At 71.7% G+C, this 42039-nt stretch carries 12 protein-coding genes; 11 read left to right on the plus strand and 1 reads right to left on the minus strand.

The genetic code is table 11. The features are described 5' to 3' along the window. Nucleotides 1–130 precede the first annotated feature (130 nt). Nucleotides 131–397 (plus strand): GlsB/YeaQ/YmgE family stress response membrane protein, encoded by a 267-nt coding sequence (locus ACWPOB_RS26755; RefSeq protein WP_006947094.1) that lies wholly within the window; start codon nt 131–133, stop codon nt 395–397. A gap of 53 nt (nt 398–450) precedes the next feature. On the opposite strand, the gene ACWPOB_RS26760 is transcribed toward ACWPOB_RS26755, so the two are convergent. Continuing rightward, nucleotides 451–1089: an SACE_7040 family transcriptional regulator gene (locus ACWPOB_RS26760; protein WP_455402674.1), complete on the minus strand. Its 639-nt coding sequence runs from the start codon at nt 1087–1089 to the stop codon at nt 451–453. Between the two features lie 115 nt (nt 1090–1204). Between ACWPOB_RS26760 and ACWPOB_RS26765 the strand changes: the two genes are divergently transcribed. From ACWPOB_RS26765 to ACWPOB_RS26810, 10 genes are all read left to right on the plus strand, one after another. Next, nucleotides 1205–2812 carry a carboxyl transferase domain-containing protein gene (locus tag ACWPOB_RS26765; protein WP_100057577.1) on the plus strand — a complete coding sequence of 536 codons (1608 nt, stop codon included), beginning with the start codon at nt 1205–1207 and terminating at the stop codon, nt 2810–2812. Between the two features lie 11 nt (nt 2813–2823). Beyond that, nucleotides 2824–4986, plus strand: a complete 2163-nt coding sequence (locus tag ACWPOB_RS26770; RefSeq protein ID WP_455402680.1) for an acetyl/propionyl/methylcrotonyl-CoA carboxylase subunit alpha — start codon at nt 2824–2826, stop codon at nt 4984–4986. A gap of 9 nt (nt 4987–4995) precedes the next feature. Further along, entirely contained in the window at nt 4996–6156 is a 1161-nt protein-coding gene (locus ACWPOB_RS26775; protein WP_455402675.1) for an acyl-CoA dehydrogenase family protein, read from the plus strand. After that, entirely contained in the window at nt 6153–6647 is a 495-nt protein-coding gene (locus ACWPOB_RS26780) for a MaoC family dehydratase (protein WP_100056620.1), read from the plus strand. Before ACWPOB_RS26775 ends, ACWPOB_RS26780 begins: the two co-directional genes overlap by 4 nt. Before the next feature lie 9 nt (nt 6648–6656). After that, complete coding sequence (locus tag ACWPOB_RS26785; RefSeq protein ID WP_455402676.1) at nt 6657–7514, plus strand: HpcH/HpaI aldolase/citrate lyase family protein; 858 nt, start codon at nt 6657–6659, stop codon at nt 7512–7514. Between the two features lie 139 nt (nt 7515–7653). Then, entirely contained in the window at nt 7654–8496 is an 843-nt protein-coding gene (locus tag ACWPOB_RS26790; RefSeq protein WP_455402677.1) for an HpcH/HpaI aldolase/citrate lyase family protein, read from the plus strand. Beyond that, nucleotides 8493–10457, plus strand: a complete 1965-nt coding sequence (locus tag ACWPOB_RS26795) for an acetoacetate--CoA ligase (protein ID WP_100056623.1) — start codon at nt 8493–8495, stop codon at nt 10455–10457. The genes ACWPOB_RS26790 and ACWPOB_RS26795 overlap by 4 nt, the downstream gene beginning before the upstream one ends. Nucleotides 10458–10531: 74 nt before the next feature. Continuing rightward, the gene (locus tag ACWPOB_RS26800; RefSeq protein ID WP_006939718.1) at nt 10532–10879 is read left to right on the plus strand and encodes a hypothetical protein; all 348 of its coding nucleotides are present in this window, start codon (nt 10532–10534) and stop codon (nt 10877–10879) included. A gap of 291 nt (nt 10880–11170) precedes the next feature. Next, complete coding sequence (locus ACWPOB_RS26805; RefSeq protein WP_455402678.1) at nt 11171–31963, plus strand: non-ribosomal peptide synthase/polyketide synthase; 20793 nt, start codon at nt 11171–11173, stop codon at nt 31961–31963. A 144-nt stretch (nt 31964–32107) separates the two neighbouring features. Continuing rightward, nucleotides 32108–42039: amino acid adenylation domain-containing protein (locus ACWPOB_RS26810; RefSeq protein WP_455402679.1), on the plus strand; the 9932-nt coding region annotated here is incomplete at its 3' end.

A 42039-nucleotide genomic window follows, 5' to 3' on the forward strand; every position in this document is an offset into this window, starting at 1 on the left:
CCCCCCCCCACCTCCGGGACCGCGCAACTTTTTGCAGAAGATTCACCGGAATTCACCCGAAGCGCGCATATTCCGCGCACTCTGTGGCATACCGTCCCCACGGTTCGATGTTCCGAGAGAGGAGCCCGTGATGGGAGAAATCATCGGCACGATCATCTTCGGCGCGGTCATCGGTGTGCTCGCACGGCTGGTGATACCGGGGAAGCAGGCGATGGGATGGCTCATCACCATCGTCATCGGCATCATCGGCGCCCTGCTCGGCTACTGGATCTGGGGCATGATCAGCGACCAGGGCGACACCGAAGGTATCGACTGGATCCGCTGGATCATCAGCATCGCCGTGGCCGCGGTGCTGACGCTGGCCTACACCTCCATGACGAGGAGCAGGGTCCGGTAACAGCGGCGAAACGGGACCCCGTCCGGAGATCCGGACGGGGTCCCCGTGCCTGTTCAGGTCCCGGAGTCCTCGATGCCCGGCCGATCGGCGCCGAGCGCGGCCAGGGTCATGCGCCGCAGGACCGCCCGGGTCGCCGCGGGAGAGGACCGGTCGGCGCTGTGCGGCGTCGAGTTGATGAGCCCGAACGCCGCGTGGGCCATGGTCCGAGCGTCGGACTCCCCCAGGGCGGGGTCGAGCCGGCGCAGCACGCCCACCCACAGCTCGACGTACCGCCGCTGGGTCTGGCGCACCTCCCTGCGGGCGTCCTCCGGGAGGGACTGCAGCTCCCGGTCCTGGACGCGGATCAGGTCCGGCTCCCCCAGCGCGAAGTCGAGGTGGAAGTCCACGAGCCGGTCGAGCGCGCGCCGGGGCTCGTCGGTGTGGTCGAGCACGTCGGTACCGCCCGCCAGCAGACGGCGGCTGATGTCGACCAGGAGCTCGACGAGCAGCGCGTCCTTGTTGGGGAAGTGCCGGTAGACGGCGGGACCGCTGATGCCCACCGCCGCGCCGAGATCCTCGAGGCGCACGCCGTTGAAGCCGCGTTCGGCGACGAGCCGTGCCGCGGCCTGCAGCAGTTGCCGCCGCCGGTCGGCCTTGGCCCGGCCGCGCGGGGTGAGCAGCTGCTCGTCGGTGTCCGGCTTCAGCTCGGTCATCGGCCGCACCCTTCCTTCCTGATGTGGTCTGGACAACTCAGTTAATCACAGCTAACCTTATTTTCAGTTATCGAGTATTAACTCAGGCGTTCACCCCCATGGCGAGGACGGTACTGTGACAACCCCCCCAACGACCGCTCCGCGGACCTACCGCGACCAGCACGTGCAGCTGGTCGCCGAGCTGCGCGACAAGCTCGCGACCGCCTCCCTCGGCGGCAGCGAGAAGGCGCGGGATCGGCACGTCGCCCGCGGCAAGCTGCTGCCCCGCGACCGCGTCGACGCCCTGCTCGACCCCGGCAGCGCGTTTCTCGAGATCGCGCCGCTGGCCGCGAACGGCATGTACGACGACGAGTGCCCGGGCGCGGGCATCATCGCCGGCATCGGCCGGGTGTCCGGCCGCGAGTGCGTGATCGTCGCCAACGACGCCACCGTCAAGGGCGGCACCTACTACCCGGTCACGGTCAAGAAGCACCTGCGGGCGCAGGAGATCGCGCTGCAGAACCAGCTGCCCTGCCTCTACCTGGTCGACTCCGGCGGGGCTTTCCTGCCGAGGCAGGACGAGGTGTTCCCCGACCGCGAGCACTTCGGCCGCATCTTCTACAACCAGGCCACCATGAGCGCCAAGGGGATCCCGCAGATCGCCGCGGTGCTGGGCTCGTGCACCGCCGGCGGCGCCTACGTGCCCGCGATGAGCGACGAGGCCGTCATCGTCCGCAACCAGGGCACCATCTTCCTCGGCGGCCCGCCGCTGGTGAAGGCCGCCACCGGCGAGGTCGTCACCGCGGAGGAACTCGGCGGCGGCGACCTGCACTCGAAGGTCTCCGGTGTCACCGACCACCTCGCCGAGGACGACCGCGACGCGCTGAACAGGGTGCGCGGCATCGTCGCCACGTTCGGGCCCCGCAACCCCCGGCCGTGGGACGTGACGCCGACCTTCGCGCCCGCCGCGGATCCGGCCGAGCTGTACGACGCCGTGCCCACCGACCCGCGCACCCCCTACGACGTGCACGAGGTCATCGAGCGCATCGTCGACGGCGATCCGGCCGGGCCCGGCTCGAGCTTTTCCGAGTTCAAGGCCGAGTACGGCAAGACCCTGGTCACCGGCTTCGCCCGGATCCACGGCCACCCGGTCGGCATCGTCGCCAACAACGGCGTGCTGTTCGGTGAATCCGCCCAGAAGGGCGCCCATTTCATCGAGCTGTGCGACAAGCGCTCGATCCCGTTGCTGTTCCTGCAGAACATCTCCGGCTTCATGGTCGGCCGGGACTACGAGGCCGGCGGCATCGCCAAGCACGGCGCCAAGATGGTCACCGCCGTCGCGTGCGCGCGGGTGCCGAAGCTGACCGTCGTCGTCGGCGGCTCCTACGGCGCCGGCAACTACTCGATGTGCGGGCGGGCGTACTCGCCGCGCTTCCTGTGGATGTGGCCCAACGCCCGCATCTCGGTGATGGGCGGCGAGCAGGCCGCCTCCGTCCTGGCGACGGTGCGTTCGGAACAGCTCGACGCGTCCGGCACCCCGTGGACCTCCCAGCAGGAGGAGGCGTTCAAGGCGCCGATCCGCGCGCAGTACGAGCACCAGGGCAACCCCTACTACTCGACCGCGCGGCTGTGGGACGACGGCATCATCGATCCCGCCGACACGCGGGAAGTTCTCGGCCTGGCCCTGTCGGCGTGCGCGAACGCACCCCTCGAGCCGGTCTCCTACGGCGTCTTCCGGATGTGAGGCACATGAGCATGTTCGATACCACCGGCCGAGCCGGGATGTTCCATACCGTTCTGGTCGCCAACCGCGGGGAGATCGCGGTCCGGGTGATCCGCACGCTGCGGCGGATGGGGATCCGCTCCGTCGCCGTGTACAGCGACGCCGACGCCGGCGCCCGGCACGTGCGTGAGGCCGACACCGCGGTGCGCCTCGGCCCCGCCGCCGCGCGCGAGAGCTACCTCGACATCGCCAAGGTGATCGACGCGGCCCGGCGCACCGGTGCGCAGGCGATCCACCCCGGTTACGGCTTCCTGTCCGAGAACTCGGGCTTCGCGCAGGCCTGCGCCGACGCCGGGATCGTGTTCCTCGGCCCGCCCGCCAAGGCCATCGAGGTCATGGGCGACAAGATCACCGCCAAGAACGCCGTCGCCGCGTTCGACGTCCCGGTCGTGCCGGGCATCTCCCGGCCCGGCCTGACCGACGACGAGCTGATCGCCGCGGCAGGCGACATCGGGTACCCGGTGCTGATCAAGCCGTCCGCCGGCGGCGGCGGCAAGGGCATGCGCCTGGTCACCGAATCCGGTCAGCTCGCCGAGGCGCTCGCCTCCGCGCGGCGCGAGGCGGCCTCCGCGTTCGGCGACGACACCCTGTTCCTCGAACGGTTCGTGCAGCGCCCGCGGCACATCGAGGTGCAGATCCTCGCCGACACCCACGGCAACGTCGTCCATCTCGGCGAGCGTGAGTGCAGCCTGCAGCGCCGCCACCAGAAGGTGATCGAGGAGGCCCCGTCGCCGCTGCTCGACGAGCCCACCCGCGCCCGGATCGGGCAGGCCGCGTGCAACACCGCCCGCAGCGTCGACTACACCGGCGCCGGCACGGTGGAGTTCATCGTCTCCGCGGACGCGCCGGACGAGTTCTTCTTCATGGAGATGAACACCCGCCTGCAGGTCGAGCACCCCGTCACCGAACTGGTCACCGGACTGGACCTGGTGGAGTGGCAGGTGCGCGTCGCCGCCGGCGAGGCGCTCGGCTTCGAACAGGACGACATCACCCTGACCGGGCACGCGATCGAGGCCCGCGTCTACGCAGAGGACCCCGCCCGCGGATTCCTGCCCACCGGCGGCACCGTCGTCGGGCTCGACGAACCCGCCGCCCAGGCCGTCACCGGGGCGAGCGCAGCGACGGGGCATGTCACCGGGGCGAGCGCAGCGACGGGGCATGTCACCGGGGCGAGCGCAGCGACGGGAAATGTCAACGGAGCGGGGATCCGCGTCGACTCCGGGCTCGAGGTGGGCACGGTCGTCGGCAGCGACTACGACCCGATGCTGTCGAAGGTGATCGCGCACGGACCCGACCGCGCCGCCGCGCTGCGCCGGCTCGACCGGGCCCTGGCCGAGACCGCGGTCCTCGGGGTGGTCACCAACATCGACTTCGCCCGGTTCCTGCTCGCCGATCCCGACGTGCAGGCCGGCAACCTCGACACCGGGCTGCTCGATCGCCGCCTCGGCGACTACACCGCCCCGGACACCCCCGACCAGGTGCTCGTCGCCGCGGCCGCGCACCGCTGGCTGCGCCGCTGGCCCGCGACGTCCACGACGTCGGCGGTGGACCCGTGGGACCGGCCCACCGGCTGGCGGGTCGGGGGACCCGCGCCGACCACCGTGCGGCTGCAGACCCCCACCCGCACCGACCACGTGCACCTCACCGGCACCCCGGAGGCCGCCACTGCCCGGATCGAGGACGGTCCCGAGCGGGTACTCACCGCGCGGCTCGACGCCGGCCGCCTCGCCGTCACCCTCGACGGGGTGCGCTCGGAGTTCCTCGTCGCCGAGGGCGACGGGCAGCTGTGGCTCGCCGGCGACGGCGGCACCTGGCCGGTCCGCGAGGCCCGCGAACCGAACATCCGCGACGCCGACGCCCACGCCGGCGAGGCCGAGCTGACCAGCCCGATGCCCGGCACCGTCATCGCCGTCCCCGTCGAGAACGGCGCCACCGTCACCGCCGGCAGCACCGTCGTCGTCGTCGAGGCGATGAAGATGGAACACGCCCTGACCACGCCCGTCGACGGCACCGTCGAGCTCCTCGTCGCCCCCGGCGATCAGGTCAAGGTCGACCAGCTCCTCGCCCGCGTCGTCCCCGGCAGCGAAGTCCCCACCCACTCCGTTCCCGCCCGCACCGACACCACCGACAGCTAGGACACCCCGATGACCGACTACCTCTCCACCGGACAGCTTCCCGACGACTACCGGGACCTGAAGAGCACCGTCGCCGACTTCGCGCAGACCGTCGTCGCACCCGTCGCCGCCGAGCACGACGCCAACCACACGTTCCCGTACGAGGTCGTCGCGGGCATGGCCGACCTCGGCCTGTTCGGGCTGCCGTTCCCCGAGGAGTACGGCGGGCAGGGCGGGGACTACTTCGCGCTGTGCCTCGCGCTCGAGGAACTCGGCAAGGTCGACCAGTCCGTGGCCATCACCCTCGAGGCCGGCGTCTCGCTCGGCGCGATGCCGATCTACCGCTTCGGCACCGAGGAGCAGAAGCAGAAGTGGCTGCCGCAGCTCGCCGCGGGACGGGCGCTGGGCGCGTTCGGCCTGACCGAGCCCGGCGCCGGCAGCGACGCCGGCGGCACCAAGACCACCGCCAAGCTCGACGGTGACCAGTGGATCATCAACGGCAGCAAGCAGTTCATCACCAACTCCGGCACCGACATCACCGAGATCGTGACCGTCACCGCCGTCACCGGTGAACGCGACGGCAAGAAGGAGATCTCCACGATCGTCGTGCCCACCGACACGCCCGGATTCGTCGCCGAGCCCGCCTACAACAAGGTCGGCTGGAACGCCTCGGACACCCACCCGCTGAGCTTCACCGACGTGCGGGTGCCGGCGGAGAACCTGCTCGGCGAGCGCGGCCGCGGCTACGCGAACTTCCTGCGCATCCTCGACGAGGGCCGCATCGCGATCGCCGCCCTGTCCACCGGCGCGGCGCAGGGCTGCGTCGACGAGTCCGTCAAGTACGCGAAGGAGCGCGAGGCGTTCGGCCGTCCCATCGGCCGGAACCAGGCGATCGCCTTCAAGATCGCCCGGATGGAGGCGCGGGCCCATGCCGCCCGCGCCGCCTACTACGACGCCGCGGCCCTCATGCTGGCGGGCAAGCCGTTCAAGAAGCAGGCTGCCATCGCCAAGCTGGTCGCGTCGGAGGCGGCGATGGACAACGCGCGCGACGCGACGCAGATCCACGGCGGCTACGGCTTCATGAACGAGTACGCGGTGGCCCGGCACTACCGGGACAGCAAGATCCTCGAGATCGGCGAGGGCACCACCGAGGTCCAGCTCATGCTGGTGGCGCGGGAGCTCGGCCTGTGAGCGCTCAGCGACGCGTCACCCAGCGGGGACTGTGGTTCGAGGAGTTCGAGGCCGGCACGGTCTACGAGCACCGCCCCGGGCGCACCGTCACCGAGGCCGACAACGTCGCGTTCACCACGATGACGATGAACACGCAGGCGCTGCACCTCGACGCCGCCTACAGCGAGGGCACCGAATTCGGTGAGCGCCTGGTGAATTCGATGTTCACCCTGTCCACCCTCGTCGGATTGTCGGTGGCGCAGCTGACCCAGGGCACGATCGTCGCCAACCTGGGGTTCTCGGAGATCAAGTTCCCCGCGCCGGTCCGCCACGGCGACACCCTGTACGCCGAGACCCTGGTCACCGACAAGCGCGAGTCCAAGTCCCGGCCGGGGCAGGGGATCGTCACGCTCGAGCACACGGCCCGGAACCAGCACGGCGACGTCGTCGCGGTCGCGGTGCGCCAGACACTCGTGCAGTGCCGGCCCGCCGACGACACGCAGAAGGGATAGGGGACAAGCATGGGTTCCGTCGACTCCGTGGGTGGTCCGGCGTGGTTGTTCTGTCCGGCCGATCGTCCGGAGCGGTTCGGTAAGGCGGCCGCGACGGCGGATGTGGTGATCCTCGATCTCGAGGACGGGGTGGCGCCGGGGGACAAGGACTACGCGCGCCGGTGCCTGCAGGACACCCTGCTCGATCCGGCCCGGACGGTGGTGCGGGTCAACCCCGTCGGCACCGACGATCACGAGGCGGACCTGAAGGCGCTGGCGGCCACCGAGTACATGCGGGTGATGCCGGCCAAGTGCGAGTCGGCGCAGCAGGTGACATCGCTGGCGCCGCGGGAGGTGATCGCGCTGATCGAGTCCCCGCTGGGGGCGTTGAAGGTCGACGAGATCGCCCTGGCCGCGGGCACGGTCGGTCTGATGTGGGGTGCGGAGGATCTCGTGGTCGGCCTGGGTGGGCAGTCGTCCCGCCGGGGCGACGGGACGTATCGGGACGTGGCGCGGCACGTGCGGTCGCAGGCGTTGCTGGCGGCGAAGGCGTACGGGCGGTTCGCCCTGGACTCGGTGTATCTGAACATCAGGGATCACGACGGGTTGCGGGCGGAGGCGCTGGATGCGGTGGCGGTCGGGTTCGATGCGAAGGTGGCGATCCACCCCGGTCAGGTGGCGGTGATCCGGTCCGCGTACGCGCCGAGCGTGGAGGATGTGGCGTGGGCGCGGCGGGTGCTGGCGGCGGTGCCGGAGGAGCGGGGGGTGTTCCAGTTCGAGGGCCGGATGGTCGATGCGCCGGTGCTGCGGCACGCGGAGCAGATCCTGCACCGCTCCGTGCAGTCGGAGGCCTCGGCCGGGCAGTCGGAGGCCGCGGCCGGCGCCTGACGGATCCGCGCTCTTCCCGGTCGTCCGCGCGGAATTCCCGCGCGGACGACCACCCGTCCCGCGCTCGGGTCACGATTGTGCTGACAGTGCGGTGCCCGGGCCGCATCATCGAAGAGATCACCCGATCGAGGAGGTCTCTATGTACAGCGTCGGCGGCCCGGCGTGGTTGTTCTGTCCGGCCGATCGTCCGGAGCGGTTCGGTAAGGCGGCCGCGACGGCGGATGTGGTGATCCTCGATCTCGAGGACGGGGTGGCGCCGGGGGACAAGGACTACGCGCGCCGGTGCCTGCAGGACACCCTGCTCGATCCGGCCCGGACGGTGGTGCGGGTCAACCCCGTCGGCACCGACGATCACGAGGCGGACCTGAAGGCGCTGGCGGCCACCGAGTACATGCGGGTGATGCCGGCCAAGTGCGAGTCGGCGCAGCAGGTGACATCGCTGGCGCCGCGGGAGGTGATCGCGCTGATCGAGTCCCCGCTGGGGGCGTTGAAGGTCGACGAGATCGCCCTGGCCGCGGGCACGGTCGGTCTGATGTGGGGTGCGGAGGATCTCGTGGTCGGCCTGGGTGGGCAGTCGTCCCGCCGGGGCGACGGGACGTATCGGGACGTGGCGCGGCACGTGCGGTCGCAGGCGTTGCTGGCGGCGAAGGCGTACGGGCGGTTCGCCCTGGACTCGGTGTATCTGAACATCAAGGATCACGACGGGTTGCGGGCGGAGGCGCTGGATGCGGTGGCGGTCGGGTTCGATGCGAAGGTGGCGATCCACCCCGGTCAGGTGGCGGTGATCCGGTCCGCGTACGCGCCGAGCGTGGAGGATGTGGCGTGGGCGCGGCGGGTGCTGGCGGCGGTGCCGGAGGAGCGGGGGGTGTTCCAGTTCGAGGGCCGGATGGTCGATGCGCCGGTGCTGCGGCACGCGGAGCAGATCCTGCACCGCTCCGTCGAGGCCCGCTCGGGCGATCACCGAGGGGGTGCGACGGCATGACCGACACGCCGGTGCCACCGCAGTGGACCCCCACCGAACAGGACGTCGCGGACGCCCGCATCACCGCCTTCACCCGGTGGGTCGAGCAGCGCCACGGACTCTCCCTACCCGACTACCACGCCCTGTGGCGGTGGTCCGTCGACGACCTCGGGCGGTTCTGGCAGGACGTGTGGGACTGGTTCGACGTGCGGTCGCGCACCGATCCGGGACCGGCGCTGGCCGACGCCTCGATGCCCGGGGCGGTCTGGTTCCCCGGGGCGCGACTGAACTACGTGGAGCAGGCCCTGCGGCACGCGCGCGACGACCGCCCGGCGATCGTGTACCTCGGCGAGGACGGGGAACGCACCGAGCTGGGCTGGGCCGAACTGCGCAGGCAGGCGGCCGCGCTGGCCGCCACGCTGCGCGAGCACGGCATCGGCGTCGGTGACCGCGTCGTCGGCTACCTGCCGAACATCCCGGAGGCCGTTGTCGCGCTGCTCGCCACCGCGAGCATCGGCGCCGTGTGGGCGGCCTGCGGCCAGGACTACTCGGCCCCCGCAGCCCTGGACCGGCTCGGGCAACTCGACCCCGCTGCCCTGATCACCGCCGACGGCTACCGGTTCGCCGGCCGCACCCACCCCCGCGCCGAGGCGGTCGCCCGGCTGCGGGAGGAGTTGCCGTCGCTGGCGCTGACCGTCGTGGTGCCCCGGCTCGGTGGTCCGCGGCAGGACCTCGAAGGCGCGCTCACCTGGGAGGCGGCGACCCTCGGGGACCATCCCCTCGACCCCGAGCCGGTGCCGTTCGACCATCCGCTGTGGGTCGTGTTCTCCTCCGGGACCACCGGCCTGCCGAAGGGCATCGTGCACGGGCATGGCGGGGTGGTGCTCGAGCATCTCAAGGCGGTCTCGCTGCACACCGACCTCGGGCCCGACGACACCTTCTTCTGGTACACCAGCCCGAGCTGGATGATGTGGAACTTCCTGGCGGGCGGGCTGCTCGTCGGGGCCACGATCGTCTGCTACGACGGCAGCCCGTCGCACCCGCAGGTCGACCGGCTGTGGCGGATCGCCGCGGAGGAACGGGTCACCGTCCTCGGCACGAGTCCCGGCTACGTGCTGGCCTGCATCAAGGCGGGCGTCGTGCCCCGGCGGGACCACGACCTGTCCGCGTTGCGGGCCGTCGGGGTCACCGGGTCCACGCTGCCCGCGTCCTCGTCGCGGTGGCTGGCGGAGAACGTCGGCGAACACGTCCCGGTGATGTCCATCACCGGCGGCACCGACGTGGTGTCGGCCTTCGTCGGCGCGGTGCGCACCGTCCCGGTGTGGCCCGGCGAGCTGTCGGTGCCGTACCTCGGCGTCGCGCTCGACGCGTACGACGAACACGGCCGCCCGGTCCGCGACGACGTGGGGGAGCTCGTGGTGACCGCACCCATGCCGTCGATGCCGGTCCGTTTCTGGAACGACCCGGACGGGCACCGCTACCGCGAGGCGTACTTCTCCGTCTATCCCGGGGTGTGGCGGCACGGGGACTGGATCACGATCACCGGGCGCGGGACCGTGGAGATGCACGGGCGCTCCGACTCGACGCTCAACCGGCACGGCGTCCGGATGGGCAGCGCCGACATCTATCAGGCCGTCGAGAAGCTCCCGGAGGTCGTCGAGGCGCTCGTGATCGGCGCCGAGCAGCCGGACGGCGGCTACTGGATGCCGCTGTTCGTGGTGCTCGCCGACGGGATCGAGCTCGACGACGAGCTGCGGGAGAAGATCCGCGCGATCATCCGGGAGCAGGCCTCGCCGCGGCACGTCCCCGACGACATCGTCGCCGCCCCCGGTGTGCCGCACACCCGCACCGGCAAGAAGCTCGAGGTGCCGATCAAGCGGCTCTTCCAGGGCGCCGACGCGGCACGCACGGTGGATCGCAGCGCGGTCGACGCGCCGGAGCTGCTCGACTGGTACGCGGGGCAACGTCGGCAGCCCCGGTGACCCTCGTCACGAGCGGCGTACCCCGAGGTCGGGCGGATTGGACATCCGTCCTGCTCGGGTGATCCGATGGCCGCATGGACGTCGCGATCAAGATCTTCCTCATCCTGCACTTCATCGGCCTCGCCGGGATCATCGGCTCCTGGCTCGCCGTGATCAAGGAACCGCGCGTGGTGGCCGGCATGCTGCACGGCGCGATCCTGCAGGTGGTGACCGGTCTCGCACTGGTCGGGCTCAACGAGGCGAACGACGCCGACCTGAACCACATGAAGATCGGTATCAAGCTCGTCGTCGCCGTCGTCATCCTCGTGCTCGCGATCGTCGGCATGAAGAAGGAACGGCAGAACCCGGGCTCGACCGCGGCCCTCGCACACGCGGCCGGTGCTCTCGGCGTCCTCAACGTCGTCATCGCCGTGCTGTGGTGACGGCTCCGACACCCCCCCGGCGGCGAAGATGAAGCCGACCTTACCGACCCTGTAGATTGGTCCGGTGCGCAAGTCACGCGGCCGGAAGGCGACCGGCGAGTAACCTGCTCGGGCAGCTCCGCGCCGACAGGCGGGGGGATCGTTGTCCCGGCGGGTCTCGCGGCGTTCGCGCCGTTGTCCGCCGTGTAACGCTCCTCCCCTGAACTGCAGATATACCTGAGCACGGTGCTCGCCCGGGCCACCGGGCGCGACGGTCGGGCCTGCGTCCGACGGTGAGAGAGAGGTTGGGGTTTGGACTCGCTGGGTGTCGGCGGATCGGGTGCGACGAACACGAACGCGGCGAACGTGCCGGACGGTGCCTTCCCCCTCTCCCCGGCACAGCTCGGGATGTGGTTCGCGCAACATGTCGATCCTTCCGTGCCCGCGAACATCGCCCAGTACGTCGAGCTCGTCGGGGACCTCGATGTCGACCTGCTCCGGGAGTCCAGCGCCCGCGCCGCCCTCGAGATGGGGTCCGGCTTCCTGCGCTTCCTCGAGGTCGACGCGCAGCCCTACCAGCTGGTCGATCCCAGCCTCGAGGCGCCGCTCGGGTTCGTCGACCTGCGGGCGGCGGAGAACCCTCGCGAGGCCGCGCTCGAATGGATGCGCGCCGACCGCAGCACGCCGGTCGACGTGCTCAAGGACCGGCTCATCGTGGCCACGGTCGTGCAGATCGGCGAGCACCGCTACTTCTGGTACAACCGTGTCCACCACCTCGCCCTCGACGGTTTCGGTGCCGCCACCTTCATGACGCGCATCGCGGAGCTCTACACCGCCGCCGTCGAAGGCGCCGAGCCCAGCCCCAACAAGGCCTCGGACGTGCGCACCGTGTACGAGGCCGAGATCGCGTACCGGAACTCACCCCGGTTCCACACCGACCGCGAGTACTGGTCGACGGTCATCGAGGGCATCGAGGAACCCACCAGCCTGGCCGGCCGCACCGCCCCGCCGGCCCCCGTCAGCCGGATCGACAGCGCCGCCCTAGGCGACCGCGTCGAGCGGCTCGTCGACAGCTTCACCGAACGCGAGAACACCAGCCTCGCGACCGCGGTGATCGCCGCCTTCGCCGCCTACATGGCCCAGATGACCGGCCGCACCGACGTCGTGCTCAGCCTGCCCGTCGCCGCGCGGACCACCGCGGTGCTGCGCCGGTCCGGCAGCATGGTCTCCAACGTGGTGCCGTTGCGGCTCGACGTGGACTCCGGCACCACCGTGCGGCAGCTCGTGGAGGCGGCCACCGCCGCGGTCTCCGGTGCGCTGCGGCACCAGCGGTACCGCCACGAGGACATCGTCCGCGACGCCGGCAACGCGGCCGGCGGCCGCTCGACGTTCTTCGGGCCGTGGATCAACATCATGCTGTTCGACAACGAGGTCCGCCTCGGCGACATGGTGGGACGGATCAACATCCTGTCCACCGGTCTCATCGAGGACCTCGGCGTCAACGTCTACAAGAGCGGCGGCACGCACACCCACATCGACTTCGAGTCCAACCCCAACCTCTACGGCGCGCAGGAGTCCCGTGCGCACCACTTCCGGTTCGTGGAGTTCTTCGACCGGTTCGTCGCCTCCGATCCCGACCGGCGCGTCTGGGACCTGCCCCTCGGAACGGGCACCGAGACCGCCCAGGTGCTCACCGAGTGGAACCGCACCGAGCACCCCCTCGACCACCGCACGCTGCTGGAGGCGTTCGAGGACCAGGTGGCGCGCACACCGGACGCCCCGGCCCTCGTGTACGAGGGCGAGAGCCTGACGTACGCCGACTTCGACGCCCGCGCGAATGCGCTCGCGCGGCTGCTCGTCGCCCGCGGGGTGGGGCCCGAGTCCCTGGTCGGGCTGTCGGTGCGGCGCTCCCTGGAGCTGCTCGTCGGCATGTACGCGATCGTCAAGGCCGGCGGCGCCTGGGTGCCGATCGACCCGGACCATCCCGCGGACCGGACCGCCTACATCCTCGAGACGGCCCGGCCCGTCTGCGTGGTCACGACCGCGCGCGACGAGGTGGACCTGCCTGCCGGCCTCGACGTCGTCGAGATCGACCGCCTCGACCCCACCGGCCTGGACACGCGCCCGCTCACCGACGCCGACCGGCTCGCGCCGGTGCGCCTCGACACCACGGCCTACGTCATCTTCACCTCCGGCTCCACGGGGCGGCCCAAGGGCGTCGCCGTCACCCACCGGGCGATCGACAACCAGATCCGGTGGATGAACGACCAGTACGCACTGTCGGCGTCCGACGTGTACCTGCAGAAGACCGCGACGACGTTCGACGTGTCGCTGTGGGGCTTCTTCATGCCGCTGCGCGTCGGTGCGACCCTGGTCGTCGCCACCCCGGACGGCCACCGCGACCCGATGTACGTGGCCGACAAGATCGCCGAGCACGGTGTCACCGTCACCGACTTCGTCCCGTCGATGCTCACCGTGTTCGTCGCCAACGCCCGCCCCGGCTCGTGCGACACGCTGCGGCACGTGTTCGTGATCGGCGAGGCGCTGCCGGCCGAGACAGCCGCGGCGTTCGCCCAGTTGTGCAACGCGCAGCTGCACAACCTCTACGGACCCACCGAGGCCGCGGTCTCGATCACCTACCACCGCGCCGGACCCGAGGACGTGACCACCGTCCCGATCGGCGTGCCCCAGTGGAACAGCCGCGCCTACGTCCTCGACCACCGGCTGCGCCCCGTGCCTCCCGGCCGGCCCGGCGAGCTGTATCTCGCCGGTGTCCAGCTCGCGCGCGGTTACCTGCGCCGCCCCGACCTCACCGCCGACCGGTTCCTCGCCGATCCGTTCGGTGCGCCCGGCGACCGGATGTACCGCACCGGCGACCTCGTGCTGTGGCGCCTCGGCGCGGACGGCGGCGGATACCTCGACTACATCGGCCGCACCGACTTCCAGGTCAAGTTCCGCGGCCAGCGGATCGAGCTGGGCGAGATCGAGACGGTCCTGCTCGCCGCCCCGGAGGTGTCGCAGGCCGTCGTGCTCGTGGTGCCCACGGCGACGGGCGACCAGCTCGTCGGCTACCTCGTCGCAGCCCCCGGGCACGCGATCGACACCGAGGCGCTGACCGAGGCGCTCGGGCGGGCGCTCCCGTCGTACATGGTGCCGGCCTCGCTGATGGTGCTCGAGGCGTTCCCGCTCAACACCAGCGGCAAGCTCGACCGCAAGGCCCTGCCCGAGCCGGTGTTCAACAGCGCCCGGATGTTCCGGGCCCCGCGCACCGCCGCCGAACGGATCGTGGCCGAGACGTTCTCCGAGGTGCTCGGGGTCGCCGAGGTCGGGCTCGACGACGACTTCTTCGAACTCGGCGGCAACTCGCTCGTCGCCACCCAGCTCGTGTCCCGGATCGGCTCCGCACTCGACACCCAGGTGCCGGTGCGGGTGCTGTTCGAGTCGTCCACCGTCGTGGGTCTCGCCGCCCGGGTGGCGCGGCAGTCCGGGTCCGGAGCCCGCCGGCCGCTCGTGGCGGGCTCGCGGCCGGACGTGCTGCCGCTCTCGACGGCGCAGCAGCGGATCTGGTTCCTCAACCGGTTCGACGTCGGCACCGCCGCCTACAACCTGCCCTTCACGGTGCGGCTCACCGGTCCGCTCGATCCCGCTGCCCTCGACGCCGCCTTCGGCGACGTCGTCGCCCGGCACGAGACGCTGCGCACCGTCTACCCGGCGGTCGACGGCGAACCGCAGCAGGTGATCCTGCCGGTCGAACACGTCGACCGCCGCGTGCCCGTGCTCGACATCGCCGCGTCCGATCTGCTCGCCCGGGTCGTGGCGCTGGCCGAGCGCGGATTCGACGTCACCGTCGATCTGCCGTTCCGGATCGCGCTGTATCGCCTGGCGGACGACGAGTTCGTCCTGGCGATGGTGTTGCACCACATCGCCGCGGACGGATCGTCCTTCGAGCCGCTCGTGCGCGACATCGTGGCCGCGTACGCGGCGCGGGCCGCCGGCTCCGAACCCGGCTGGTCCCCGCTGCCGGTGCAGTACGCCGACTACGCGTTGTGGCAGCGCGATGTGCTCGGTCTCGAATCCGACCCGGACTCGATCTCTGCGCAGCAGATCGCCTACTGGACCCGCGAACTCGAGGGCATCCCCGATCAGCTCGACCTGCCCGCGGACCGGCCCCGCCCGGCGGTCGCCTCCTACCGGGGCGACAAGCGCCGCTTCGGGATCTCGCCCGAGACCCACCGGGGGCTGGTCGAGGTGGCCCGGTCGCACCAGGCGTCGCTGTTCATGGTGATGCACTCCGCCTACGCCGTGCTCCTGTCGAGGCTGAGCGGATCCGACGACATCACCGTCGGCAGCGTCGTCGCCGGCCGCGGCGATCGTCTCCTCGACGACCTGATCGGCATGTTCGTCAACACGCTGGTACTGCGCACCCGGGTCGATCCGGGGGCGCGCTTCGAGGACCTCCTCGACCGGGTCCGCGACTCCGACCTGAGCGCCTTCTCCAACGCGGACGTCCCGTTCGAGCGGCTCGTGGAGGTCCTCAAGCCGCCCCGTTCCACGGCCCGTCACCCGCTGTTCCAGGCCGCGCTCGCCGTGGAATCCCCGGGCACGCGCGATATCTCGTTCTCCGGCGTGCGCGCCACCGCGGCCGAGCTCGACGTACCGATCGCGAAGTTCGACCTGCAGCTGTGGCTCGTCGAGCGCACCGACGACGAGGGCCGCCCGGCCGGTGTCGACGCCGTGTTCGAGTACGCGACCGACCTGTTCGACGCCGACACCGTCGACGTCTTCGGGCAGCGTTTCGTGCGGATCCTCGAGGCGATCGTCGCCGACACCGCCACGCCCGTCGGTGACATCGACATCCTTGCGCCCGAGGAGTCGGCGCGGCTCGCCTCGGTCCGTGGCCCCGGGCTCCACCGCACCGAGCGGCCGCTCGTCGAGCTGCTCACGGCCGGTGCGGATCTCGCTCCCGACACGGTCGCCGTCCGGTGCGGCGACTCCGCTCTCACCTACCGCGAGCTCGACGAGTGGTCCAACCGCCTCGCGCGCGTCCTCATCGACAGTGGCGTCGGTCCCGAAACGATTGTGGCCCTGGCATTCCCGCGCTCGGCGGAGATGGTGCACTGCGTGTGGGCCGTCACCAAGACCGGCGCCGCGTACGTGCCGATCGATCCCGCGCACCCGATCGAACGCATCCGGCACATCGTCGGGGACTCCGGCGCCGTGCTCGGCCTGACCACCGCCGGGCACCTGCCGGAGCTGCCCGCGGACTTCGACTGGAACGCCTTGGACGACGCCGAGACCGTCGCGGCGATCGCGCGGGCGTCCGCCGCGCCCGTCCGCGACGCGGACCGGCTCGCCCCCCTGCGCCTGGACCACGTCGCGTACATGATCTACACCTCGGGCTCGACGGGCCTGCCGAAGGGCGTCGCCGTGACCCACCACGGGCTCGCCGCACTGGTCCAGGAGAGCGTCGAACTCTACGGCGTCACCGACCGGTCCCGGGTACTGCACGTGTGCGCGCCCAGCTTCGACCCGTCGGTGCTCGAGTGGCTGATGGCCGGCTCCTCCGGCGCCGAGCTCGTGGTGACACCCGCGAACGTGCTGGGCGGCACCGAACTGCACGACCTGATCAAGGCGCACGGGGTGACCCACGCCGTCATCACTCCCGCCGTGCTCGGTTCGGTCGACCCCCGCGACCTCGACACGTTGCGCGTCCTCAACGTCGGCGGCGACGTGTCCACCGGCGACCTGGTCGCCCGCTGGTCTCCGGGCCGCCGCTACTTCAATGCGTACGGCCCCACCGAGACCACGATCGTCACCACCCGCGGCGAACTGCGCCCGGGGGAGCCCATCACCATCGGCACGCCCGTCGCCGGGGTCGGTGCCCTGGTGCTCGACGCGCGGCTGCACCCCGTCCCGGTCGGCGTGTCCGGCGAGCTGTACCTGACCGGGGACGCCCTCGCCCGTGGCTACCACCGGCGACCGGCGCTGACGGCGGACCGCTTCGTCGCCTCCCCGTTCGGCGCGCCGGGCGAGCGCATGTACCGCACCGGAGACGTCGTGCGGTGGGACGACGAGGGCCGGCTGGTGTACGCCGGACGGACCGACTTCCAGGTCAAGGTCCGCGGTTACCGCATCGAGCTCGGTGAGATCGACGCCGCCTTCCTGTCCCACCCCGCCGTCGACTTCGCCACCACGATCGGGCACGAGACGCCCTCGGGGCAGACCACTCTCGTCACCTACGTCCACGGCGACGCCGGGCTCGACAGCGACGAACTCACCGAGTACGTCGCCGGATTCCTGCCCTCCTACATGGTCCCGTCGGTGTGCGTCGTCCTCGACGTCGTCCCTCTCACCCCGAACGGGAAGGTGGACCGCAAGGCGCTGCCCGAGCCGGTGTTCGAGGCGCGGACCTTCCGCGCCCCCACCACACCGATCGAGGAGATCGTCGCGGGCACGTTCGAGGACGTCCTCGGTATCGACCGCGTCGGACTGGACGACGACTTCTTCGAACTCGGCGGCAACTCGCTCGTCGCGACACAGCTCGTGTCCCGGCTCGGCGCGGCCCTCGACACGCAGGTGCCCGTGCGCCTGCTGTTCGAGGCGTCGACCGTCGTCGCGCTGGCCGCGCGGGTCGAACACCGGGCCGGCGCCGGCCGCCGCATCCCGCTCGTGGCCCGGCCGCGCCCCGACCGGATCCCGCTGTCCCTGGCCCAGCAGCGCATGTGGTTCCTCAACCGATTCGAGCCCGAGTCGGCCACCTACAACCTGCCCTTCGCCCTGCGGCTGTCCGGTGAGCTCGACATCACCGCGCTGCAGGTCGCGATCATGGACGTCATCGACCGGCACGAGTCGCTTCGCACCGTGTACCCGGAAGGGCCGGACGGACCGATGCAGGTCGTCACGGACGCCGCCACGGCGGTGCCCAACCTGACGCCCACGTTGATCACGGAAGAGGATCTGCAGCAGGAGATCTCGGCGCTCGCGTCCACCGGGTTCGACGTGACCCGCGAGGTGCCCATCCGGGCCCACCTGTTCGAGATCGGTCCGACCGAGCACGTGCTGGCGATCGTCATGCACCACATCTCCGCCGACGGCTGGTCGATGGGGCCCGTCGCGCGCGACGTCATGGCCGCCTACGCCGCGCGCATCGAGTGGGAGCGCCCCGCGTGGCCGCCGCTGCCGGTGCAGTACGCGGACTACACGCTGTGGCAGCACGAACTGCTCGGCTCCGAGGGCGACCCGGAGTCGCTGATCGCCGATCAGCTCGCGTACTGGCGCAACACCCTCGCCGGGCTGCCCGACCAGCTCGACCTGCCGTCGGACCGGCCCCGGCCGGCACGGCAGTCGTTCCGCGGCGGGACCGAGCGGTTCGTCGTGTCCTCCGAGATCCACTCCGCGCTCGACGAGGTCGCGCGCCGGCAGGGCACCACCCTGTTCATGGTGGTGCATGCGGCGCTGTCGGTGCTGCTGGCGCGGTTGTCGGGCACCGACGACATCGCCATCGGCACCCCGGTGGCCGGCCGCGGCGAGCAGGAACTCGACAACGTGGTCGGCATGTTCGTCAACACCCTGGTGCTGCGCACCCAGGTGGACCCGAACCGGCCGTTCACCGAGCAGCTCGCCCGGGCCCGCGAGGCGGCGCTCGGGGCGTTCGCGCACGCGGACGTGCCGTTCGAGCGGCTGGTGGAGGTGCTCAATCCCGCCCGGTCGACGGCGCGGCACCCGCTGTTCCAGGTCATGCTGGCCTTCCAGAATCTCGGGTCGACCCATGTGGAGCTGCCCCGGCTGGTCCTGGAGACGCAGGCCATCGATACCTCGGTGGCGAAGTTCGACCTGCAGCTGACGCTGTCCGAGTCCTCGGACGACGACGGCCGCGCCGACGGGCTCGTCGCCGAGATCACCTATGCGACGGATCTTTTCGATGCGTCGACGGTGGCGGGGTTCGCGGGGCGGTTCGTGCGGGTGCTCGAGGAGGTGGTGGCGGATCCGTCGGTGGCGGTGGGCGACCTGGAGATCCTCGAGCCGGTGGAGCGGTCGCGGGTGCTCGAGGTGTGGAACGACACGGCGCGGGCGGTGCCGTCTGGGACGTTGGTGGAGTTGTTCGAGGAGCGGGTGCGCCGGTCGCCGGAGGCGGTGGCGGTGGTGTTCGGGGACGAGTCGTTGACGTACGGCGAGTTCGCCGGGCGGGTGCGCCGGTTGGCGCGGCATCTGGTGTCGTTGGGGGTGGGGCCGGAGTCGCTGGTGGGGTTGGCGATGCGCCGGTCGGTGGATCTGCTGGTGGGGATGTACGCGATCGTGGAGGCCGGGGGCGGGTATGTGCCGTTGGATCCGGATCAGCCGGTCGAGCGCAACGGCTACATCCTCGAGGTGGCCGCGCCGGTGGTGGTGTTGACCACGACGCGGGACGGGTTCGAGGTGCCGGGGGAGAGGTCTGTCCGTGTCCTGGCGGTCGACGAGCTGGACGTCGCTGCGCTGTCGGACGCGCCGTTGACCGATGCGGACCGGACGGGGGCGTTGCGGCCGTCGAACACGGCGTATGTGATCTTCACGTCGGGGTCGACGGGCCGGCCGAAGGGTGTGGGTGTCTCGCATGCGGCGATCGTCAATCGTCTGGTGTGGATGCAGGGGCGGTACGGGCTGACCGTCGAGGATGTGGTGTTGCAGAAGACGCCGTTCACGTTCGATGTGTCGGTGTGGGAGTTCTTCTGGCCGTTGCAGGTCGGGGCGCGGCTGGTGGTGGCGGCGCCGGACGGTCACCGCGACCCGGGTTATCTCGCTGCGGTCATGCGCGCACAGTCGGTGACCGTCGCGCACTTCGTGCCGTCGATGCTGGCGGTGTTCGTGGCCGAGTCCGCGGTCGGCGGGATCTCGTCGTTGCGGTACGTCTTCGCGTCCGGTGAGGCCCTCGCCGCCGCCGTCGCGGCCCGGGTGCGGTCGGTGCTGCCGGGTGTGAGCGTGCACAATCTGTACGGGCCGACCGAGGCCGCGGTGGACGTGACGTTCCACGAGGTGACCGACGCGGACGGGGTGTCGGTGCCGATCGGTGCGCCGGTGTGGAACACGCGGGTGTATGTGCTCGATGCCCGGCTGCACCCGGTCCCGGTGGGGGTGGCCGGGGAGCTGTACCTGGCCGGGGTGCAGCTGGCCCGCGGCTACGTCCGTCGGGCGGATCTGACGGCCGACCGGTTCGTCGCGTCGCCGTTCGGCGCGCCCGGGGAGCGGTTGTACCGCACGGGCGACCTGGTGACGTGGAACGAGGGCGGGGAGCTCGAGTACATCGGGCGCACGGATTTCCAGGTCAAGCTGCGCGGTCTGCGCATCGAGCTGGGCGAGATCGAGGCCGCGCTGCTGCACGTGCCGGCGGTGGAGCAGGCAGTGGTACTGGTCCGGTCGGATCAGCTGGTGGGGTACGTGGTGCCGGCGGCCGGTGCCGCGTTCGACGAGGGCGCGGCCCGGTCGGCGGTGGGGCAGATGCTGCCGTCGTACATGGTGCCGTCGGCGTTCGTGGAACTGGACGCCCTGCCGCTGAACGCGTCGGGCAAGCTGGACCGCAAGGCGTTGCCGGAGCCGGTGTTCGAGGTCAAGGCGTTCCGCGCCGCGACGACTCCGGTGGAGGAGATCGTGGCGGGTGTGTTCGCCGAGGTGCTCGGTCTCGACCGGGTGGGCCTCGACGACGACTTCTTCGCCCTCGGCGGCAACTCGCTGATCGCCACGCAGGTGGTCTCGCGGATCGGTGCGGCGCTCGATGCGTCGGTGCCGCTGCGGCTGCTGTTCGAGAACTCGACCGTCGAGACGTTGGCCGCCCGGATCGACGGTCACGACGGCCCGGCGCGACGGACCCCGCTGGTGCCGCAGCCCCGGCCCGAGCGGGTGCCGCTGTCGCTCGCGCAGCAGCGCATGTGGTTCCTCAACCGGTTCGATCCCGACTCGACGGCGAACAACATTCCCGTCGCCGTCCGCATGTCCGGCCGGCTCGACGTCCCGGCGCTCGAGGAAGCGGTGTGCGACGTCCTCGCGCGCCACGAGTCGCTGCGCACCGTCTACCCCGACCTCGACGGGTACGGCTACCAGAAGGTGCTCGCCCCGTCCGAGGTCCGCGTCTCGCTCGAGGCCGTGCGGATCGAGCCGGCGCAGCTCCCCGGCGAGCTGCGGGCGCTGGCGGCCACCCACTTCGACGTGTCCACCGACGTCCCGATCGTCGTGCGCCTGCTGTGCCTGAGTCCCGAGGAGCACGTGCTCGTCGCGGTCATGCACCATATCGCCGGCGACGGCTTCTCGATGGGGCCGCTCACCCGCGACATCATGGTCGCCTACGCGGCCCGGTCCCTCGGCAACGAGCCCGCCTGGGAGCCGCTGGAGATCCAGTACGCCGACTACACCCTGTGGCAGCGCGACGTGCTCGGCTCCGAGGGCGACCCGGACTCCGTCGTCACCCGTCAGCTCGGGTACTGGAAGCAGGCGCTCGACGGATTGCCGGACGGGCTCGACCTGCCGACCGACCGGCCGCGGCCCGCGGTCGCGACGAATCGTGGTGCGACACATCGCCTCACCATCGACGAGTCGCTGCACGCCGCGCTCGGCCGGCTCGCCGGGGAGCGGCGCGCGACGGTGTTCATGGTGGTCCACGCGACCCTGGCGCTGCTGCTGGCCCGCCTCGGCACGTCCCGGGACATCGCCGTCGGCACACCGGTGGCCGGCCGCGGGGAACGCTCGCTCGACAACCTGATCGGCATGTTCGTCAACACCCTCGTGCTGCGCACCGAGGTGGACACTGCCGACACCTTCGCCGAACTGCTCGCCCGGGTGCGCGAGGTCGACCTCGGGGCCTTCGCGCACGCCGAGGTGCCGTTCGAGCGTCTCGTGGACGTGCTCGCGCCGGAACGCACCCAGGCCCGGACTCCGCTGTTCCAGGTCATGCTGGCGTTCCAGAACATCGGCGACGTGGCCCTGGAACTGCCGGGGCTGTCCGTCGCGCAGCTGCCCCTCGACGCGGGCGTGTCGAAGTTCGACCTCATGGTCACGATCCTCGAGGGTCAGGCGGCCGGCACCGACGCGGGCGATCTCGCCGTCGAGATCTCCTACGCCACCGACCTGTTCGACGCCCCGACCGTGGCCGCCGTCGGCGACCGGTTCGTCCGGCTGCTGCGGCTGGTGACCGAGCAGCCCGACGTGCCGGTCGGCGACCTGCCGATGCTGCCGGGCGCGGAACTCGACGCGGTCGAGCGGCTCGCGCGTGGGCCCCGCCGCACGCTCGACTGCGGAGCCACGCTGGTCGATCTCCTCGCCCAGCAGGCGGCCCGCACCCCCGACGCCGTGGCGATCGAGTCGGGCGAGTCGACGCTGACCTACCGCGAGTTCGGCTCCCGGGTCAACGCGCTGGCGCGGTATCTCGTCGCGCACGGCGCGGGACCGGACACGGTGGTCGCGGTGGCCGCCGACCGCTCCACGGAGATGCTCCTGGCGATCCACGCGGTCCTCGCCGCCGGGGCCGCTTACGTCCCGCTCGACCCGGACCAGCCGGCGGACCGGATCGCGTACGTCCTCGAATCCGCCTCGCCCGTCCTGGTTCTCACCCGGTCCGGGCGGGACCGCCTGCCCGGTGCGGACGCGGTGCCGGTCGTGGCGCTCGACGAGGCCGACACCGCACCGTACGGCGACGCGCCGCTGACCGACGCCGACCGGCTCGCGCCGCTGCGGCCGCAGCATCTCGCGTACGTGCTCTACACGTCCGGCTCCACCGGTCGGCCGAAGGGCGTGGCCGTGCCGCACGCCGCCGTGGTCAACCAGTTGCTGTGGATGCGGGACCGCTTCGGCCCGACGGCCGGCGACGTCCTGCTGCTCAAGACCCCCGCCACCTTCGACGCCTCGGTGTGGGAGATCTTCCTGCCCCCGCTGGTGGGGGCGCGGGTCGTGGTGGGTGCACCCGACCTGCACCGCGACCCCGCCGGAATGGCGGCGGCGATCGCGCGTCACGCCGTCACGGTGGCCCAGTTCGTGCCCGCCGTCTTCGACGCGGTCCTCGAACACCTCGACCGGACGACCGCCGCGTCCCTGACCCAGGTCTTCTGCGGCGGCGAGAGCCTTCCGGCCGAGACCGTCGCCCGGTTCCGCGCACTGAACGACGCGCCCGTCCACAACCTGTACGGCCCCACCGAGACGACGATCCAGACCGTCCACCGCACGGCGGGTGCCGACGACGCCGGGGCGGTGCCGATCGGTACGCCGGTGTGGAACACCGACGCGCTCGTGCTGGACGAACGGTTGCACCCCGTGCCTGTCGGCGTCGCCGGCGAGCTCTACCTGACCGGTGTCCAGCTGGCCCGCGGCTATCACGGCCGCGCGGATCTGACGGCCGAGCGGTTCGTCGCGAACCCCTGGGCCGCCGGCGAGCGGATGTACCGCACCGGCGACCTGGCGCGGTGGACCGCCGCGGGCGAGCTCGACTACCTGGGCCGCACGGACCTGCAGGTCAAGCTGCGCGGGCTGCGCATCGAACTCGGGGAGGTCGAGTCGCAGCTCGCCGCTCTCGACGAGGTGCGCCAGGCCGTCGCCGTGGTGCGCGAGGACCCGCGCTTCGGGCCGCAGCTGGTCGGCTACGTCGTCCCCGAGCCGGGTGCGGAGTTCGATCCCGCGCAGGCGAAGGACGCGCTCGCGGCCACGCTGCCGTCGTACATGGTGCCGTCCGCGTTCGTCGCGCTGGACGTGTTCCCGCTGAACGCCAGCGGTAAGATCGACCGGCGCGCGTTGCCGGCCCCGACCTTCGAGGTGCGCACCTTCACCCCGCCGCGGACCCCGGTCGAGGAGATCGTCGCGGGCGTGTTCGCCCAGGTACTGGGCGTGCCGCGGGTCGGCCGCGACGACGACTTCTTCGATCTCGGGGGCAACTCGCTCGTCGCGACGCAGGTCGCGGCCCGCCTCAGCGAGGCGCTCGACGCGTCGATCCCGGTGCGGGCCCTGTTCGACGCCCCGACCGTCGAGGCCCTCGCGGTACGGGTCGAGCAGGAGGCCGGCGCCGGCCGCCGCACGCCGCTGGTCCCGTACGAGCGGCCCGAGCGCATCCCGCTGTCGCCGGCGCAGCAGCGCATGTGGTTCCTCAACCGCTTCGACCCCGAGTCGGCGGTGAACAACGTGCCGATCGGCGTGCGCTTCACCGGCGCCCTCGACGTGCCCGCGCTGCGCGGGGCGATACGGGACCTGACCGAGCGCCACGAGGTGCTGCGCACCGTCTACCCCGATGTGGACGGCACCGGCTACCAGCAGATCCTGCCGGAGTCCCCGGTGCGGCTCGTGGTCGAACGCATCGACGCGCAGGCCCTGCCGGACCGCGCCCGCGAACTGGTGACGCGCGGATTCGACGTCACCACCGAGGTGCCCTTCCGCGCGGTGGTCTTCGAGCTGAGCCGGACCGAGCATGTGCTGCTGTTCGTTGCCCATCACATCGCCACGGACGGGTTCTCGGTGCGCCCGCTCGCCCGCGACGTGATGGTCGCCTACGCGGCCCGCACCCGCGGTGAGCTGCCCGGCTGGGCACCGCTCGAGATCCAGTACGCGGACTACGCCCTGTGGCAGCGCGACGTGCTCGGTTCCGAGGACGAGCCGGGATCCGTGGCCGCCGCGCAGGTGGAGTTCTGGAAGCGCACCCTCGCCGACCTGCCCGACCAGCTCGACCTGCCGTCCGATCGCGTCCGTCCCGAGCGGGCCTCCGGGCACGGCCGCACCAGCCGCTTCCACGTCGAGGAGGCGCTCCACGAACGCCTGCAGAACCTCGCGCACGAGAAGAACACGTCGCTGTTCATGGTCGTGCACGCGGCGCTCGCGGTGCTGCTGGCCCGGTTGTCCGCGACCGAGGACATCGCGATCGGCACGCCGGTCGCCGGCCGCGGCGAGGCCGCCCTCGACGACCTCGTCGGCATGTTCGTCAACACCCTCGTCCTGCGCACGGACGTGCGGGGCGGGCAGTCCTTCGCGGACCTGCTGAGCGCGGTGCGCGAGAGCGACCTCGATGCCTTCGCCCACGCGGACGTGCCGTTCGAACGGCTGGTGGAGATCCTCGATCCGGAACGCTCCCAGGCCCGGCACCCGCTGTTCCAGGTGGCGCTGACCTTCCAGAACATCGGACAGGCCGAGTTCGAACTCGACGGCCTCGCTCTGGAGGCGCTCGACTACGACCCGCCCACGGCGAAGTTCGACCTGCAGTTCACCTTCTCGGAGCAGGTGGCCGCGGACGGTTCGGCGGCCGGCATCGATGCCGCCGTCACCTACGCCACCGACCTGTTCGACGAGCTGCGGGTCGCCGCCTTCGCCGAGCAGCTGCTGCGGATCCTGCGGGCCGTGGTGGCCGACGCGTCGGTCGCGGTCGGTGACCTCGAGATCGTCGACGAGTTCGAGCGCGAGCTCGTGGTGTCCCGGTGGAACTCGCTCGGCGACGACGTCGCCCCGGCGGACGTGACACTCGTGGACATGTTCGAGGCGCGCGTCGCCGCCGCACCCGGCGACATCGCGGTGCGGTTCGGCGACGAGGCGCTCACCTACGCCGAGTTCGCCTCCCGGGCGCGGCGACTGGCCCGGCACCTGATCTCCGTGGGCGTGGGCCCCGAGGCGCTCGTGGCGGTCGCGCTGCCGCGGTCGCTGGATCTGGTGGTCGCGCTCGTCGCGGTGCTCGAGGCCGGCGGCGGGTATCTGCCGGTGGACCCGAACTACCCGGCCGACCGAATCGAGTTCATGCTCACCGACGCCGCGCCGGCCGCGGTGCTCACCCTCTCCGGCACGGGGGTCGACGTGCCCACCGCGGTGCCGGTGGTCGAGCTCGACACCGTCGACCTGTCGGGGGTGGACGACGCGCCGATCCGCGACGAGGAGCGCACCGCGCCGCTGGGCGCCACGAACCTCGCGTACGTCATCTACACCTCCGGGTCCACGGGCCGGCCGAAGGGCGTGCTGATCCCGCACCGGAACGTGGTGCGGCTGATGGTCAACACCGAGTCGGTCTACGGGTTCGGCCCGTCGGACGTGTGGACGATGTTCCACTCGTACGCGTTCGACTTCTCGGTGTGGGAACTGTGGGGTCCGCTGCTGTACGGCGGCACCCTCGTCGTCGTGGACTGGTTCACCTCGCGCTCGCCGGAGGCGTTCCGCGAGTTGCTCGTTCGCGAGCGCGTGACGGTGCTGAATCAGACGCCGTCGGCGTTCTACCAGCTCGCCGAGGCGGACCGCACGGCCGGCGGGACCGGTGGCGAGCTGGCCCTGCGGTACGTGATCTTCGGTGGTGAGGCGCTCGAGCCGCGCCGGCTGGAGGGCTGGTTCGCCCGGCACGGGGACACCTCGCCGCGGCTGGTGAACATGTACGGCATCACCGAGACCACGGTGCACGTGTCGTACCGGGAGATCGGTGCGGACCTGGCCGAGGCCGGTTCGGCGAGCATCGTGGGCGTGCCGATCGCGGGCCTGCGGGTCTACGTCCTCGACACCCGTCTCAACCCCGTCCCGGTGGGCGTGGCCGGTGAGATGTACGTCGGCGGCGGGCAGCTGGCCCGCGGATACCTGGGCCGTCCGGACCTGTCCGCGGCCCGGTTCGTGGCCGATCCGTTCGCCGCCGACGGCGGATTGCTCTATCGCACCGGCGATGTGGCGCGCTGGGCGGTCTCGGGTGACCTCGAGTACCTCGGCCGCGCGGACGACCAGGTCAAGATCCGTGGCTTCCGGATCGAGCTCGGCGAGGTCGAGTCGGCCGTGCTGGCCCAGCAGCCGGTCGGCCAGGCCGCGGTGATCGTGCGCGAGGACGCCCCCGGGGCGGCGCGGATCGTCGCGTACGTGGTGCCGGCGGACGGCGCGACCGTCGACGTCGAGGAACTGCGCGCCGGGGTGGGCGCGCTGGTGCCGGAGTACATGGTGCCGTCGGCGTTCGTGGTGATCGACGCGATTCCGTTGACGGTCAACGGCAAGCTCGACCGCCGGGCGCTGCCGGAACCGGTGTTCGAGACCCGGGTCTTCCGGGCGCCGTCGACCCCGGTCGAGGAGATCGTCGCCGGCACGTTCGCCGAGGTGCTCGGCGTAGAGCGGGTGGGTGCGGACGACGACTTCTTCGAACTCGGCGGCAACTCGCTGATCGCGACGCAGGTCGTGTCGCGGCTCGGGGCGGCGCTCGACACGCAGGTTCCCGTGCGCCTGCTGTTCGAGGCGTCGACCGTCGCCGCGCTCGCGGCGCGGGTCGAGCAGGATGCCACCGGCGGCGGCCGGGTGCCGCTGACGGCGCGGACGCGTCCGGAACGTATCCCGCTGTCGCCGGCGCAGCAGCGCATGTGGTTCCTCAACCGCTTCGACCCGGAGTCGACGGCCTACAACATCCCGATGGCCCTGCGGCTGACCGGTGACCTCGACGTCGCCGCGCTGCGCGCCGCCGTCGCCGACCTGGTGGCCCGCCACGAGACGCTGCGGACCGTGTACCCGGATGCGAACACCGGTCCGGTGCAGGAGATCCGGCCCGCCACCGCGGTGCCGATCGACCTCGATCCGGTCGACGTCCCGGCGGCCGAGCTGGAGTCGCGGCTGCGCGCACTCGCGTCGACCGGCTTCGACGTCACCCGCGAGATCCCGCTGCGGATCGCGCTGCTGCGCCTCGCGCCCGCCGAATACGTGCTGGTCACCGTGGTGCACCACATCGCCGCCGACGGCTCGTCGATGGTCCCGATGGCCCGCGACGTGATGACCGCGTACGCCGCCCGGGCCGCCGGCACCGAACCGGCGTGGGCGCCGCTCGAGCTGCAGTACGCGGACTACGCGCTGTGGCAGCGGGAACTGCTCGGCTCCGAGGACGACCCCGAGTCGCTCGCCGCCCGGCAGCTCGACCACTGGCGGACCGCGCTCGCCGACCTGCCGGACCAGCTCGACCTGCCCACCGACCGGCCGCGTCCCGCGCAGCAGTCGTTCCGCGGCGACCGGGTCGAGTTCACCGTGGACGCGGACGTGCACGCCGCGTTGCGCGATCTCGCCCGCGCCCGCAACGCGACCGTGTTCATGGCGATGCATGCCGCGTTCGCCACGCTGCTCGCCCGCCTGTCCGGATCCGACGACATCGCGGTGGGCACGCCCATCGCCGGCCGCGGCGAGGCCGCCGTCGAGAACCTGATCGGCATGTTCGTCAACACGCTGGTCTTCCGGCTCTCCGTCGACGGCAACCGCTCGTTCGACGAACTGCTCGGGGCGGCACGCGAAACCGACCTGCAGGCGTTCGCGCACGCGGACGTGCCGTTCGAGCGGCTCGTGGAGGTGCTCAACCCGGCTCGCTCGACCGCGCGGCACCCGCTGTTCCAGGTGGGCTTCTCGTTCCAGAACCAGCAGCGCACCGAACTGGAACTGGCGGGTCTGACCGTCGCACCGATCGACCTCGAGGGCGGCACGTCGCAGTTCGACCTGCACCTGATCGTCAGCGACCGGTACGACGAGCAGGGCGCCCCGTCGGGGATGGACGCGATCCTGACGTTCGCCACCGACCTGTTCGACGAGCCGACCGCCCGTGCCGTGGCCGAGCGCTTCCAGCAGTTGCTCCGTGCGCTCGTGCAGGCGCCGGACGTGCCGGTGGGTGACCACCCGTTGCTGCTCGCGCGCGAACAGCACGACGTCCTGACCGCGTGGAACGACACCGTCCACGAGACCGGCACGGCCGCAACGCTCGTCGACCTGTTCGACGAGCAGGTGCGCCGGGATCCCGACGCGGTCGCACTGGTGTACGAGGGCGTTGCCGTCACGTACGGCGAGTTCGGCGCCCGCGTCCACCGCCTCGCCCGGCACCTGATCGCCCTGGGCGTGAGCCCGGAGGATCGGGTGGCGCTCGTCGCGCGACGCTCGCCGGAACTCGTGGTCGGCATGTACGCGATCGCCACGGCCGGCGCCGCCTACGTGCCCCTCGATCCGGATCAGCCGGCCGAGCGCAACGCCTACATCCTCGACACCGCGGCCCCCACCTGTGTGGTCACGGTCGCGGCGGACCGGTTCGACGTGCCCGGCGTGCCGGTGGTCGAACTCGACCGCGTGGACCTGTCCGGGCTGCCGGACGCGCCGGTGACGGCGGCGGAGCGCCGCGCGCCGCTGCGCGCCGCGAACACCGCGTACGTGATCTTCACGTCCGGGTCGACGGGCCGGCCCAAGGGGGTGGCGGTTCCGCACTCCGCCGTCGTCAACCAGATGCTGTGGAAGCGGGACGCGTTCGACCTCGGACCGGACGACGCGGTGCTGCTCAAGACCGTCGCCACGTTCGACCTGTCGGTGTGGGAATTCTGGTCGGCGCTCACCTCCGGCGCGCGCCTGGTGATCGCGACCGCCGACGGGCACCGCGATCCCGACTACCTGCTGCGGCTGCTGCGCGACGAGCGCGTCACCACGCTGCACTCGGTGCCGTCGATGCTCTCGATGCTTATGACCGCCGCCGGCGGGGAGGTCGCGCCGTCGCTGCGCCGCGTGCTCGCCATCGGCGAGGCGCTGCCGGCGGCCACCGCGCAGCAGTTCCGCGCGGACAACGAGGCGGCCCTGTTCAACCTGTACGGGCCGACCGAGGCCGCCGTGTCCATCACCGTGCACGAGACCGGCGACGCCGACACCACGGTCGTGCCGATCGGTGTGCCCGAGTGGAACACCCGGGTCCACGTGCTCGACGCGCGCCTGCGTCCGGTGCCGGTCGGGGTCGCCGGCGAGCTGTACCTGGCCGGTGCCCAGCTGGCGCGCGGCTACCACGGCCGTCCCGACCTGACCGCCGACCGGTTCGTCGCCGACCCGTTCGGCGGGGGCCGGATGTACCGCACGGGCGACATCGTGCACTGGAACCGTGGCGGCGAACTGGTCTACCGCGACCGCGCCGACTTCCAGGTCAAGGTGCGCGGCTACCGCATCGAACTCGGTGAGATCGAGTCGGTGCTGCGCGCCCGCGACGAGGTGCGCGACGTCGCCGTCCTCGTCCGCAACGACCCGCACGTCGGAGATCGGCTGGTGGCCTACGTGGTTCCGGCCGGTGGTGCCGAACTCGACGCTGCCGCGACGAAGACCGCGCTGGCGCAGGCGCTTCCGTCGTACATGGTGCCGTCGGTGTTCGTCGCCCTCGAGGCGCTGCCGCTGAACACCAACGGCAAGCTCGACCGCAGGGCACTGCCCGAACCGGAGTTCGAGGCCGGGCAGTTCCGGGCCCCCACCACCCCGGTGGAGGAGATCGTCGCCCGGGTCCTCGCCGAGGTCCTCGGCATCGAACGCGCCGGCCTCGACGACGACTTCTTCGAGCTCGGCGGCAACTCCCTGCTCGCGACGCAGCTGGCTTCCCGGCTCGGCGCCGCGCTCGACACCAGGGTGTCGGTGCGGACCGTGTTCGAGGCCTCGACCGTCGCGGCGCTGGCCGGGCGGATCCAGCCGTCCGTCGGCCGCGGCGCCCGGCCGCCGCTGGTGCCGGAGCCGCGGCCCGACCGGGTTCCGCTCTCGCTCGCGCAGCAGCGGATGTGGACCCTCAACCAGGTGGATCCGGGATCGGGGGCCTACAACATCCCCGTCGCGGTGCGGCTCAGCGGCTCCCTCGAGGTCGACGCGCTGCGCGCCGCCGTCGCCGACGTGATCGCCCGGCACGAGGTGCTGCGCACGGTGTACCCGGACACGGAGGACGGCCCGGTCCAGGTGGTGCTCCCGACGGCGCAGGCGCTGCCGGATCTGTCCCCCGTGCCCGTGCCCGAGAGCGAGATCGTCGACCGGCTCACCGGCGTCCTCGGAGCCGGCTTCGACGTGACGGCACCGACCCCGCCGGTGCGGGCGCGATTGTTCCGCGTCGCCGACGACGAGCACGTGCTCGCCCTGGTGGCCCACCACATCAGCGCCGACGGCTACTCGATGCGGCCGCTCGTGCGCGACGTGATGGTCGCGTACGCCGCCCGTGCCGAGGCCCAGGTGCCCGGATGGGCGGAGCTGCCGGTCCAGTACGCCGACTACACGCTGTGGCAGCAGCGGGTGCTCGGCGACCCGGACGACCCGGACAGCGAGCTGTCCCGCCAGCTCGGGTACTGGACCGCCGAGCTGGCCGGCAGCCCCGAGCTGCTCGCGCTGCCGACCGATCGGCCGCGGCCGGCGCGGCAGTCGACCCAGGGCGACTCGGTGGCGTTCACCATCGGTGAGGCGCTCGCGCAGCGCATCGAGAAGACCGCCCGCGAACACAACGCGACGGTGTTCATGGTCGTGCACGCCGCCCTCGCGGTGCTCCTGTCGCGGCTCGCGTCCGCCGAGGACGTCGCGGTGGGTACCCCGACCGCCGGCCGCGCCGAGGAAGTTCTCGACGACCTGGTGGGCATGTTCGTCAACACGCTGGTGCTGCGCACCCGCGTCGCCGGCGGGGACACGTTCGCCGACCTGCTCGCCCAGGCGAAGGAGAAGGACCTGGCGGCGTTCGGCAACGCCGACGTGCCGTTCGAGCGGCTCGTCGACACCGTCGGCCGTAGGCGGTCGAGCTCGTACACGCCGCTGTTCCAGGTGATGCTCACGTTCCAGAACATCGAGACCGGAACGCTGGAACTGCCCGGACTGGCGGTCACCCCGCTCGAGGCGGGCGCTCATCAGGCGAAGTTCGACCTGCAGTGCACCTTCGTCGAGCAGTTCGCGCCCGGTGGTGGCCTCGGCGGCCTCGACGTGATCTTCACCTACGCGACCGCGCTGTTCGACCGGGAGACGGTCGAGCTGTTCGCCGAGCGGTTCACCCGCGTCCTGGACGCGGTGACGTCGGACCCCCAGGTGCGGCTGCGCGCGATCGACATCCTCACCGAGGCCGAACGGGCCCGCCTGGCCGCGCCGCGCAAGCCCCGGACCGTGGCGGACCTGCCGGACCTGGTCGCCGCCGCCGCCGAGATCGCACCCGACGCGGTGGCGCTCAGCCACGACGGCCGGGACGTCACCTTCGGGGAGTTCGCGCAGAAACTGGCCGCGACGGCGACCGCGACGGGCGGGGCACTCACCGCGGAGGCGCTCGTGCCCGTGGTGTTGAACACTCTCATCCCCGGAGTCCTGCCCGCGCTGGGCGCCGACGGGTTCGCCGAGCTGGTCCGATCCGTGCTCGCGGCGGCCGACGAGATCACCGGTAGGGGGCTCTGACCTGGGCGCTTCGCTTGCTGTCGGTCCGACCGGGATAATCGAACATCGACTGTCGTCCGACCCCGTGGGCACCCAGGTGGCCACGGGGTCGACGGAGCGCGCACGACTGTGTGCGACACGCAGAGGTATCGGAGGATGAAGTAGATGGCTGAAGGCACGTCGGGCAAGCAGGCGCTGACGATCGCAGACCTGCCCCGGTTGCTGGCCGGAGTCGTGGACCGCGAGCCCGACCGCGTCGCCCTCGCCCACGGTGACACGCAGCTGACCTACAGCCGGCTCCAGCAGGAGATCGCCACCCTCGACGCCGCGATGGGGGGCGTGCTCGGCATCGAGGCGCTGGTCCCGGTCGTGCTGTCCAACCTCGCGCCCGCGCTCCTCGCCGACGGCGGGCTGCCCACCGTGCTCGACCGGCTCCTCGCCGACGCCGCGTCCGTCCTCGGCGACGCCGCGGCCGCCCCCGCCGGCCCCGACCTCGGCACCCTCGCGGGCCGCTTCGACGCCCAGGTCGAGGCGACCCCGGACGCGGTCGCCCTCGAGTTCGACGGCGAGACCCTGACCTACGCGGAGTTCGACGCCCGCGTCAACCGGCTCGCGCGGCACCTGATCGGGCTCGGCGTGGGCCCGGACGCGCGCGTCGGCCTGTCGATGCGGCGGTCCTTCGACCTGCTCGTCGGCATGTACGCCATCGTCAAGGCCGGCGGGGCCTACGTGCCGCTGGACCCGGATCACCCCGCAGACCGCATCGCCTACGTCCTCGACACCGCCGAACCCGTCGCGGTGGTCACCACCGCCCGCGACCGGGTGGACCTGCCCGGATCGGTGCCCGTGGTGCTCGTCGACACCCTCGACCTCGCGGACGTGTCCGCGGACCCGGTGCGCGACGATGAGCGGCTCGGCCCCCTGACCGCCGGCCGTCTCGCGTACGTCATCTTCACCTCCGGCTCCACCGGCCGCCCGAAGGGTGTCGCGGTCGAACACCGGGCCATCGTCGCGAACATCGCCTGGCGACAGGCCGAGTACGGGCTGCGCGGCGACGACGTCGTGCTGCAGAAGACGCCGTTCACGTTCGACGTGTCGGTGTGGGAGTTCTTCTGGCCGCTGCAGGTGGGAGCGCGCCTGTCGATCGCGCGGCCCGACGGCCACCGCGACCCCGCCTACCTCGCGCAGACCATGATCGAGCGCCGGGTCACCGTCGCCCACTTCGTCCCGTCCATGCTCGCGGTCTACCTCGCCGAGCCCACCGCCGCGGCCGTCACCTCGCTGCGGTACGTCTTCGCCTCGGGTGAGGCGCTGCCCGCGCAGACCGTCGCCCGATTCCACCGGATCTCCACGGCCGGGCTGCACAACCTGTACGGCCCGACCGAGGCCGCGGTCGACGTCACCTACTACGAGACCCACGGCGACGACACCGTCGTCCCCATCGGTGCGGCCGTCGCCGACACCGACCTCTACGTCCTCGACGAGGGCCTGCGACCCGTTCCGCAGGGTGTCGAGGGAGAGCTGTACCTCGCGGGCATCCAGCTCGCGCGCGGCTACCTGCGCCGACCCGACCTGACCGCGGACCGCTTCGTCGCCGACCCGTTCGGTGCGCCCGGCGACCGCATGTACCGCACCGGTGACCTGGTCAAGTGGAACGCCGACGGCCTGATCGAGTACGTCGGCCGCACCGACTTCCAGGTCAAGCTGCGCGGCCTGCGCATCGAGCTCGGCGAGATCGAATCCGCCCTGCTCGACCATCCCGGGGTCCGGCAGGCGGTCGTCGTCGTGCACTCCGACGAGACGCTCGGCGACCACCTCGTCGGCTACCTCGTCACCGGCGGCGAACCGATCGACCGCACCGAACTGGCCGCGGCCGTGCGCCGGCGGCTGCCGGACTTCATGGTGCCGTCGCTGTTCGTCGAGCTGACCGAGTTCCCTCTCAACGCGTCGGGCAAGCTCGAGCGCAGGGCCCTGCCCGAGCCCGACTTCAGTTCTCTGGCAACCGAATACCGCGCACCGAGCACTCCCACCGAGGAGGCGGTCGTCGCGGCCTTCGAGAGCGTGCTCGGCGTCGAGCGTCTCGGCGTCGACGACGACTTCTTCGCCCTGGGCGGCAACTCGCTGAGCGCGACGCGCGTCGTGGCGCGGATCAACGCCGACCACAAGGTCCGCATCGACGTGCGGGAGTTCTTCGACGCCCCGACCGCCGCGCAGCTCGCCACGCTCGTCGACGCGGCGATGGCCGCCGGCGACTCCCACCGGCCGCCGCTGGTGCCGCAGGTGCGGCCGGAGCGGGTGCCGCTGTCGCTGGCGCAGCGGCGGATGTGGTTCCTCAACCGCCTCGATCCCGGCTCGGCGGTCAACAACATCACGGTCGCACTGCGGCTGTCCGGGACGCTCGACGTCGACGCGCTCCGGGCGGCCGTGTCGGACGTGGTCGCGCGGCACGAGGTGCTGCGCACCGTCTACCCGGAGACGGAGGGGGTCGGCTACCAGCAGGTGCTGCCGGCCTCCGGCGTGGAGCTGGACCTCACGCCGACGAGGGTGACCGAGTCCGAGATCGTGTCGACGGTGTCGGACACCGTCTCGGCCGGGTTCGACGTCACGGCCGAGGTGCCCGTTCGCGTCCGTCTGCTGCAGCTGTCGGACACCGAGCACGTGCTGGTGCTCGTGGTGCACCACATCGCAGCGGACGGGTTCTCGATGGGTCCGCTCACGCGGGACGTGATGGTCGCCTACGATGCCCGTACCCGGCACGAGGCACCCGCCTGGGAGCCGTTGGCTGTGCAGTACGCCGACTACGCCATCTGGCAGCGGCAGGCCCTCGGTTCGGAGGACGATCCGCAGTCGGTCGTCATGCAGCAGATCGAGTACTGGGCGCGCCGTCTCGACGGTGTGCCCGAGCGGCTGGACCTGCCGACCGACCGGCCCCGGCCCGTCGTCGCCACCAACCGGGCCTCGGTGCACGCCTTCACCGTCGACGAATCGGTGCACCGGGGTCTCGTCCGGCTGGCGCAGGACACCCGGACGACGCCGTTCATGGTGGTGCACGCCGCCCTGGCGGCCGTCCTCGGCCGCCTGTCGGGCTCGGCGGACGTCACCATCGGCACGCCGATCGCCGGTCGCGGTGAGCAGGAACTCGACGACCTGATCGGCATGTTCGTCAACACTCTGGTGCTGCGCACCGAGGTCGAGCCGGGCGAGCCGTTCACCCGGCTCCTGGCGCGCGTGCGCGAGTCCGACCTCGCGGCGTTCGGGCACGCGGACGTCCCGTTCGAGCGGCTCGTGGAGGTGCTCGATCCGGTCCGGTCGCAGTCCCATCACCCGCTGTTCCAGGTGATGCTCGCGTTCCAGAATCTCGAACAGACCACCCTCGAGCTCGGCGACCTCGCGATCAGCCCGGTCACCGCGAATCTCGAACAGTCCCAGTACGATCTGTCGTTCATCTTCGTCGAAACGGTCGACGAGGACGGCGAGCCGGGTGGCCTCGCCTGCGACCTGCGGTACGCCACCGATCTGTTCGACGAGGCGACGATCGCCTCGTTCGTCCGGCGGTTGCTGCGGGTGCTCGGGACCGTCGCGGCCGAGCCGGCGCGGGCGGTGGGCGACGTCGAGTTCCTGTCGGAGCCCGAGCGGCGGGCGCTGACGTCGGTGCACGGCGCGCCGGCCGAGCCCGGGGGAACGCTGGACGAGATCCTGTCCGCCGCCGCCCGGCGCGATCCCGGCGCCGTGGCCCTGCGGTTCGACGGCCGTTCCGTGTCGTACGGGGAGCTGGATGCGGCGTCGTCGCGCCTGGCGCGGCTGCTGATCTCCCGCGGCATCGGACCGGAAGATCGTGTGGCGCTCGCCGTTCCGCGGTCGGTCGAGTCGGTCGTCGCGCTGTGGGCGGTCGTCAGGTCCGGAGCGGCGTTCGTCCCCGTGGACCCGACGTACCCGGTCGAGCGGATCGCGTACATGCTGTCGGATTCGGGTGCGGCGCTGGGTATCACATCGGCCGAATCCGTCGGCGCGCTGCCGGGCACGGTGTCCTGGCTGGTGCTCGAGGAGGCGGTCGAGGCCGGCTCCGGGCTGCCGTCGGGACCGGTGTCCGACGCCGAGCGCGTGCGCTCGCTGCTTCCGGCGCATCCGGCGTACGTCATCTACACCTCCGGCACGACGGGCACACCGAAGGGTGTCGTCGTCGCGCATGCCGGCGTGGTGAACTTCTGTGCCGAACAGGTGGAACGGTATTCCGTCACCGCCGACTCCCGGACGTTGCACTTCGCGTCGCCGAGCTTCGATGCGTCGGTCCTCGAACTGCTGCTGGCGTTCGGCGCGGGCGCGACGATGGTCGTCGCGCCGACCTCCGTGTACGGCGGCGCCGAACTCGCCGGCCTGCTGGCGGAGGAAGCGGTCACCCATGCCTTCGTGACCCCCGCCGCCCTCGGCTCGGTGGATCCTTCGGGCCTCGACTGCGTCCGCGTGGTGATCACGGGCGGCGAGGCGTGCTCCCCGGGCCTGGTGGCGCGCTGGGCGACGATCCTGCCCGACGGGTCGCGCCGCGCATTCTTCAACGCCTACGGTCCCACCGAGTCGACGGTGGCGTCGAACATCAGCGACGCGTTGCTGCCCGGTGATCCGGTGGTGATGGGCGGCCCTGTCCGCGGCATGCGGGTGCTCGTTCTCGACGACCGGTTGCGGCCGGTGCCGGTCGGCGTCCCCGGCGAGCTGTACCTGGCGGGAATCCAGGTGGCCCGCGGGTATCTGGGCCGGGCCGGGCTGACGGCCGAGCGGTTCGTGGCCGACCCGTACGCCACCGACGGAAGCCGGATGTACCGCACCGGTGACGTGGTGCGGTGGTTCGGCTCTCCCGGGGGCGAGGCGGCAGGTGTGGTCGAATACGTCGGCCGGGCCGACGACCAGGTGAAGATCCGCGGCTTCCGGATCGAACTCGGTGAGATCGAGGCGGCCCTCGCGCGGTGCGCCGGTGTCGCCCAGTCGGTCGCGACGGTGCGCCGCGACGGGCAGCGTGGTGAGCAGCTCGTCGGGTACGTCGTCCCCGAACCGGGCACCGAACTCGACGGCGCCGCCGTCAGGGATTCCGTGGCGCAGTTCCTGACGAGCTACATGGTGCCGCATGCGGTGGTGGTCCTGGACTCGATCCCACTGACGCCCGGCGGCAAGCTCGACCGGCGTGCACTGCCGGAACCGGAGCAGGAGGCCCGCGTCTTCCGGGCGCCGACCACCCCGGTCGAGGAGATCGTCGCGCGGGTCTTCGCCGACGTCCTCGGCGTGGAACGCGTCGGGCTGGACGACGACTTCTTCGAACTGGGCGGCAACTCACTCGTCGCCACGCAGGTCATCTCCCGTCTCGGCGCGGCGCTCGGCGCCACGATTCCGGTGCGGACGCTGTTCGAGGCGTCCGGGGTCGCCGCCCTGGCCGCGCGCCTCGAGCAGGCCGACTCCTCCGGCAGCCGAGTGCCGTTGGTGGCGCGGACCCGACCGGAGCGGGTCCCGCTGTCGTTGGCGCAGCGCCGGATGTGGTTCCTCAACCGGTTCGAACCGGACTCCGCGGTGAACAACATCCCGCTGGCGATCCGGCTGTCCGGACTGCTGGACCGGCACGCGCTGCAGGTGGCGGTCGCCGACGTGCTGGCCCGTCACGAGTCCCTGCGGACGGTGTACCCGGACGCCGACGGGGTGGCGTACCAGCAGGTGCTGCCGACCTCGCGGGTGATTCCCGATCTGTCGCCGATCCCGGTGTCCGAGGCCGAGCTGCTCGGCGAGGTCCTGACGATGGCCTCGGCCGGCTTCGACGTGTCGACGCAGGTGCCGTTCCGGGCGCGGTTGTTCGAGGTGTCCGCGACCGAGCATGTTCTCGTCCTCGTCGTGCACCACATCGCGGCCGACGGCTTCTCCATGGGGCCGCTCACGCGTGACGTTGTGGTGGCGTACTCGGCGCGGGCCACCGGTGGGGAGCCGGAGTGGGAGCCCCTGCCGGTGCAGTACGCCGACTACGCGTTGTGGCAGCGGGAGGTTCTCGGATCGGAGGACGACCCGGACTCGGTGATCGCGAGCCAGGAAGCGTACTGGACCGGCGCGCTCGCCGGGCTGCCCGAGCAGCTCGACCTGCCGTCGGACCGGCCCCGGCCGGCGTTCGCATCCAATGCGGGTGCGGTGCATGAGTTCTCGCTCGGGCCGGAACTCCATGCCGCGATCGGACGGGTGGCGCGGGAGCGTAACGTCACCCCGTTCATGGTGGTGCACGCGGCGCTGTCGGTGCTGCTGGCGCGGTTGTCGGGCACCGACGACATCGCCATCGGCACCCCGGTGGCCGGCCGCGGCGAGCAGGAACTCGACGACCTGGTCGGCATGTTCGTCAACACCCTGGTGCTGCGGACCCGGGTCGAGGGCGGGGAGTCCTTCGAGGACCTGCTCGCGCGGGTACGCGGGACCGACCTCGACGCGTTCGCGCACGCGGACGTGCCGTTCGAGCGGCTGGTGGAGGTGCTCAATCCCGCCCGGTCGACGGCGCGGCACCCGCTGTTCCAGGTGATGCTGTCCTTCCAGAACCAGGCGATGGGGTCCCTCGAACTGCCGGGCCTGACCGTCTCGGGCCTCGACTTCGACGCCGCGACCGCCCGGTTCGACCTGCAGTTCTCCCTCGCCGAAACGGCCGCCGAGACAGCCGACTCCGCCGGATACGCGGTCGGGATCACCTATGCGACGGATCTTTTCGATGCGTCGACGGTGGCGGGGTTCGCGGGGCGGTTCGTGCGGGTGCTCGAGGAGGTGGTGGCGGATCCGTCGGTGGCGGTGGGCGACCTGGAGATCCTCGAGCCGGTGGAGCGGTCGCGGGTGCTCGAGGTGTGGAACGACACGGCGCGGGCGGTGCCGTCTGGGACGTTGGTGGAGTTGTTCGAGGAGCGGGTGCGCCGGTCGCCGGAGGCGGTGGCGGTGGTGTTCGGGGACGAGTCGTTGACGTACGGCGAGTTCGCCGGGCGGGTGCGCCGGTTGGCGCGGCATCTGGTGTCGTTGGGGGTGGGGCCGGAGTCGCTGGTGGGGTTGGCGATGCGCCGGTCGGTGGATCTGCTGGTGGGGATGTACGCGATCGTGGAGGCCGGGGGCGGGTATGTGCCGTTGGATCCGGATCAGCCGGTCGAGCGCAACGGCTACATCCTCGAGGTGGCCGCGCCGGTGGTGGTGTTGACCACGACGCGGGACGGGTTCGAGGTGCCGGGGGAGAGGTCTGTCCGTGTCCTGGCGGTCGACGAGCTGGACGTCGCTGCGCTGTCGGACGCGCCGTTGACCGATGCGGACCGGACGGGGGCGTTGCGGCCGTCGAACACGGCGTATGTGATCTTCACGTCGGGGTCGACGGGCCGGCCGAAGGGTGTGGGTGTCTCGCATGCGGCGATCGTCAATCGTCTGGTGTGGATGCAGGGGCGGTACGGGCTGACCGTCGAGGATGTGGTGTTGCAGAAGACGCCGTTCACGTTCGATGTGTCGGTGTGGGAGTTCTTCTGGCCGTTGCAGGTCGGGGCGCGGCTGGTGGTGGCGGCGCCGGACGGTCACCGCGACCCGGGTTATCTCGCTGCGGTCATGCGCGCACAGTCGGTGACCGTCGCGCACTTCGTGCCGTCGATGCTGGCGGTGTTCGTGGCCGAGTCCGCGGTCGGCGGGATCTCGTCGTTGCGGTACGTCTTCGCGTCCGGTGAGGCCCTCGCCGCCGCCGTCGCGGCCCGGGTGCGGTCGGTGCTGCCGGGTGTGAGCGTGCACAATCTGTACGGGCCGACCGAGGCCGCGGTGGACGTGACGTTCCACGAGGTGACCGACGCGGACGGGGTGTCGGTGCCGATCGGTGCGCCGGTGTGGAACACGCGGGTGTATGTGCTCGACGCGCGGTTGCGCCCGGTCCCGGTGGGGGTGGCCGGGGAGCTGTACCTGGCCGGGGTGCAGCTGGCCCGCGGCTACGTCCGTCGGGCGGATCTGACGGCCGACCGGTTCGTCGCGTCGCCGTTCGGCGCGCCCGGGGAGCGGTTGTACCGCACGGGCGACCTGGTGACGTGGACCGAGGGCGGCGAGCTCGAGTACATCGGGCGCACGGACTTCCAGGTCAAGCTGCGCGGCCTGCGCATCGAGCTGGGCGAGATCGAGGCCGCGCTCGTCGAACACACCGAGGCGGCCCAGGCGGTCGCGATGGTCCGCAACGAGCAGCTGGTGGCGTACGTCGTTCCCGCGGCCGGGACGTTCGACGACACCCTCGCCCGCCGTGCCCTCGAGGCGCACCTGCCGTCGTACATGGTGCCGTCGGCGTTCGTGGAACTGGACGCCCTGCCGCTGAACGCGTCGGGCAAGCTGGACCGCAAGGCGTTGCCGGAGCCGGTGTTCGAGGTCAAGGCGTTCCGCGCCGCGACGACTCCGGTGGAGGAGATCGTGGCGGGTGTGTTCGCCGAGGTGCTCGGTCTCGACCGGGTGGGCCTCGACGACGACTTCTTCGCCCTCGGCGGCAACTCGCTGATCGCCACGCAGGTGGTCTCGCGGATCGGTGCGGCGCTCGATGCGTCGGTGCCGCTGCGGCTGCTGTTCGAAACCTCCACCGTCGAAGCGTTCGCCGCGGAGGTCGGCCGCCAGATCGGTACCGGCGCCCGGCGCCCGCTCGAGGCGGCACCGCGTCCCGAGCGGCTGCCGCTGTCGCTTTCCCAGCAGCGTTACTGGTTCCTCAACCAGTTCGACACCTCCTCCGCGGTGGACAACATCCCCTTCGCGGTGCGGCTCCAGGGTGAGCTCGACCTGGCCGCGATGCAGGCGGCGGTCCGCGACGTGATCGGCCGGCACGAGATGCTGCGCACCTACTACCCGGACCCGGACGGCGAGCCGCACCAGATCGTGCTCCCCGTGGACGACGCGCTGCCCGACCTGACGCCGTACGACGTCACCGAGGACGACCTCACCGGCGAGATCGTCGCGTTCATGTCCACGACCTTCGACGTGACACGGCAGGTACCGGTGGCGTCGCGGATCTTCCGGATCACCGACTCCGACTATGTCCTGGCGTTCGTCGTGCACCACGTCTCCGCCGACGGCGCCTCCATGGCCCCCCTCGCGCGCGACGTCACGATCGCCTACGAGGCGCGTTCCCGCGGCGAGGCGCCCGGGTGGGAGCCGCTGCCCGTGCAGTACGCGGACTACGCGTTGTGGCAGCGTGACGTCATCGGTTCGGAGGGCGACCCCGACTCCGTCGCCGCCGGGCAGGTCGAGTACTGGAAGCGGACCCTGGCCGGTCTGCCCGACCAGATCGATCTCCCGGCCGACCGGCCGCGGCCCCCTCGCCAGAGCTTCCGCGGCGACTCGCTGCACTTCACCGTCGACGCCGACGTCCACCGGGGCCTGCAGGAGCTGGCGCGCCGGCACAACGCCACGCTGTTCATGGTGATCCACGCCGCCCTGGCGACCCTGATGGGCCGGCTGTCGGGCACCGACGACGTCGCGATCGGCACGCCGATCGCGGGCCGGGGCGAGCGGGTGCTCGACGATCTGATCGGCATGTTCGTCAACACGCTGGTCTTCCGCACCCGAGTGCAGTCCGACGTCGCGTTCGACGAGTTCCTGGCCCAGGTGCGCGAGACGGACCTGGGGGCGTTCGCGAACGCCGACGTGCCGTTCGAGCGCTTGGTCGAGGTGCTCAACCCCGTGCGCTCGACGGCCCGCAACCCGCTGTTCCAGGTGGGCCTGTCCTTCCAGAACCTCGCGCAGACGAAGCTGGAGCTGCCGGGGCTGACCGTCTCGCCGACGAACTTCGAACTCGAGCTCGCCAAGACCGACCTGCAGCTGACGGTCTTCGACCGCTACGACGAGGACGGGACGCCCGCCCGCATCGACGCGACGTTCACGGGTGCGACGGACCTGTTCGACAAGGGCACCGTGGCCGGCTTCGCGGAGCGGTTCGTGCGGGTGCTCGAGGCGGTCGTGGCGGATCCGTCGGTGGCGTTGGGTGATATCGAGATTCTCGAGGTGGCCGAGCGGGTGCGGGTGCTCGAGGCGTGGAACGACACCGGTCGTGAGGTCGGGGGTTCGGCGACGCTGGTGGATCTGTTCGACGAGCAGGTGCGGCGGGC

Source organism: Rhodococcus sp. 2H158 (assembly GCF_053764755.1).

Bases quoted from the DNA above. Each gene is read 5' to 3' on its own strand.
- ACWPOB_RS26755 (WP_006947094.1), top strand. From the start codon at position 131: ATGGGAGAAATCATCGGCACGATCATCTTCGGCGCGGTCATCGGTGTG.
- ACWPOB_RS26800 (WP_006939718.1), top strand. From the start codon at position 10,532: ATGGACGTCGCGATCAAGATCTTCCTCATCCTGCACTTCATCGGCCTC.
- ACWPOB_RS26775 (WP_455402675.1), top strand. From the start codon at position 4,996: ATGACCGACTACCTCTCCACCGGACAGCTTCCCGACGACTACCGGGAC.
- ACWPOB_RS26770 (WP_455402680.1), top strand. From the start codon at position 2,824: ATGTTCGATACCACCGGCCGAGCCGGGATGTTCCATACCGTTCTGGTC.
- ACWPOB_RS26760 (WP_455402674.1), bottom strand. From the start codon at position 1,089: ATGACCGAGCTGAAGCCGGACACCGACGAGCAGCTGCTCACCCCGCGC.
- ACWPOB_RS26785 (WP_455402676.1), top strand. From the start codon at position 6,657: ATGGGTTCCGTCGACTCCGTGGGTGGTCCGGCGTGGTTGTTCTGTCCG.
- ACWPOB_RS26795 (WP_100056623.1), top strand. From the start codon at position 8,493: ATGACCGACACGCCGGTGCCACCGCAGTGGACCCCCACCGAACAGGAC.
- ACWPOB_RS26790 (WP_455402677.1), top strand. From the start codon at position 7,654: ATGTACAGCGTCGGCGGCCCGGCGTGGTTGTTCTGTCCGGCCGATCGT.